At 49.1% G+C, this 57,671-nt stretch carries 38 protein-coding genes, 2 pseudogenes and 1 riboswitch (1 of these 41 running past the window's edge); of the genes and pseudogenes, 12 read left to right on the top strand and 28 right to left on the bottom strand.

Going from position 1 to position 57,671, the window contains the following annotated elements:
- Positions 1-364: 364 nt before the first annotated feature.
- The 6 genes from ABRS97_RS24955 to ABRS97_RS24980 form a co-directional block, all read right to left on the bottom strand.
- A complete protein-coding gene (locus ABRS97_RS24955; RefSeq protein ID WP_367818485.1) occupies positions 365-1,762 on the bottom strand; it encodes an NCS2 family permease in 1,398 nt (465 codons plus the stop codon).
- Positions 1,763-1,922: 160 nt separating this feature from the next.
- Positions 1,923-2,023: riboswitch (purine riboswitch) on the bottom strand.
- A gap of 105 nt (positions 2,024-2,128) precedes the next feature.
- Entirely contained in the window at positions 2,129-3,667 is a 1,539-nt protein-coding gene (gene guaA, locus ABRS97_RS24960) for a glutamine-hydrolyzing GMP synthase (protein WP_367818487.1), read from the bottom strand.
- 171 nt (positions 3,668-3,838) lie between these two features.
- A complete protein-coding gene (locus ABRS97_RS24965; RefSeq protein ID WP_367818489.1) occupies positions 3,839-6,349 on the bottom strand; it encodes a DUF4129 domain-containing transglutaminase family protein in 2,511 nt (836 codons plus the stop codon).
- Positions 6,336-7,550: a DUF58 domain-containing protein gene (locus ABRS97_RS24970; RefSeq protein WP_367818490.1), complete on the bottom strand. Its 1,215-nt coding sequence runs from the start codon at positions 7,548-7,550 to the stop codon at positions 6,336-6,338. The genes ABRS97_RS24965 and ABRS97_RS24970 overlap by 14 nt, the downstream gene beginning before the upstream one ends.
- 10 nt (positions 7,551-7,560) lie before the next feature.
- The gene (locus tag ABRS97_RS24975) at positions 7,561-8,538 is read right to left on the bottom strand and encodes an AAA family ATPase (protein WP_367818492.1); all 978 of its coding nucleotides are present in this window, start codon (positions 8,536-8,538) and stop codon (positions 7,561-7,563) included.
- 64 nt (positions 8,539-8,602) lie between these two features.
- Positions 8,603-10,039 (bottom strand): polysaccharide deacetylase family protein, encoded by a 1,437-nt coding sequence (locus tag ABRS97_RS24980; RefSeq protein WP_367818493.1) that lies wholly within the window; start codon positions 10,037-10,039, stop codon positions 8,603-8,605.
- A 112-nt stretch (positions 10,040-10,151) separates the two neighbouring features.
- Here ABRS97_RS24980 and ABRS97_RS24985 point away from each other — a divergent pair, with 112 nt between their 5' ends.
- The 3 genes and pseudogenes from ABRS97_RS24985 (at position 10,152) to ABRS97_RS24995 (ending at position 12,574) form a co-directional block, all read left to right on the top strand.
- A complete protein-coding gene (locus ABRS97_RS24985; protein WP_367818494.1) occupies positions 10,152-11,735 on the top strand; it encodes a methyl-accepting chemotaxis protein in 1,584 nt (527 codons plus the stop codon).
- A gap of 100 nt (positions 11,736-11,835) precedes the next feature.
- A pseudogene (locus ABRS97_RS24990) lies at positions 11,836-12,015 on the top strand (ArsR/SmtB family transcription factor); the annotation flags it as partial.
- Positions 12,016-12,052: 37 nt separating this feature from the next.
- A pseudogene (locus ABRS97_RS24995) lies at positions 12,053-12,574 on the top strand (SRPBCC domain-containing protein).
- Between the two features lie 165 nt (positions 12,575-12,739).
- Here ABRS97_RS24995 and bcp read toward each other — a convergent pair.
- Positions 12,740-13,207: a thioredoxin-dependent thiol peroxidase gene (gene bcp / locus ABRS97_RS25000; protein ID WP_367818495.1), complete on the bottom strand. Its 468-nt coding sequence runs from the start codon at positions 13,205-13,207 to the stop codon at positions 12,740-12,742.
- A 180-nt stretch (positions 13,208-13,387) separates the two neighbouring features.
- Here bcp and ABRS97_RS25005 point away from each other — a divergent pair, with 180 nt between their 5' ends.
- Complete coding sequence (locus tag ABRS97_RS25005) at positions 13,388-14,653, top strand: DUF6612 family protein (RefSeq protein WP_367818497.1); 1,266 nt, start codon at positions 13,388-13,390, stop codon at positions 14,651-14,653.
- A gap of 138 nt (positions 14,654-14,791) precedes the next feature.
- Here ABRS97_RS25005 and ABRS97_RS25010 read toward each other — a convergent pair whose 3' ends face one another.
- Genes ABRS97_RS25010 through ABRS97_RS25020 form a run of 3 tightly spaced genes read right to left on the bottom strand, consistent with a single transcriptional unit; the run spans position 14,792 to position 17,424 of the window.
- Entirely contained in the window at positions 14,792-15,577 is a 786-nt protein-coding gene (locus ABRS97_RS25010; protein ID WP_367818499.1) for an ABC transporter permease, read from the bottom strand.
- A 4-nt stretch (positions 15,578-15,581) separates the two neighbouring features.
- On the bottom strand, positions 15,582-16,376 hold the full coding sequence (locus ABRS97_RS25015) for an ABC transporter permease (RefSeq protein WP_367818500.1): 795 nt from the start codon (positions 16,374-16,376) through the stop codon (positions 15,582-15,584).
- A complete protein-coding gene (locus ABRS97_RS25020; protein WP_367818502.1) occupies positions 16,369-17,424 on the bottom strand; it encodes an ABC transporter ATP-binding protein in 1,056 nt (351 codons plus the stop codon). Before ABRS97_RS25020 ends, ABRS97_RS25015 begins: the two co-directional genes overlap by 8 nt.
- 267 nt (positions 17,425-17,691) lie before the next feature.
- Here ABRS97_RS25020 and ABRS97_RS25025 point away from each other — a divergent pair, with 267 nt between their 5' ends.
- The 4 genes from ABRS97_RS25025 to ABRS97_RS25040 all read left to right on the top strand — a co-directional run bounded on the left by ABRS97_RS25025 (position 17,692) and on the right by ABRS97_RS25040 (position 26,141).
- Positions 17,692-18,738 carry an LCP family protein gene (locus tag ABRS97_RS25025; RefSeq protein WP_367818504.1) on the top strand — a complete coding sequence of 349 codons (1,047 nt, stop codon included), beginning with the start codon at positions 17,692-17,694 and terminating at the stop codon, positions 18,736-18,738.
- A 584-nt stretch (positions 18,739-19,322) separates the two neighbouring features.
- Complete coding sequence (locus ABRS97_RS25030; RefSeq protein ID WP_367818506.1) at positions 19,323-20,666, top strand: glutamate-1-semialdehyde 2,1-aminomutase; 1,344 nt, start codon at positions 19,323-19,325, stop codon at positions 20,664-20,666.
- Between the two features lie 648 nt (positions 20,667-21,314).
- Entirely contained in the window at positions 21,315-25,862 is a 4,548-nt protein-coding gene (locus ABRS97_RS25035; RefSeq protein ID WP_367818508.1) for a glutamate synthase-related protein, read from the top strand.
- Between the two features lie 165 nt (positions 25,863-26,027).
- Positions 26,028-26,141, top strand: coding sequence for a DUF6254 family protein (locus ABRS97_RS25040; protein ID WP_367818509.1), 114 nt, complete (start codon positions 26,028-26,030; stop codon positions 26,139-26,141).
- A gap of 123 nt (positions 26,142-26,264) precedes the next feature.
- Here the strand turns inward: ABRS97_RS25040 and helD are convergent, their stop codons facing one another.
- The 11 genes from helD to ABRS97_RS25095 form a co-directional block, all read right to left on the bottom strand.
- Positions 26,265-28,679, bottom strand: coding sequence for an RNA polymerase recycling motor HelD (gene helD / locus ABRS97_RS25045; protein ID WP_367818511.1), 2,415 nt, complete (start codon positions 28,677-28,679; stop codon positions 26,265-26,267).
- Between the two features lie 223 nt (positions 28,680-28,902).
- On the bottom strand, positions 28,903-29,073 hold the full coding sequence (locus ABRS97_RS25050) for a hypothetical protein (RefSeq protein WP_367818513.1): 171 nt from the start codon (positions 29,071-29,073) through the stop codon (positions 28,903-28,905).
- Positions 29,074-29,622: 549 nt separating this feature from the next.
- Positions 29,623-35,133, bottom strand: coding sequence for an S-layer homology domain-containing protein (locus ABRS97_RS25055; RefSeq protein WP_367818514.1), 5,511 nt, complete (start codon positions 35,131-35,133; stop codon positions 29,623-29,625).
- A 722-nt stretch (positions 35,134-35,855) separates the two neighbouring features.
- The gene (locus ABRS97_RS25060) at positions 35,856-36,725 is read right to left on the bottom strand and encodes a VOC family protein (RefSeq protein ID WP_367818515.1); all 870 of its coding nucleotides are present in this window, start codon (positions 36,723-36,725) and stop codon (positions 35,856-35,858) included.
- 145 nt (positions 36,726-36,870) lie between these two features.
- Positions 36,871-37,533 carry a bifunctional 2-keto-4-hydroxyglutarate aldolase/2-keto-3-deoxy-6-phosphogluconate aldolase gene (locus tag ABRS97_RS25065; RefSeq protein ID WP_367818517.1) on the bottom strand — a complete coding sequence of 221 codons (663 nt, stop codon included), beginning with the start codon at positions 37,531-37,533 and terminating at the stop codon, positions 36,871-36,873.
- A gap of 35 nt (positions 37,534-37,568) precedes the next feature.
- Positions 37,569-38,543 carry a sugar kinase gene (locus ABRS97_RS25070; RefSeq protein WP_367818519.1) on the bottom strand — a complete coding sequence of 325 codons (975 nt, stop codon included), beginning with the start codon at positions 38,541-38,543 and terminating at the stop codon, positions 37,569-37,571.
- A gap of 223 nt (positions 38,544-38,766) precedes the next feature.
- Positions 38,767-39,555 carry an ABC transporter ATP-binding protein gene (locus tag ABRS97_RS25075; protein WP_367818521.1) on the bottom strand — a complete coding sequence of 263 codons (789 nt, stop codon included), beginning with the start codon at positions 39,553-39,555 and terminating at the stop codon, positions 38,767-38,769.
- 705 nt (positions 39,556-40,260) lie between these two features.
- The gene (locus ABRS97_RS25080; protein WP_367818523.1) at positions 40,261-41,121 is read right to left on the bottom strand and encodes an inositol monophosphatase family protein; all 861 of its coding nucleotides are present in this window, start codon (positions 41,119-41,121) and stop codon (positions 40,261-40,263) included.
- A 172-nt stretch (positions 41,122-41,293) separates the two neighbouring features.
- A complete protein-coding gene (gene fabI, locus ABRS97_RS25085) occupies positions 41,294-42,064 on the bottom strand; it encodes an enoyl-ACP reductase FabI (RefSeq protein WP_367818525.1) in 771 nt (256 codons plus the stop codon).
- A gap of 97 nt (positions 42,065-42,161) precedes the next feature.
- Complete coding sequence (gene uvsE, locus ABRS97_RS25090; RefSeq protein ID WP_367818526.1) at positions 42,162-43,151, bottom strand: UV DNA damage repair endonuclease UvsE; 990 nt, start codon at positions 43,149-43,151, stop codon at positions 42,162-42,164.
- Positions 43,152-43,237: 86 nt separating this feature from the next.
- On the bottom strand, positions 43,238-43,555 hold the full coding sequence (locus ABRS97_RS25095; protein WP_367818527.1) for a hypothetical protein: 318 nt from the start codon (positions 43,553-43,555) through the stop codon (positions 43,238-43,240).
- 212 nt (positions 43,556-43,767) lie between these two features.
- On the opposite strand from ABRS97_RS25095, the gene ABRS97_RS25100 reads away from it, so the two are divergent.
- On the top strand, positions 43,768-44,781 hold the full coding sequence (locus tag ABRS97_RS25100; protein WP_367818529.1) for an ABC transporter substrate-binding protein: 1,014 nt from the start codon (positions 43,768-43,770) through the stop codon (positions 44,779-44,781).
- A 91-nt stretch (positions 44,782-44,872) separates the two neighbouring features.
- On the opposite strand, the gene ABRS97_RS25105 is transcribed toward ABRS97_RS25100, so the two are convergent.
- The 3 genes from ABRS97_RS25105 to ABRS97_RS25115 are packed head-to-tail and all read right to left on the bottom strand — an operon-like array spanning position 44,873 to position 47,398.
- Positions 44,873-45,190 (bottom strand): hypothetical protein, encoded by a 318-nt coding sequence (locus ABRS97_RS25105; protein ID WP_367818531.1) that lies wholly within the window; start codon positions 45,188-45,190, stop codon positions 44,873-44,875.
- 6 nt (positions 45,191-45,196) lie between these two features.
- On the bottom strand, positions 45,197-46,345 hold the full coding sequence (locus ABRS97_RS25110; protein ID WP_367818533.1) for a D-alanine--D-alanine ligase: 1,149 nt from the start codon (positions 46,343-46,345) through the stop codon (positions 45,197-45,199).
- A 33-nt stretch (positions 46,346-46,378) separates the two neighbouring features.
- Positions 46,379-47,398, bottom strand: a complete 1,020-nt coding sequence (locus ABRS97_RS25115; RefSeq protein ID WP_367818535.1) for an amidase domain-containing protein — start codon at positions 47,396-47,398, stop codon at positions 46,379-46,381.
- A 381-nt stretch (positions 47,399-47,779) separates the two neighbouring features.
- Between ABRS97_RS25115 and acnA the strand changes: the two genes are divergently transcribed.
- Both acnA and sleB read left to right on the top strand, forming a co-directional pair.
- Positions 47,780-50,494, top strand: a complete 2,715-nt coding sequence (gene acnA / locus ABRS97_RS25120) for an aconitate hydratase AcnA (protein ID WP_367818537.1) — start codon at positions 47,780-47,782, stop codon at positions 50,492-50,494.
- Positions 50,495-50,647: 153 nt separating this feature from the next.
- Entirely contained in the window at positions 50,648-51,310 is a 663-nt protein-coding gene (gene sleB / locus ABRS97_RS25125; RefSeq protein ID WP_367818539.1) for a spore cortex-lytic enzyme, read from the top strand.
- A gap of 60 nt (positions 51,311-51,370) precedes the next feature.
- Here sleB and ABRS97_RS25130 read toward each other — a convergent pair whose 3' ends face one another.
- Complete coding sequence (locus ABRS97_RS25130; RefSeq protein WP_367818541.1) at positions 51,371-52,267, bottom strand: cation diffusion facilitator family transporter; 897 nt, start codon at positions 52,265-52,267, stop codon at positions 51,371-51,373.
- Positions 52,268-52,375: 108 nt separating this feature from the next.
- Positions 52,376-53,119 (bottom strand): IclR family transcriptional regulator, encoded by a 744-nt coding sequence (locus ABRS97_RS25135; protein ID WP_367818542.1) that lies wholly within the window; start codon positions 53,117-53,119, stop codon positions 52,376-52,378.
- Between the two features lie 469 nt (positions 53,120-53,588).
- Here ABRS97_RS25135 and ABRS97_RS25140 point away from each other — a divergent pair, with 469 nt between their 5' ends.
- On the top strand, positions 53,589-54,605 hold the full coding sequence (locus tag ABRS97_RS25140) for an alpha/beta hydrolase (RefSeq protein WP_367818544.1): 1,017 nt from the start codon (positions 53,589-53,591) through the stop codon (positions 54,603-54,605).
- Positions 54,606-55,763: 1,158 nt separating this feature from the next.
- On the opposite strand, the gene ABRS97_RS25145 is transcribed toward ABRS97_RS25140, so the two are convergent.
- A complete protein-coding gene (locus ABRS97_RS25145) occupies positions 55,764-57,083 on the bottom strand; it encodes a deoxyguanosinetriphosphate triphosphohydrolase family protein (RefSeq protein ID WP_367818545.1) in 1,320 nt (439 codons plus the stop codon).
- 266 nt (positions 57,084-57,349) lie between these two features.
- Positions 57,350-57,671, bottom strand: partial view of a GTP cyclohydrolase I FolE gene (gene folE / locus ABRS97_RS25150; protein WP_367818547.1) — the 3' portion only. The gene runs 266 nt beyond the window's last position; only the last 322 of its 588 coding nucleotides appear in the window; its start codon lies beyond the right edge, outside the window — the gene reads right to left on this strand; the stop codon is at positions 57,350-57,352.

The following is a 57,671-nucleotide window of genomic DNA, read 5'->3' on the forward strand; positions in this document are numbered from 1 at the left end:
CCGCCAGCGTTCGTCCTGAGCCAGGATCAAACTCTCCAAAAAGGTAAACCTTTATTGAAAGCTGAATAGCTCAATTGACTTGCTAGCGAGATTTGCATCTCATTTTTTGAACGATTGCTCGTTCGTGCTTCTTCACTCGTTGTTCAGTTTTCAAAGAACAATTTCTTTCGTTTTAACCCGCCGCCCCTCAAAGGCGACTTGATTAATATATCACATCTGCCTATTCGATTGCAAGAACTTTTTTTAATTTCTTTTGTTCTTTCGTTCGGCTCCCGAAGCGACAAAGAGTAATATACCAAATAGGCAAATGGATTGCAAGCACAAAAAAAAGCTGCGGGGCTTCCCACAGCTTGATCGATCTATTTTAACCTTGGCTTCCAATAAAGATGTAGCGAGCCAAAACAAGAATGGCCAGAACCCACATGAGCCAGTGAATTTGATATTTGTTTTTGCCGCCAAGATTAGCAGCTGTTGCAAGAACGACGTAAGTAACGATACCAAAGGAAATGCCGTTTGCGATATTGTAAGTGAAAGGCATCAATACAATTGTAAGGAAAGCCGGGATCGCCAGAACGAAATCCTGGAAATCGATCTCTTTGATGGATTGAACCATCAGAACGCCAACAACAATTAACGCCGCAGCTGTTGCGGATCCTGGAATCAACATTGCAATCGGAGCCAAAAACAAAGCTAGTAAGAAACATACGCCTGTAGTTACCGCCGTTAAGCCAGTACGTCCGCCTTCCGCTACGCCTGCTGCGCTTTCTACGAATGCAGTAACTGTGCTCGTACCTACCAGTGCGCCGCCGCTTACGCCGATAGCGTCTACGAACATAGCTTTACCAACGCGTTTGTTGCCTTCTTCTTTGTTCTTCATAATTCCAGCGCGATTCGCTGTTCCCACCATCGTACCGAATGTATCAAAAAGCTCTACGAACGTAAATGTTGCGATGACAGAGATAATCCCCGTGTTCATGATGCCCGCGAAATCAAAATCAGCGAACTTCAGCTTCGACATATCCGGAATCCAAGTTGTATCTGCACTTGTCAGAGAACCCAAGTTCACTAGACCCATGAAATAACCGACAACTGTAGTTGCCAAGATACCAATCAGAATGGCCCCGCGGATTCGAAGTACCATGAAGATGGAAATCAGCAGAATACCGATCAGCGTCAATATCACGCCTTTATCTTGGAAGGAACCTAAATGAAAAATGGTTTCAAAGGAAAGTACATCTGTATATTTATGTGCTGCAATATCTTTGGAGCTTTCGACTGCGACACTCAAAATGCCGCTGTTTTTGAAGCCGATCATCGCGATAAACAAGCCGATACCAACCGTAATTGCATGTTTCAAGCTGTCAGGCACTGCAACGAGCAGCATTTGACGAATTTTCGTGAAAGTCAGAATCAAGAAGATGAGCCCTGAAATAAATACAGCTGTCAAAGCCATGGAGAACGTAAACTTGCCTTGCGATGACAGAATGATGGTCGCGAAATACGCATTCAACCCCATCCCCGGCGCAAGCGCTACAGGAAAATTAACGAACAAGCCCATAGCAATCGTCATGACACCTGCCGCAATAGCCGTAGCCAAGAAAATGGAAGTCCAGTCACCGCCCGTTGCGCCCGATTTGAAAGCGCTGAGAACGTCCGGATTCACCGCAAGAATGTAAGCCATCGTCATAAACGTTGTAATACCCGCCATGATTTCCGTTCTTACTGATGTGCCGTTTTGCTTCAATTTGAAAAACCGATCCATCTACTTATTCCCCCTAAGAGTTTTCGCCAGAAGTCTGGCTTGTTAAGCATGCGGAACAGCAAAAAACCCAGAATCGATGTTGCTGATTCTGAGTACGAAAAAGGAGCCATCCGTATAAGAGCTGCTTTTGGTGTGCAAATGCAATATAGAAGCCCACACGGATTTAAATCCTTTTTTTCGTAGCCAGATCATTTGCGGTGATCTCGTAGAAACTCTCAGGCCAATTCCCGAGATTATACGAAAAACTGTTATCCATTTCACATTTTAGATCTGTAAATCGGAGATGTCAACAGAAAAACCGAACGTTTTTAGAGAGTTTTTCTCATACGTTCGGTTTTTACAGTTTCAGGATTGTTTTACTTTACATTATTCCCATTCAATGGTAGCCGGCGGCTTGGAAGTGATGTCATAGACAATCCGGTTTACGTTTTCAACTTCGTTAACGATACGTACGGAGATCTTTTCGAGCACATCCCAAGGGATACGCGCCCAGTCCGCTGTCATTCCGTCAATGGAAGTAACTGCGCGAATACCTACGGTGTACGAATAGGTTCTGGCATCACCCATAACACCTACGCTTTTCATTCCAGGAAGCGCAGTGAAGTACTGCCAGATCTCGCGATCCAAGCCTGCTTTAGCAATTTCTTCGCGCAGGATGGCGTCGGATTCACGAACAATGTGCAGTTTCTCCTCGGTTACTTCGCCTAACACGCGAATCGCCAGACCTGGACCCGGGAATGGTTGTCTCCATACGATTGCCGCTGGGAGGCCGCACTCTTCGCCGACTTTACGCACTTCGTCTTTAAACAGGGCTTTAAGAGGCTCGACAAGCTTGAATTTCATATCTTTCGGCAGTCCGCCTACGTTATGATGCGATTTGATCGTATGTGCGGTAGCTGTTCCGCTTTCTACGATATCTGTGTAAAGTGTGCCTTGCGCCAAGAAAGCGAAGTCGTCAAACTTGCCGGACTCCTCTTCAAACACGCGGATAAATTCCGTTCCGATGATTTTACGTTTTTGCTCTGGATCGTCGACGCCTGCCAATTTGCCAAGGAAGCGATCGCGTGCGTCGATTTTAACTACTTTCATATCGAATTTGCCGACAAAGGTTTCCATAACGCTCTCGCCTTCGTCCTTGCGCAGCAAACCATGATCGATAAACATACAAGTCAGTTGAGACCCAATCGCTTTGTGCAGCAGAATCGCAACAACGGAGGAATCCACGCCGCCGCTCAGCGCGCAGAGCACTTTCTGATCGCCGACTTGCTCGCGAATTTCTCTGATCGTATCTTCAATAAAGGATTCCATCGTCCAGTCGCCGCCGCAGCCGCAAACATCATACACGAAGTTATGAATCATTTCGTTCCCTTGAACGGAGTGACGCACTTCGGGGTGGAATTGGACAGCGTGAATGTTTTTCTCGCGGTGGCTCATAGCCGCAATTGGAAGCGATTCTGTGCTTGCCTCTAGTACAAAACCCTCTGGCAATGCGGAAACGTGATCGCCATGGCTCATCCAAACGACCTGCTTCGCATCCAGACCTTTCACGAGAGGGCTTTCGTTCGTGAACTCAAGCTCAGCTTTACCATACTCGCGTGTATGCGCACGCTCAACTTTACCGTTCAGTTGATGCGCGATCAACTGCATGCCGTAGCAAATCCCCAGGATCGGGATTCCCAAATCGAAAATCGCTGAATCCACTGCGGGAGCGCCCTCGCCGTATACGCTTGCCGGACCTCCGGAGAATACGATTCCCTTTGGGTTCAGCTCACGGATTTTATCTACAGTTGTATTGTATGGCATCAATTCGCTATATACGCCTAAATCACGAATACGCCTAGCAATCAACTGATTATATTGCCCCCCAAAATCTAAAACAACGATAATTTCACTCGGTTTACTCATTACCCGACCTCCTAGTTTCATAGTGATTGAAGTTTTTGGGGATCCCCTTGTCCGCTTATCACTATTTATAGCTACTAATTTTAAACATTACCTGCCTAGGATGTAAAGAGCTGAGTTGAAAGCTATTCAGATTCTCCAAAAAGTACCAAACGAATGCCGGTTTTCAAATTTCTACTTTTGGGAATTTCGTGTTGATTGTATAGCTTTCCACAACGCTGCGATTTCACGTTTCGAGTAGGCAGGCCGACCAGGAGTGTCGTACCGAATGGTTTCATAAATTTGCGCAAAATGAAGCAGGGCTTGCTGCTGGGCTGAGTTCCCCAGTCGTAAAGCGGTCACGTATTCACGAACCGTTTGGTGAGAAGATTTGGCCCCATATCGATGAAACAATTGCAGCCATAAGCGATCCATGTAGCGAGTGGCAGGATGAGGACTGTTCAAGCGACCCTTAACGCCTGGCACAAATTGCGAGATGCGGAGCAGCCAGCCTTTTCGCCATAACATCAATAAGAGCCCAAGGAGCAATAAGCAAATGGCCACAGCCATTAGCAAATGTTTCCTATTATATTGCACAAAAACGAGAATTTCATTCATCGTGGTTTGCAGCCATTCACGCGGAGCGCCCGAAAAGTTCGCTGCCGTTGGAATCATTTGAATGGAGGCTGTTAACGCAGGCCTGTCGGCTTGCGCTTTTGCCAATACGGATTTCGCATGATCAGTGCTAGCTCCTGTGAATCCCGGTGTAGGTTCGAAAGGAACCCATCCTGATGATGGAAAATACACTTCTACCCACGAATGCGCATCTTTATTGCTTACCGCAACTTCTTGCAGATGATTATCGTCAACCCCTTGCAGCGTGCCGGGCGCAAACCCTTTTACCCAACGAGCGGGAACGCCTACAGACCGAAGCATCACCACCATCGCAGTTGAAAAATGATCACAGTAGCCGAGTTGGTCTACGAACAGGAAGTGACTGACAAAATCCTCATTGCGCGTGGGACGTGTTGGCTTATCCAAACTGTATGTGTAATTGGTGCGCAGGTATTGCTCTATGGCTACCGCTTTTGCATAGGGCGCTACGCTGCCTGTGGTTATTTGCTCGGCAAGCCCCCGAATCGTACGGGGTAAATTCGCCGGCAGCTGCAAATACGCAGCGGTAACGGAGTCCGGATAACTCCCCGAATCAGCCGTCAGTGCTCCTGGGTCCTCGCGTACGGGCTGGCTGGTTATTTTGTAATAAGAAAGCGGATCGCTGATTTCGGGCAGCGTTATTTTATCTGAAGATTGATTGGCAATAACAATTTCGGGCGCCAGCGGCTTCCCCTGCTCCGTCAACAATGCATCGACCTGGAGAAGCGTACCTCCATAAAAGAGCTGTTTACCAAGGCCTTTCGTGCTCCAGAGCACTTCCTGTGTAACAGTCGGCGCAGAAGTCCTGGGGGTGCGGGAGACAAAGGGTTCCCCAGGCTCCTCTTTTTGAGTCCAGCCCTTGCTGGTGTAGAAGCTTTTGGACTCTCCGCGCCAGTAGGTCAATTCCGGCGTTTTCGCTGTAAAAACGATGCTGCTATCTGATTGCAGAGGTCCCCCTAGCGAGGAATCGTCGTGCCCATAACCCGATTTGGCTATTGTTGTATGCATGCCAGCATCATCATTGTAAAGCTCAAACATGCGGTCCGTTAAATAGGTCCAGCTGACAGGTTGCATGAGTGGCGTTGGAGCCGCTTTAGAAGCTGAATACCAGCCCACACCTGCCAGTACGGCTACTACAAGCAAGCTTGCACCAAACCACCCCCATGCACTGCTAGAACGCTGGGGAGTAACGTCATAGACTTGCTGAATCCTCGAAAGATTAAGCAGAGAAACCAGCAGCAAGCCATAGCTTAGCGTTCGCGAGATACCCTGTACGGTATCCGTGCCGAGCACGAGTTGCAGGCAAATCAGATAAGCGAGTGTAGCACCGACGAACCAGAGACTATGCTGTCTCTGCAGCATAAGCGCTTGTATGACAGAAATGAGAAGCGACCAGCCCAGGAGAAACAACAAAGTGCGGGTTTGACCGCTGATCAGGTCGAGTTGCCCTTGGAGCAGATAGGAAACATCATGCGAAATGACCTCCATGAGATCGATGATCCACGAACCGCCCAGAAAAGCTTCCCGATCAAACATAAAACCAACAAAAAGCAGGATAATAAGGCTTTTGGCGAACCAGCCCCATGTGTAAGGAACTCTAAAGCAATCTATGGCGATGCAAAGAGCGAATACGATAAGAAAAGGTTGAATTGTGTAGATTTCAGATACATCTGCCAATAATGGCAGCGGACGCAGCCATTCTGTTAGCAATAAGAAGAGCAGCAGCGAGATCATGAGATCACGGATGAGTGATCCGCCTGCATGGGATGGCGATGAACCCACTAGCGCCTGAGCAGGGGAGCCATTTTGTGAACTGGAGCGTGATGCGCCTCGTGCAGCGAACCGATTTTGTGTGCTGGAGCGTGACGTACCTCGTGCAGTGAACTGATTTTGTGAGCTGGGGTGCGATGCACCTCGTGCAGCGAACTGATTTTGTGAGCTGAGGTGCGATGCGCCTCGTGTAGCGAACTGATTTCGTGAGCTGGAGCGTGACGCGGAAGTGCCTGCCCGCCGCACGCTGCCCTGCGGGCCATTGGGTTCAAGCGGTTGCATCCGCGACACCCCCTTGCTTCGGCCACTGATGAGCCGGATGCGGCACTTCCGTGAAGGAGCAGCCTAGCACCTGCAGCTGCGACGCCCCCTCTCGGTCTGCGACCGAGAGGGACGGACGCGCGTGCACGTATATCACGTGCACGGCTCTTCGCCTGCTGCGCGCTTCCGCGATCGCGCGCAGCAAGGCCAAGTCCAGCGTCGATGTGATGCACAGCATCGACGCATCCGGCGGCAAGGCCGCAGCTTCATTCCTGACAAGGTCAGGAAAGGAGGGCCCGGGCTTGCCGCCCACGCTCGCGAGCACTTCGTACGCGAGCGTCAGGTCTGGGCGAATCGACGGCGCGATTCGCCTTCCGCCCGAGCTGCTGGCGAAGCCGCAGCTCTCGCGCCCGCGGGCGGCGGCTTCGAAGAAGCCGGCCGCGAGGGCGACGCCCTTCTCCAGCAGCGGCTGAGCCGCCACCGCGGGGCCTGCGGCAGGCGACGCGTCAAGCAGCAGCATCCGCTTCGCGGAAGACGCTTGCTCGGGGTCCTTCGACATCAGCCGGCCTAGCTTGGCGGTGGACTTCCAGTGAATGCGGTGATACGGATCCCCGCTGGCATACTCCCGAACGCCGCCGACCAGCGGCGTCGAAGCCCATGGAACGCCCGCAGCCGGCTTGTCGCCATCTTCCGAATGCAGCGACATAACGGACCGGTTCAGCGCATCCGGCTTCGGATAAACCAGAAAGCGCTGCGCATCGTCGCGATACAGCTTTTTGACAGCGAACCCGAACATGTCGCCAGTCACAAGCTCTATACCTGCACAGCTGTACACACCCCTTGCAAGTCCAATGAAACGATAGTGCCAGGCAAAAGAACCCTGGAACCATGGAAAAAGCAGCTTCCTATAGATCAGTCTGGTCCCGCTTCCTTCGTGGAACCATGTTTCTTTTACAACCAACCAGGGTAAAGGCAACAGGGATCGATGTGCAATATGCACGTCAACGATCATTTCCTCACCCGACACACAAACCCTATGCGAAAGCGTTCGTTCTACTGTTGCACCCTTTAAAGCGAAAGCATACACCATACCCGATTGAAGCAAAACTATCGAAAAACAAACCAATAAGAACCAAGAAGCAAAGCCCCCTTGCATATAAACCAAACCAGCGCCTACTAGACACCCCACTGCCAACAGCCCTGTTTTTCTCCAGCTTTTCATTCGTATCCCCCTACTTCAATGAGGCGTAGCGAAGAACTGGAGTCTGCAACGAAGCAAGCAGATCGGACAATATCGCTTCCGCCGATTTCCCCGTCATTTTTGCCTCTGAAGTTAGCATTAGCCGATGCGACCATACGGGAAGCACCATGCCTTTTATATCATCAGGTACAACGAAGCTCCGGCCACTCATGTAGGCAACGGATTGTGCTGCACGCATGAGCGAATAAGAGGCTCTTGGACTGACCCCCATGTACAAATCCTCATGCTGCCTCGTCGCGAGCGCAACGCGTACGATGAATTCCTTCAATGTTGCATCCACGTGAACCATTCCCGCTTCTCTTTGCATTTGAACAAACTCATCCTGTACAATGACAGGCTTCAGATGCTCCAAAGGCTGCCGGTCTTGCAGGCGATCCAGCATTAAAACCTCTTGCTCCGGCGTTGGGTAACCCAGCGTCAGCCGCATGAGAAAACGGTCCATCTGTGCCTCCGGCAGCGCATACGTTCCTTCGTAATCGGCCGGATTTTGCGTGGCCAGCAGCAAAAACGGCTTCGGCAGTTCATAACCGACTCCGTCTATCGTCACACGTTTCTCTTCCATCGCTTCCAGGAAAGCCGCTTGCGTCTTCGGTGATGTGCGATTGCATTCATCTGCAAGCACAATGGGAGTCATCAAGGGACCCGGGCGAAATTCAAACTCTCCAGACTTAGCATTGTACACAGAAATGCCTGTCACATCGGATGGCAGCAAATCCGGCGTACATTGAATTCTCTTAAACTCGCAGCCAATCGTTTTGGCTAGCGCACGAACCAGCATGGTTTTTCCTACGCCGGGAACGTCCTCCAGCAAAAGATGACCGCCACTCAGCATTGCAGCAAAGGCTTTTTCTATCGTTTCTCTCTTTCCAACAATCACTTTCTCTACGTTCATGATCATCCGTTCTACGAGAGGCTGCGGTTGATCGAAGTTTCGCGTTTTCGACTGCATAGGCAAGAAGCCTCCTTTATCAGGTTATGCCTCTAGCTTTTCCAGTTGTCTACTCTTTTAGACATCAGAGGTTCATAGCAAATAGAGAGTTTTTCTGAAATATGTTCGTTTCCTGTCTCAAATAGAAGAGCCGAAAGACAAGCGCGACTTCCCTTATGTCAGGTTCGATGACCGACTGGGTGATGCGTCCGCCAAATAAATCTACCGTTTTCTCTAAAGGAACGATAATCGCCCCCTCCTCCAGGCTCATATCCGCCAATGGATAGGTAGCGACGCGTTCCCCTAGCTTATATTGACGAAGGCTTCTTGCAGATAAATCATATTCCAGATCATACATCCCATAATGCGCATTAGCCGTCTTTGCGGGCTCATCCCAGTCCACATCCCCTCCCATTCTTTCAACCAGAACACGGAGAGGCAGTTCAATCCGATCGCCTTGCATATCATACTGTGAGGCATCCAGCGTAAATTCACCCCCTCCGCTTACATGAATTTGTAATGGCATATTAGGTTTCCGGGAAAGGATCTGTGCTGACTCCTCACTAGCCACTTTCGTTTGGGTTACCAATTGCTGGACAGCATCCTGTGGTTCGGCATTTTTGTGGGCCAGAGCGTATTGATGCGTCTCTTTTAACAGCTCTTGAAAATGGGCAAAGCTCATGGTACGCGACCATTTCAACTTGCCAACCGCGAACTGCTTCGGCTTGACCTCCGTCGTTAACGGAGCGAAGGAATAGCCCAGCTTTTTGTAATAGGTGATCACTTGAGGCAGTGCCTCAACAGAAGATTCATGCCCTGTTCCGTCATGGAACAGGACGGTGATTTCGTGCTCGAGCGGACTGCTTTTAACCGTTTGAATAATTTCATTGACAGGTACATGCGGCCTTTTAGAATCTCCGCTATCCACATTCCAATCTACAGTCGTATAGCCGCCTTGCTCTAATAGGTAATAATAGTACGCATCAAAATTAGTAGACGTGCCGCCTGGAGCACGCACCAACTGCGGTCTAATTCCCGCAATATCAGTGAAAATCTCCTCGCTGCGTTGGATTTGATCCCAAAAATTTTGAAAATCACTATACAATTCTTTATATACATGATTATAGGAATGATTGCCTAAGGCATGGCCTTCTTTCAAGATTCTCTTGACAAGCTCGGGATGAGCCTTCGCTTCTTCACCCAACGCAAAAAATGTAGCTTTCACGTCCTCTTTCGCCAATATATCCAACACTTGTGTTGTAAGCTTGCTAGGCCCATCATCGAAAGTCAGATAAACAGTCGGCTTATCCGGTACCGTGTAGCTTTTCTCTTGCATCGTGCGCTTTCCTGTTTTCAGCTTCTGATAGATTTCCTGACCGGCTTGCGCGGGAATTTCGTCATTGTCAGCCGCTTTGACAGGTACCGAAGAAACCCATAAATAGACTAGTAAAAGTACGACCATAGCAAATTGAATTCGTTTCTGCATGTTGCTTAGGTGTGATCCTTGTAGATTCGTGCGCATGCCATAATCCCTCCGGTTTGTTCTATCATTTTGACTTGCTGATAGAGTATATGGGAGAAAGGATAAGAGTATGTCTATTGCATGGCTTCAAATAAAGAGGAGTTTCTCTTATGTGCGTAGAATTGTAAAGCTGATTCAATATCATGACATATTTCGACAAAAAAGGAAGGCGATTCGCATGAGTTTGGCTACCGATCTATTAAAAAAAAGCTCGCCTGCAGCTGTTAATCCCGGTTTATCTCTGCAAGATCAAGATGTGATCCGCAGGAATTTCGTTGTTTTCCTGGCTATCACGGCAACTGTTGTTCTCATGTATTTGAGTATTTTTGCTCTGGATGGCAACACGAGCGGCAATATCATCTACACGTACGTAATTGAAACAACGCTATGGATTGTATATGGCATCCTGCACTTCACTAAAAAGCTTATTCATTACTTATGTTATTTTGCTATTGTTGCCAGCGGAATAAGCACAACGATACAGCTAGTTCAAACACCCGACCTTACGAATGTCTTCTCGATTTACTATTTGATGATTATGGCTCTTGTGTTCATGAAGCTGCTGCCATGGCTGATTAGCGCTGTATGGGGATTCCTACAGGTCATCTATATGATTACCGCGCAAAAAGAAGTCCTGCATTTGGATCCCAAAGTCGGGACTACCTCCGTGATTTATTTCATTTTGATTGCTGTTTTCATGTTTGCCGTTTTGAAGGTTTCAGGCCATATGACAAAGAGCCTTTCGGAAGCAAGGGCTCAATCCGAGCAATTTTTAAGGCAGCAGGAAGAGCTACGAGAGAAAGCAATAAGTCAAGTTACTCTCGTTACCCATCATCTGCAAACAATATCTACAACTGGTGAAGAGGATAATGCTTCATTCGATGAAATGAATCATGCTTTCCAAGATATTGCGACAGGCGCAGGAGATCAAGTGGACTCCACGCTATCGATTAACGGCTCTGTTCATGAGATGAATGAGCTGATTAAGCAAATGTCGAACTCCATCCATACGCTGCTGGGACAAACGAATGAAGCTGCATCCTTGTCCGACCAAGGCAAAGACCGTATGGACAAGCTTTCCGAAACATTCGACGTGTTCACCAAAGACATTGAAGCGGTCTCGCAGGATACAGCGTTATTGATCGATCGCTTGAACGAAACGAGCCAATTCAGCGACACGATTCAAGATATCGCCAATCAAACGAATCTGCTGTCCTTGAATGCAAGCATTGAAGCAGCGAGGGCCGGCGAGCATGGTAAAGGCTTTGCAGTTGTCGCCAACGAAATTCGCAAACTCGCAGATATGACGGCCAAATCAGCCATTCGCATATCGGAGCAGCTGCAAGAGTTCACAACGCTGTCCAATCAAACCCGTTCACGCATGGATCAAGTAGCTATACGGATGCAGCAAAGCAATGAAATTACAGGTCAAACGAAGCAAGCATTCGAATCCATTATCAGCGCTGTCAGCATGCTGAAGGAGCTTTCGACAAGCTATAGCGGCTTGATGAATCGGATTAGCGATTCCTCGGTAACCATCAGTGATTCGACGAACAATCTAGCCTCGATTAGCGAAGAAGCGTCAGCTACCTTGGAAGAGCTGTCTGCCACGCTGCAATCCTTGCTAATGAATAACCGCAAAAATCTCGATCGCATCAAAGAAGCGGAAAATAATTTGCGCATCGTTATTGAGTAAAGAGGCTGTCCCAAAAGTGTTCGCATGAATGAGAGAGCCCCAAATTTTAAGCAAAAGAACCTTCAAATCCACCTGAAAAGTGGAGATGAAGGTTCTTTTGCTGGTGGAGGTGCAACCGATCGCCAATCGGCGAATTTATAAGCTGCGGCCCGAATCGCTTAAAGAGCTCGATTCATGGTTAGAATCTTTTCGCCGCCTATGGGAGGAGAGATTCGACCGCTTGGATGATTATTTGCAGCAAATGCAGGGAAAAGAACCGAAACGACCTGACGAGCAATAGGTCTGTTATCCAAAACCAAACTTGGAGGGATTTTATCATGTCTACCGACAAGGCTACAAACAACATTTCAGTAACTCTGGAAAATCATGAGCTGGTGATTACCCGCAGTTTCGATGCGCCGCGCGAGCTTGTTTTCAAGGTATGGACGGATCCCGAGCATCTGGCGAAGTGGTGGGGACCAACAGGTTTCACGCTGAATGTCGCGAATCATGATATCCGACCAGGAGGTATCTTTCACTACAGCATGCGATCCCCTGAAGGCTTCGAAATGTGGGGCTAGTTTGTTTTTCGTGAAATCGTTGCGCCGGAGAAGATCGTCTTCACCAACTCTTTTTCTGACGAGGCAGGGAACATCACCCACGGCCCATTTAGCGAAACGTGGCCGCTGGAAGTGCTCAATAACCTTACATTAACCGAAAACGATGGCAAAACCAGACTTACCTTCCGCATGCAGTTTGAAACAGCCGCTGAATTCAACGAAATTAAAACATATGCTGTCGATGGAAACAAGGAGACTCTTGACCGTCTTGTGGCCTATTTGGCGAAATCGTCCGCATAAGGTTACGTGTATGCTCCCCTTCAGGTATGAAGGGGAGTTTTTTGTAACTATCAAACACAAAAGGTGTCACTTACGAATATACCCGTCTGCAGCAACAAAATACGGCATCCCTCTCAATGCCCTACCAGGGACAAAGAGACGGATGCCGCACCGTTGTCATCACTCCTACAAGCTCTGAATATACTCGAGAACATCCGCTATATGGTTGGCGACTTTGACTTTGCGCCATTCCTTCACCAGATGGCCTTCCTCATCGATCAAGAAACTTGATCGCTCAATGCCCATGAATTGCTTGCCGTACATACTCTTTAGTTTCCATACACCGTACATATCTGAAACTGCATGATCTTCGTCTGATAGAAGCACAAATGGCAAGCTATATTTCTCTATAAATTTAGCATGTCTCTTTACAGAATCAACGCTAATGCCAATGATCGTCACGTTTAAGCCAGCAAACTCTTCAGATCGATCCCGAAAATCGCATGCTTGGGTCGTACAAGCCGGCGTGAGATCTTTGGGGTAAAAATAAAGAACGACCTTCCGGCCTTGGTAATCCCGCAGAGAAATCAGGCTCCCATCCGCTGCAGGTAATGTAAACTGTGGTGCGATTTGTTTCTTCGTGTCTGAAATCATAAACAATTCTCTCCCTCTTGCGCTAAATCTCTAAATCTTTAATCTCTAAATCGGTATACCCCATTATGCGCCAACTCTTGCTTAAACAGCAACCAAATATACTAAAACTACCATTCACAAGAAGAATATGGTAATTTATAGTAGGCTATTTGATAACTTAGAAGGAGTGAATTAAACGTCATGATTCGAATCAAACGTACTTCATTATTAACTGCGCTGGGCTTAACCCTGATTGCGCCTGCTTTTGCAGCAACAACCGCTTTTGCGGATACAGCTCCAGTCACTCGCGGGCAATTCATTAAGCTTATTGCAGAAGAATTAAAACTCGCACCCGTTAACAAACAATCTAAGCTGCCCTCGGATGTTAAAGCTGATTCCCCTTACGCCGATGCCGTTCGAGTTATGCAAGAACGTAAAACGATGGAAGGCTATTCCGATGGTAAGTATCGTTTGGATCAACCCATTAGCAAGGAGGAAGCCGGGTATATTCTCGGTCGATTCCTTGGCATTCTTGACAGTCGATCGAGTTCCAAGCTGCAAGAGCTTTTCGGCGCTGATTTCGGTAAAGATGCAGGGATAAACGAAGAAACAGCCGCTGCCTTAATTAAGCAGTCTTTAGCGAATGACCCGTCGGTTTCAAAGTGGCTGGCGGAAGCCTCGAAGACCCAAGTTGAATTGGCCACGTTCCGCGCAAATATGGATATGACCATCCATATCGCCTTCAAACCAGGGCAAGGCGGTTATTCGGACAATTTGGAAACCACGGCAATTTCCAATATTGAATACAATAAAGATCAAGGTATTCATCAAGTGATTACAACAACGACACCAGGCTCCGATTCAAAAGAAAGAACAATCAAAATCGAGCAGTATACAGTAACCCAAGGCACTTACATGAACATGCCTAACGGTGACAACACTGGCTTCGAGTGGTACGATATGACCAAGCAAATGCCATTTACATTCGACCAATTGATGGCTTTACAGAAGCAAAGCACGCAAATTAACCAAACGTTAATTACGCCTTACTTCTTTTACAAAGATCTTGGTACAACAGAGATGGACGGCAAAAAGCTTCATAAAGTCCAAGTTCGCGGCAAAATCACCAATACTTCGGACATCATCAAAACGCTTGGCGGTCTTGGGAGCGGCGATAACATGTTCAAAGACCTGCTAGATTCTCCTGCCCTCGCCGATATGAGCGTTGCCCTCTCTGCTGAAATAACGCTTGATGAGCAGTCCAAGCTCCCGGTAAGCATGGATGGCGACTATACCGTCACTTATGGCAACGAGCCTTCCAACCCGATTGATTACATGGATATGTCGATGACGATGAGCTATAAGGATATCAATCAACCAATCAGCATTGCCTTACCGGATGCAGCGAAAAAAGCCAAACCATTCTCGATGCCTACAGCAGTGCCGACTGCTCCAGCTGCAAAATAAAACTTAAAAACCAGAGCCCCTAGCCTCGACTAGTGGGACTCTGGTTTTTTTGAAAATTCCGCCATCAATATTCCCCATATAACAAAAAAACCGTCGCTTGCCGCGCACGAAATGTGCACGAAAGCAACGGTTTTTCATTCAGGAACCGGCACCGCGGTAACGCTTGACGCCATAGTTCCAGATACTCAGGCCCACGAAGCTAAAAACAATCCCCATGACAGGCGTCAATAGGGCAAACCACTTCCAATTCGCTGGATCCAAGAAATAGGCCGCTGGATAGAAGCCAACAAAAGCGAATGGAAGAATCCAGCTCAAGATGCTGCGAAGCAGCTTGTTATAGATCGTCACCGGATAACGGCCGTAATTCTGGATGTTCCAGATAAGCGGTAAAATACCGGTAGGCGCATCGGAGAAAAAGGAAAGCGACGTCAGCGCGATGTAGACACCCGCATAAATAAGAACAGAGCCGACTACAAGGAGGATGAACATGAACGGATCATACCAATGGAACGGCAGATCCAACTTCACCCATGAATAGATCATCACGATCGCGCCTGCCAATGCGCTGAAAAGCGAGGCTGGGTCCAAATTTTCCAGCATCAACTGCCACAGGTTATGCGCAGGACGCGTGAGAATGCGGTCCATTTCACCCTTGACAATATAGCGTTCGCTGAACCCCCACAGATTAAAAAAGGTGATAAACAAGCCATACGGGATCATAAAATAACCATAGATGAACAAGATCTGCGCTTGATTCCAGCCACCGAGCGATTGCGTCTGCATGAAGATGACCAAGATGAAGAACAAGTTCAGTCCGTTAAAAAGCAAGTCCGAAACAACCTCAATCCAAAAGTCGGATCGGTAGGTGAGGCGTGTTTTCATGTAATTTTTCAAATAGTCGGCAATTAGGGATATGTAGAACATGGCTTCACCCTCCCTGCACAAACAAGCGCGTTCTCGACTTGTTCCATAAGAAATAGATCGGAATGATTAGAAGCAGGAACCATAACGCTTGAATCCCCATCTTTTGGAACACTTCGGAGCCTGATATTTTTCCGGTGAAAACAGCGCTTGGCAAGTAGGTAATCGCCTGAAAGGGCAGCCACCCCAAGATCGAACCGGACCAGCCCGGAAAGAAGGAAATCGGGATAATCAAACCCGAGAACAGATCCACCGCGACACGCTTCATGCGCATGAGTCCCTCATTGTTTTCCAGGAAAAACGCAAAGAGTCCAGTAATAATGTTCAGTTGGGTGTTAATCAGAAAACTGAAGAACAGCATGACCAGATAGATGACCCACAGTTTCGGGTCCGACGGTAACTGAACAGGCAAGAGCAACCAGACGAAAATCATGCCCGGCGTTGTGAAAAGAAGGATACGAAAGATGCCTTCTCCCAGCCCCTGCATCATTTTCACAAACACATAATTGTAAGGCCTGATAAACTGGATAGCTACGCTGCCGTCCCGAATTTCACCGGCAATCTCACGATCCAGGTTATTGAAATAAAATGCTCTGCCCATCCAGGACACCGCCAAATACGTGGTCATCTGGCCAAGCGTCATGCCCTGAATCATATCCTGCTCGCCATAAATGGCCTTGTACACGAAATAATAAGATCCAATATTAAGTGCATAAATGAGAATGCCGCTGTAATAATTAACGCGGTAAGCCAGCATCATCAAAAAGCGCATGCGGATGACTTCCAAGTAAGCGCTAAGCATGGGTAACTGCTCCTTCGTCTTGCTTGGCTTCCTCAGGACGTTTCACTTCAGCGGAGCCGGATTTGTAAATTTCCCGGACGATGTCATCCGTGTTCGTTTCGTTGATTTTAATATCCTGAATTTGCAGGACACCGACCACACGTGCAAGCACCTCAGAAACATTGGCACGTTCATGCGGAATGAATACTTTAGCGGATAGCTCATTTTCAATCTGCCAAGCCACGTCCAAGCCCTGCGTCAATTCCTGAAGCTTAGGCAGTGTGACCGGGTATTCGAATTGAAGCACAACTTCCTTGCCTTTGCCCCACTTGGCTTTCAGTTCTTCGAGTCCGCCATCATAGATGATGCGACCGTCATCCAGCATAATGACGCGGGAACATAACGCTTCAATATCTTGAAGATCGTGCGTAGTCAGCAAAATGGTCGTTTCGTAGCGCTGATTCAGCGATTTGAGGAACTCGCGAATTTCCGTTTTCACCACGATGTCCAGACCGATTGTCGGCTCATCCAGGAACAGAATTGCCGGGTTATGTATGAGTGAAGCGGCAAGCTCACAGCGCATCCGTTGCCCGAGGCTCAGCTTGCGCACAGGCCTGGACAAGAGATCAGAAAGCTGAAGGCGGTCTACGAGCTCATCGAGACGTTTTTTGTAATCGGCTTCCGATACCCTGTATACTTTCTTCAATAATTGAAACGATTCGACGACGCCGATATCCCACCAAAGCTGGCTCCGTTGCCCGAACACCACGCCAATGCCGGATACGAACTTCTCACGTTCTTTGAAGGGAACGAATCCGTTCACTTTGATTTCCCCTGCGGTCGGTACAAGAATTCCGGTCAGCATCTTAATGGTTGTTGATTTGCCAGCGCCATTTTCACCAATATATCCGCAAATTTCGCCCTTCGGAATTTGAAAGCTGATGTCTTTCACAGCGGTTACATGCTTGTATTCTCTCTTGAACAAATCTTGAAAAGCTCCCTTCAGTCCCCCGCGGCTTTGCTGCACCTGGAATTCCTTACGAAGCTGCTGAACATCGATCGCTAACATGGCTTACCCCCTGTCTTTGTAGACTCGGCTACAACAATTTCCAAAATCCGTCATAACTTGCTATCGAACTTTCTTAGCATCTATAATATGGTTCATATAGACGAATTGTACAACAGCAAATGCTTACAAAACACGTTTTTTGTAAAAACTCTATAGCAAATGCCTACGAATTGAGTTTTCCTCGAAAGCTCTAAGAACCATGATACATGAAATCTGTATAAATAAAAAGTACAGATTACCTTTCCGCATAGGAAGGAGCTCAGACGCATGAAAATACTGAAACGAACACTGCTCCTAATCGGCTTACTGCTAATGGTCATAGCTGGATACTACTCTTATTCGTTCTATAGCTTCGCTAAACATATTTCCGATAAAAGCGAGACCCCGCAGGGCGGTGGCGGTCCTATCATCAGCCAGGCACTCAAAGAAAAGGGAGAGAAGTACATCCCGCCCAAATGGGAAGGCAAGCAACGCGTCAATATCTTGATCCTTGGCGGCGATTCGCGCGGCATGAAGAAGAATGAACTGCCCCGTTCAGACAGCATTATGCTCGCTTCTATCGACCCCGTGACCAAGAAAGCTCACTTGTTCTCCATCCTTAGAGATACATATGTGAAAATTCCTGGCGAAGGCGAAGACCGCATTAACACCGCCATCACTACAGGCGGGCCGAACTTGGCCATGAAGACAGTCAGCGATCTGCTTGGCATACCGATTCAATATTATGTGTACACCGATTTCAAAGGATTTATTGCACTCATTGACGCAGTCGGCGGAATTGATATTGATGTTGAAAAAGATATGAAGTATTCCGACTCCGAGGATGATCACGTTTACGATATTAATTTAAAAAAAGGAAAGCAGCATCTGGATGGTAATACAGCTCTGCAATACGTACGGTTCCGCCACGACGCATTATCGGATTTCTCACGTACCGAGCGTCAACGCAAATTTTTGACCGCTGTCGCTCAAAAAATGCAGACGACTTCCTCCATGATTAAGCTTCCGAGAATCCTGAATGCGATAGATCCTTATATCGACACGAATCTCAGCGTGACGGACATGCTGAAGCTCGGTTCCCTCGGCTACGAAGCCAAAGCGGACGGAATTGTCAGCTCACAGCTGCCTCCGACCGATCTGTTAATTGAGAAAAATGTACGGGGCGCAGCCGTCATTACTGCAAGCAAAGACAAGCTTCAGCAGTATGTGAAAGATCTCTTTGCAGGTAAAACGGAAGCTGACACCGGACCAGCGAAACCTTCTCCATCGCCATCGCAGGCGCCCAAATCGTCGGTGAAGACGACGAAGAATTAGGGGTGGGCATGGCCGGTCCAGCGCGACTTGACGAGATGGCGACAGGCGACTAGACCTGGCCTTACAACAGAATTTATACGGGGGAACTGGAAAAATCGTCTTAAATCAGCCTTTTTTTATTCCCTACACGGAACTACGATTCGTTATTTTTCGAATTACTGCCTTTTACCCCAAGGCAGCGGAACTACAATTCGTTATTTATTCCATTTTGAGCCCGAATGCACCAATTTCGTACCGATTAGATACTGACGTTCCGCGAAAGTGTCTGATGCCACTCCATTCATGTAAATAAGGCATTCATGTTCCGCACAAGCAAGCAGATCGATAGGGAAATCTGATCCGATTAACAAAGTTATGGGTCACTCTAGGCACTCTCATACGGTGAGGAACATTTTGGGCAGCTAACTAGTTTCTAAAGCAGTAACAGACTGAGAATTGGTACGTTAACGTTAAAAAAACGTCTTAACTCAACCTCCTCCGAAGTTACTTATGCTTACAAACCTCTACTTGCAAGCGGGCTCCCCCTGTAGGTAGAGGCTTTTTGCGGGACAGGATTAACTACATATAAAGGAATGAATTTACTTATGGAACGTAAAAGATCCGAACAGTTGTATCAAGAAGCTCTCCAGCATATCGTGGGCGGCGTTAACAGCCCCTCCCGCTCATTCAAAGCTGTGGGCGGCGGCGCACCTGTCTTCATGAAGCGCGCGCAGGGCGCGCACTTCTGGGATGAAGACGGCAATCGCTTCATTGACTACCTCGCCGCCTACGGCCCTATCATTACCGGTCACGCGCATCCGCATGTGACCGAGGCCATCTGCCGTGCCGCGCAGAACGGCACGCTGTACGGGACCCCGACCGAACTCGAAATCGAGTTCGCCAAAATGCTGAAGTCGGCGATTCCGTCGCTCGACAAAGTGCGTTTCGTCAACTCCGGCACGGAGGCCGTGATGACGACGATTCGCGTAGCGCGCGCGTATACGAAGCGCACCAAGATCATTAAGTTCGCCGGGTGCTACCACGGCCACTCAGATCTCGTGCTCGTGGCGGCCGGCTCCGGGCCGTCCACGCTCGGCACGCCGGACAGCGCCGGCGTACCCGCAAGCATCGCGCAAGAGGTCATCACCGTGCCGTTCAACGACATCCCGGCACTCGAAGCTGCCCTTGCGCGCTGGGGCGAAGATGTGGCCGCCGTCATGGTCGAGCCCATCGTCGGCAACTTCGGCATGGTCATGCCCCATGCCGGCTACCTCGAGCAGCTCTGCGCGGCTGCTCGCAAGAACGGCTCCCTCGTCATCTACGACGAGGTCATCACGGCGTTCCGTTTCCATTACGGAACGGTACAGACCTATGCGGGCCTCCCACTCGTGGAGGCCCCCGCCGCGATGGCGAACCGCTTCGCCGCCATCGAACCGGACCTGACGGCCCTCGGCAAAGTGATCGGCGGCGGGCTGCCGATCGGCGCCTACGGGGGCCGCAAGGAAGTGATGGAGCAGGTCGCGCCGCTCGGACCTGCGTACCAGGCCGGCACGATGGCGGGGAACCCCGCCTCCATCTCGGCCGGGATTGCCTGCCTGCAGGTGCTCCAGCAGGCAGATGTTTACACCAAGCTCGAGCAGCTTGGTGCGACGCTTGCGGATGGCATCGCAGAATCCGCAGCACGCCGCGGGATCGCGTTGACGGTCAACCGCATCGGCGGCGCCTTCTCAACCCACTTCTGTGAACATCCGGTCACGAATTACGATCAGGCGCAGGATACGGATGGCGAACGCTTTGCCGAGTTTTTCCGACTGATGCTGGAGCAAGGCATCAACCTCGCTCCTTCCAAATATGAGGCCTGGTTCCTGACCATCGCCCACACCGATGAGGATGTGGCCCGAACACTGGAAGCAACGGACCATGCATTTAAAGTAATGTCGGCCCGATAAGCAAAATTTTTCCTGACATCCATCAAACCAGGTGCTTTCGCATGGCACTCGGATGCACCTGGTTTGCAACATTTAACCCCATTAACCATGTTAGATTTAGCCATTATGCCTATCTAGCCTATCGGGATTACATGTCCCAAAAACGAACTATGAACCTAGTAACGCAATAGTTTGTTCGTTTTTTTTGACCGTCTGATTTGTACGGAAATTGGTTTTATTCACCAGTATGCAAAAAAGGTAACGCTTACATTTTTGATTTAGCGGCGCGACTATTGTCGGATCTTCTTTTTCATGCTATTCTAAGAATACTTTTACCCTTTTCGCGAAACGTCTTGTTTACACAGTATTTTCTTAGAAACTTAGGGCGTAATTTACAAATTATTTGTATATTATTGTGTGTCATGCCTTACTTTTACACGGGTCGTTAAGAGCTTCATTTCAAGGGGCGTATTTCCTTGGAATTGGCATGCTATTCAGCAGATTTGTATTTTTATGCAACTGCATGCATACTTCGGATTTAACCGTTGTTTCGATATTTCCGGGTGATGCGGGGATTTGCGGACTTAAGCAGTGCATGAATGCAAGTAGCGTAATGCAAGAGGAGTTCAAATATATTGGAGGTGACGGTCAGGAGACTGACCTAGAGCAATGAATGAATTGATGCGTAATGAAGGCCGTTTTCAAGATCTGCTAGGAACCGAACATGATAGCTGCGGTATTATTTGTATTATTGAGAAGAACGGTCATCCTTCCCGTGATAATATCCAAAAAACGATTGATGCCCTTGTAAAAATGGAACATCGTTCTGGATTTATTAACGGCGAAGGCGACGGCTGCGGAATTCTTACGGACATTCCGCGCGCCCTTTGGGAAAAGAAATTAACAGATGCCGGGTTGGATGGCAAATTAGCCTACGACAACCGTTTTTCTGTTGCCCATATTTTTGTCCCGCGCAAACTCGACCTGACTGTCACTCAAATTCAAGACGGAATCCGTGCGTTGTTTAAGCAACATGACGTTTCCATCATTCTTGAACAAGAGAATCAAGTAGACAGCAGCGTTCTTGGCGCAAACGGATTGAACGACGAGCCTACGTTCTGGCAAATCGCTGCGATTTCCGGCAAAACCGAAAGAGTTGCTGATCATCTCTTTGAACTTCATATTGCAATTGAAAATAACTACGATGTTCATGTTGCGACGTTAAGCAATGTTACATCTGCCTACAAAGTGTTGGGCGCAGCAAGCATTTTGCCGCTGTATTTTAATGATACGCGCGATCCTTTGTTCGCTTCCCAAGTCACGATCGGCCACAACCGTTATTCTACGAATACACTGTCCAGCTTCTTCCGCGTTCAGCCTTTCTCATTGTTAGGCCACAACGGAGAAATTAATACCGTTAAGAAACTTCGTATCGAAGCCGACATGGTTGGCGTACCGCTCGTTAGCGGCGGATCTGACTCCCAAGACATGAACCGTACGATCGAAACGTTCATTCACCGTTTTGGACTCAGCTTATTCGAAGCCATGGAAATGGTATTCCCTCCTATTATTAATGAAATGAAACAATTCCGTCCGGAACTGCAAGATCTCTATGTGTACTACCGTCAAGTGTGGGGACATTTCGCACAAGGTCCTGCGGGTATCGTTTCCCGTTACGGCAATGAATGTATCTTCAGCGTAGATGCTCTTGGTCTTCGCCCGGTTTGGATGGTAGAAAGCGACACGTCCCTCTACTTCTCCTCCGAGCAAGGTGTTATTACTGTTGGCGAAATGGTTGCTGATCCGAAGCCGATCGCTCCTGGCGAGAAAATCGGTGTCGTGCTTACACCTGGCGAACACATTCAAGTCATCCCTTATCATGAAGTACAAAGCTTGGTTTATGAGCGTGCAAGCAAACGCCTGAACATTGGCGGACTTCGTAAATATCTGAATCCGGCAAAAACGGATGCACAAGCTGAATTGAATGAAAATATCGTTGCCACTGACCAATTGTACAGTGCTTTTGGTTGGGATCGCGATGGTATCTCGCATATTGAAACAATGTCCGAAACAGGCGCTGAACCTATTCGTTCCCTCGGTCACGATTCCCCTCATGCTGCAATTGCATGGGAGCGTCAAAACGTGCCTGACTTCATTAAAGAAAGCGTAGCGGTTGTAACCAACCCGGCGATCGACCGTGACCGTGAGATGGAGCATTTCTCCACACGCGTAGTGGCTGGTGCCCGCCCTGCTGTTTATTCACAGGTTGACGGCAACTTGCGACTCGAGCTTTTGGCTCCGCTAGTACTTGAAGGCACTAATGGAATCGACAGTGAAGAGCACTTGTCCCAGCCGTCCTACGAGCAACTATTGACTCTGTTCCGCGCACAAGGCGACAACAAAGTAGTTAAGCTTTCCGCAACATTTGCAAGAGGCACTTCCCTGAGTGCTGGCTTGGATAAAATCGCTGCCGACGCTATTGCTGCTGCAAAAGCCGGCGCGGCATTAATCGTGCTGGATGACGCTGACGCTCATCAAAATGATCGCTTGTGGCTTGAACCGCATTTGGTCATTTCCAAGCTGGATATCGCATTGCGCGCAGAGAAACTCGAATTCGGCGACAACCTGCGCCGTCACGTTACGATCGTGTTGCGTTCCGCAGCGATCCGTAACCTGCATGATATCGCAGTTGCGTGCGGTCTGGGCGCGGACGTAATCTCCCCTTACCTGTTGTTCTCGACAGCATCGGATAAAGAAGGCAACGCGGCAGCAGCTCGTAAAGTATATGCAGCTCTAAGCAAAGGTCTGGAGAAAGTCATTTCCACAATCGGTACGCATGAGCTTCGCGGTTACACACGTTTCTTCTCCTCCATCGGCTTCCATCCGGAAGTGGCTGAGGTGCTTGATATCGTGAACTACCTCGGTAGTGAAAAAGGCGGAACTGGTTTCGCGCAGCTTGAGGCTGAAGCGGAAGCGCGTTATGTGGATTTCACGAACCCGAAAGCGAAAGCAGCGAAGAACTTCCGTTTCTTCCAACGTATGTGGAAAGCATTAGGCGATGCCGCTTCCGGAGCAGCTCCTTACAGCGACTACCGCGACAAACTGCGTGAAGAAGAATTGAAAAACCCAATCTCGATCCGACACATTGCTGGATTCAACTTCGAGAAAGCACTGAGCGAAGGCCGTAAAGCCCTCGAACCGTCCCAAGTGGACATTTCGATTGGCGGTCACTCCTTGCCGATGTTGATTTCCTCTATGTCCTTCGGTTCACAGAATGAGACAGCTTTCCGTGCCTACGCCGAAGCAGGCGAACGCCTTAACATGGTTACCATGAACGGTGAGGGCGGAGAGATTAAAGATATGCTGGGCCGTTACAAAAAAACGCGCGGCGCGCAAGTGGCATCCGGACGTTTCGGTGTTAACGTAGAGCTTGCTAACGCAGTTGCTTTCCTTGAAATCAAAATCGGTCAAGGCGCAAAACCGGGCGAAGGCGGTCACTTGCCAGGTTCCAAAGTTACAGCGAAGATCGCGGCTGCTCGTAATGCAACGATCGGTTCCGACCTGATCTCGCCTTCAAACAACCATGATATTTATTCGATCGAGGATTTGGCGCAAATTATTTCCGAGTTGAAAGAAGGAAGCGGACGTAAAGCCAAAATCATCGTAAAAATCCCGGTTGTTCCAGGTATCGGCACAATCGCGGTTGGTGTCGCTAAAGCGGGCGCTGACGTGATTACGTTGTCCGGTTTTGACGGCGGTACAGGTGCGGCGCGTATTCACTCCTTGACTCACGTAGGTCTCCCTACGGAAATCGGAACGAAACTTGCTCACGTTGCTTTGATTGAAGCAGGTCTGCGCCACCGCGTAGAACTGTGGTCAGACGGCGGCCTGAAATCCGGCGCTGACGTTGTAAAAATGGTTATGCTCGGTGCAAACCGCGCCGGATTCGGCAGTATCGCTATGCAATCGATCGGTTGTACAACTTGTCGCGGCTGTCACTTGGACACTTGCCACGTAGGTATCGCAACGCAAATCGATTCCATGGAAGAAGCTGAAGAGAAAGGTCTTCGCCGCTTCGTGCCGCGTCAATACGATTTGGCTGTTGACAGCTTGGTTCGTTTGTTCGGCTCAATGGGTGAAGAAGTACGTGAAATCGTTGCTTCCCTTGGTTTCAAAAGCTTGCAAGATCTCGTTGGCCGTTCCGATTTGCTTCAGCAAATCAACCACCAAGAGCGTATCGACTTGTCCGACATTTTACGCCCGGCTCCATTGCAATTCATCTCTGCTGAAGAGAGAGCGCAAGAAGATGCAGCGGTATCGTCCGATATCCGTATCGCAGTTGGCGCCGAAGGTCAAGAGTTCTTCCCGGATACCTTGGCTCTCGACGCTCCAATCGTACGCAACTGGTCCAAAGTGGATGCGGAATCCCGTATTCTCGGAACACGTTATTCCAGCCATCGCGTAAGAGACCGTTTCGACGGCAGCTACGACGAGTTACCTAACTTCTCGCTTAACCTTGTTGACGGTTCCGTACCAGGTAACGGTCTGGCTGCTTTCAATGCTCGCGGCGTAGACATTACCGTTCACGGCGGTGCTGAAGACGGTCTTGGTAAAATGGCATTCGGCGGTAAAGTCGCTATCTTGAAATCACTGAGCAAAAATAAATCGTTCATTAACGGTAGCGTAGGTAAATCCTTCGGTTACGGTGCTCAAAAAGGCCTATTCTTGATCCAAGGCGGCGCTGATACTCGCGCATGTATCCGTTTCTCGGGTGCTGACGTTGTATTCGGTGGAGAAATCACGACTCCGCTTCAAGATGAGCTTGGCGGACTCGCAGCTCGCGCGAACCTCAAAGGCTTCGCATTCGAGTACATGACGAATGGCCGCGCTGTAGTTATGGGCGATCCAGGTCCATGGATCTGCGCAGGTATGACTGGCGGCGTGATCTACCAACGCCTCGTTCCAGAAATGGGTCTCGATGAGAAAGCGATCGAGCGTCGTATCGCCAAAGGCGCAAAAGTAAAACTTGAGCCTATCGGCGTACAAAGTAAAAAAGATCTCACGGAGCTGCTTACTGCATACCGCGATGAACTCGCTGGTTCCGGTCAATCCGAAGCCGCAGAGAAAATCGAAGTTCTGCTCAGCAACCTTGAAGGAAACTTCGTCCGTATCTCCCCGGTCAACATGCAAGCTGACCAATCCGTTGCTACGGAGTAGTAAGAAATATAAATCAGACCTCTACATAACGCCTAGGCGCCGTGTAGAGGTTTTCTTTTTTGGAGGATAGACGACCGTCTTACCAAAAGATATCTCGTATAAAGTCGGCGGCATTACGGGATTTTAATAGAGCAATCCAATATTCTTACCGGAGGTATCCTACCTATGAGCCATCAAAAACGCCGCGAAGAAGCAGCATGGAAAAGCCGTAAGCAAGCGCAGCATCCGCATGGCAAAGTGAAATCGCTGGAGGAGCTGGCTAGCGAAGCGAATAGATAACTGGAAAGTTCACTCGAAGTTCAGCTAAACAACCTCCTATCCCACTGCTAGATTTGGATATGGAGGTTGTTTTTACAGATGAAGTAGTACATAGCGGAACTAGGCAAACAATGTTGCTCTGCGCTAACTCAACTCATACGTGGTAGGCGGCTGTGAGGTAATGAATTCGCTCGGTTCGCCCAGCGTGAAAATTTGGAGTTTATGCATAGCTCTCGTGCAAGCCGTATAAAACAGCTTGCGTTCGCTCTCCCGTCCGTACAGATGGCTGGAGCCATCGTAGATAAGGACGGCATCGAACTCGACTCCCTTCGCGAGATACGAAGGGATGACCAGCACGCCCTGCTCGAACGCAGGGCTGAACTTCGTGATCAGCCGCAGCGGCGCTTGCAGCTGCGGGATTAAGGCGTTGTACGCGAGCGCGCTTTCGCTCGCGGTCTTGGCGATGATCGCGATTGACGCATAGCCCTCGCCGAGCAGCCGATCGATCTCGGCTGACAGCAGGCTATGCAGCTCTTCGCGATCGCTGGTTCTGATCACTTGCGGCTTCGCGCCGCCGCGGGTGAAGGGCTCGATGGCATCGCCGCCTGGCACGATGCCGCGGGTGAACTCCACGATCTCGCGCGTGGAGCGATAACTGCGGATCAGACGGATCACTTCCGTCTGATCCTGCCCGTATAAAGCGGCGATCGGATCGATTTCGCTGTACGCGGAAGCGTGCGAATAGATCGCCTGATTCAGATCGCCCAGCGCCGTCATCCGGCAGCGAGGGAACAGCCGTTTGAGATATTCCAGCTGAACCGGGGAATAGTCCTGCGCCTCATCAACGATGACGTGGCGCACAGCATTATTCGTATGGAAGCCCTGCACCTCTTCCATCAAGTACAGGAAAGGCGTCGCATCCTCATACGGCAGCTTAGCCTCTGCCAGCTCCTGGATCGTCTGCTCGCAGATCTCAGGCCATTCCTGCGGCATCTCCTTCTCATCGCCGCTCATCAAGCTCAGGGCTAATTCCCGCTTGCTGAACAGCTGCGTGTATAGCCCTGTCATATCCACAAAGCTTAGCCGTTTAATCGCTTCGCGCACCGGCTTTAAGTGCTGCTGAACGACGAACCGCGCCAGCAGCTTCTTTTCTTTTTCAAAATCGTCGAACGTCGCGCCCCTCCCGCCTTTCACCCGGCGCTGCTTTGCGTAGGCCCGATGGTAATCGTCGCTGCTGAGCAGCTCCATCTCATCTTCCACCCAGCCTGCTTCCAGCTCCCGCTCGGCGATTTCATCCAGACGTTCAAGCAGCCAGCCGTGCATGGCTTCAATCCGATTCGGCAGCCGGTAGGCCCCATCGAAGCTATAAAACCGCTTCAGCATTTGGGCAGCAGTGACGATTTCTTTGTCCCGGAACACGATCGGTTGGAACCTCATATCTTCGCGCAGCAAATGCAGTTTATAGGCACCGATAACCTGCAGGAACGGAATGGACGATTTATACTGAATACCCGCCAAACGAGCCTCGTAGGCAGCCTCTGCGGCTTGAATACTGCCTGTGAGACTCCCATCGGATAAAGACTCATCCCCCTGCTTAACACCTGTCAACATATACTCCAGCTGCGTAAAACAATCCTCAACCTCATACTCATCGCCGAGCCGATGCTCCAAGTACGCTTGAAACGTCGTCTGCTGCATATTCTCTTCACCCAATTCGGGCAAAACCGTCGAAACATAACTGTTGAAGAGCGGATTCGGTGAAAAGAGCACCATCTGATCGGCCTGGAGCGTCTCTCTGTGCTTGTAGAGCAAGTAGGCGACTCGCTGCAATGCAGCCGATGTTTTGCCACTGCCTGCGGCCCCTTGCACAATAAGCATCCGACTGTGGTCGTTGCGGATAATTCGGTTCTGTTCTTTTTGTATCGTTGCCACAATCGTCTTCATTTGAGCGTCAGAGCTGCGGCTCAGCACCTGCTTCAAAAGTTCATCCCCGATGGTTACTCCGGTATCAAACATGAACGCGATATGACCGCCATGGATGACATATTGCCGCTTAAGCAGCATTTCACCCTTCACAGTTCCGTTTGGCGTCTCATATAAAGCCTCGCCGGGGGCGTAATCGTAATACAAGCTGGAGATAGGCGCTCGCCAGTCATATACGAGATAAGTATCATCCTTCTCATCCAAAAAGCTGGCAATGCCTAAATAAATCGGCTCCGCCGTCCGCTCTCCCTGCTCCTCAAAATCTACCCGCCCGAAATAGGGCGAACGTACAAGACGCTTCAGTTTCCCAATTGCAGCCGCGGCATGCCGGTGACTGCGTTCGCGTTCAGATAGCAGCTCCGCTTGCTGTTTCATGCTTGCAAAGGACTCAATCACATCGTCGCTCGAGCTAAAATCAACCGTAACTTCATCCCAATAATGCTTCCGGATTTCCACGACATCGGATTTCACCAGACCGACTTCGACCTCGAAGCTCTCGATTTGCTCGTGTATCTTAGTTGTAACTTCCCGGACTCTCTGCTCTTCTTTTGCCCATTCCTGCTCGCTCAAACTCATACAAACGCCTCATTCCATAAGATTTTTATGTCACTTGACATAGGGGGAGATTTGATGATATAATTAAATTAGGATAAAAATGTTATTTATTCCTAATATAAACATTCACTCTTTATTGTAACAAGTTTATATGACAAATACAATGATCAACCAAGAGCGCCTCGCTCTTGGTTTTTTTGATATCCTCCCTACTTCCCCATACCTTTAAGCCTTGTCCTGGTTTTTACCAGTTAAACGCATAAGAATTGGATATGGGGTTCCAACCGCTGTCGCTTTTCCACCCCATATTCATTCCCTCATCTGTTCCGTTTGTGCTAGCTTCCACTTTCCTTCCCCTGATTCGTTTTTCAATCCGATACTCATCCATGAAAACCCATATAGATTCCGGGTACATTTCGCCTCCTCATGCTTCGCAAGAAAACAAAGGAGATGCTGCCAGACCGTCAATTGCCCATATACAGCGCCATGCACAGCGATATCGACGGAACTACGATGCCTTATTCCATAATAACGTCCCTTTTCTCCCCTTGAAGCGGAACTAGGGTGCGTTAACTGAGCGAAATTGCGCCTAAAACCCAGAATTTCCTGCTCATAACGCACGGTAGTTCCGCGAAACGTCCCTACAACCGAAAATACCGCCGCATAATGCACCTACGTTCCGCTCACCCGTGTAAAAAGACAATCTATCGCAGATTGAGGCGATATTGGGTGATCCAAACCGCTGTCTCACTTCCCGATCTTCTACGCCCATCATGTCAAATGCTCGTGCCACACGATGCGTGCAGAATCTCCCCGCTCTGCGAGCTCGTCACGCACATACCTGTCGACATATACTTACTGGAAGAAAAAGGGCATCCCTACTGCTTTAGTTCTGTAAAGGGTTTAATCATTCTGGCACAAAAAAAGCGCCCGCTTCTTTCGAAGCAGGCGCCTTCTTTGTCGTTTAAGGAAGCAATTGCAAGTGCTGCAGCATACGTTTCAACATCACTGCGGACTGTGCGCGTGTAGCAAAATCATTTGGTGCAAAGTTGCCTCCATTTGTGCCTTCAATAATGCCAGTTTCAACCATGTGCGATATCGCGGCTTCTGCCCAATCCGGAATCGACTCACGATCGCCAAAGCTGGCTACTTGCTGAGCGGCATCAAGTTTCTTTGGATCGCTGCCCTTGAGCTTTAACGCTCTAGAGAGCACAACCGCCATCTCGGAACGCGTAATCGGTGCATCCGGCTTGAAGCTGCCGTCGCTAAATCCGTTCACAAGATCAGCCTCAACAGCAGCACGGACGCTTCCTGAGAACCAATCAGATCCTTTTACATCCGTAAACTCGACTTCAGATGTGGATGGACTCTCTAGACCTAAGGTGCGAACAAGCAGTGTAATAAATTGACTGCGCGTCATTTGGGCATCAGGATCGAATGAACCCGCGGATACACCTTCAATCAATAATTTGGAAGCAAGCAGTTCAACATCTTTTTGCGCCCAGTGTCCATTCAAATCTGTGAAGCTCTTATTGACAATTAGAACTGCAATCGTACCTGACGTTTCAGATGGAATCTTCACAAACGTAGCGCCATTCGCCACTGAGAACTTCGAAGGTATCATCCGGAAGCCCCCTGTTGCAGCATTATAGCTTACTACAAATGCTTTTGCAGGATCTACAGCATTCTTCAGTTTCCATTCCAGATCCAGTGTTGGCAGTTGATTGGTTATTGCTTGAAGAGGAATTTTCTTCCCTTTGATATCTAAATCTATGGCTGTTTCGAAAGGAATCTCCACGGAAGAAGCGCCTGATTGAAGCGCTTTGTTCTTCAACTGTTCCGCTGTCTGCTCATTTGCCGGCTTGAACTTCAAGCGAACAAATACCTTATCCGTATCCGTTGTGTCGCCAAGCTTAGTGACTTTTGATAACCATGCTGAAATATCCAATTGACTCACATAGCCATCTGCGGACTGCGAGATAAAGTTAGCATCCTTGACGGATTGCGTCCCTTTCGAAAGCGGCGCGAAAGGCAATACAACGACGAACGCACCTTTTTCATCGGTTTGCAGAGATATCGTACGTGCACCTGCCGGCTTATTGGCAAGCTTCTCAAAAGCTTGTTTCAAGGCGCTATCCGACACCGTAAATTGGTTGAAAATCTGACCATTTTCGGTAATTGTACTGAAGGTATAGGCGCCTTTTAACAATTTGATTCCCGTTTTTGTCTCTTCAATTTCTGAAATCCAGCCACCTCCACCGCCGCCTCCACCGCCTGGGCTTGGACTTGCGTAAGTTTGAACGGTTACCGTCGGCCCATCTGTGGACAAGTTATTATGAGCATCTCCTGCTTCGACCTTGAATGAATAGGCTGTATTCGCAGAAAGGTTAGTAAATTCATAGCTGTAAACACTTCCTGACACAGTCGTCGCTTCAGCATTATTTTTGAAAATTTTATAGCTCGTTACAGCTGTATTATCGCTTGCTGGTGTCCATGTAAGGGTTGCTGCCGTTTGAGTCACACCAGAGACAGTCAGCGACTTATTCTGTGGCCATGTCGGAGCTTGCGTATCTCCTTGCGGAGGTGTTTGATCAGTAAGCGTTGTTATTGATGCCGATGGACCGTCAGTTGTGGTGTTGTTCGACGCATCAAAGGCTTCTACTTTAAACGAGTATGGTGTTCCAGCTGTCAACCCTGCAACCTGGTATACATTACCCGTTACAGTAGCTATCTGAGCTCCATCTCGCATAATCTTGTAGCCTGTTACACCCACATCGTCACTTGCCGCTGTCCATGTCAGTGTAACTCCCTCTTGGGTGATGTCAGACGCGGTCAAGCTAGCTTTTTCCGGCAAATGATCCTTCATAGCGTTCCAAAATTGATCGGCAATGGCTTGATACCCTCCCTGGCTCAAGTGAACATTGAGAGGGTTTGGCAAGAAGGTCAACTCATCTGCTGCAATCACATCTTTAACCGGAACAAATGAAACTCCTTTCGTCACAGCAACTGCCTGCAAAGTTTCATTAAGCGCATTTATAAGTGCGATGGCCTTTTCTTTATCCGCTCCCTGCAGACGAGGAAACGGATTATAGTAGCCCATTAAGTAGATTTGTGCATGAGGATTAATAGCTTTGATTTCATCAATGGTTGCTGAATTATTAGTTCGGATATTCTGTAAAGTTGAAGCTACAAGGACCTGGTCATTCGTTCCGTTAATCTTCAGCAAATCATTGCCTCCGGCATCCAAAGTGACAATGTCTGCCTGAGACAGTACGGTTTTAATAGGCGGATTCGTAGGAAGTCTTACGTTACCTCCCGTTACGTTATCCCTTACATCCTGCAGTACATCGGCAGTCGTATAGCCGGGGACCGGAAAATTTTTGTTAAAGTTAATCAGAACACCCGCTTCTGCTAATTTGTCTGCAAGAAAATTCGCGTACCCTTTGCTGATGCCGCTCTGTGGCGTAACGCCCGCGGCCAAAGAATCACCTAGCGCTACATAACGAACAGGTGACCATACAGGTTTATGCTGAGCGTTAATAGAAGTTGTCTTTGCAGGGAATAATGCACCGCCAAGTGATTTGTTGCCAGAAGTATCAATAGCTTTAACTGAAATCAAGTAAGTCGTCCCTGGTTTCAAATTCTGCAACGGATACGATCTGACTGCCGCCGGTACCGTTGCAGCTTCTGCAATGCCTTCGTCGCTGTTATACGCAGCTACTTCGTAGCCTGCAACCGCTACATTATCTGTGGCTCCGTCCCATTCGACGGAAACGGAGTTCTCCGTTACACCTGCAATCCTAAAAGAAACAGTTGTAGGAGGCGCAGTGTCTAATACCGGGCTTGCCAAACTATCGAATCCGGAAAGATATTGTTTCACGAAGTAGGTACCCGCTGGAGGAAGATTAAAGTATACCTCTCCATTGGCCCCTGCAATTAAAGAATCAATTCGTTTATTGGTATCATTATTATATAAGGAGATTGATGCGCCTGGTTCCCCTGTTGCTTTGATACTTGCATTCGACACACTAACACCCGGTGAAGCCAAAACTCGGAAATCAACAGGGCTTGTAATCGCATTATCAAATACGTTTCTAATCGCTCCCGAGTCCACACGGATATACAAAGGGCCTGGAATCGGCTGAGCAAAAGAAATACTTAATTTGCCGTCGCGTACTTCAACCGAATCTGACGCGCCCAGATCCCGTTTATTGGTCAAAGCAGCATTGTCGTACAGAGATATTTTCCCTCTAATTAATTTAACTCCATTGAATTCTGCCCAGTTGTCGAGCACATCTTCATTAAAAGCGGCTGTCACTGTTTTATTGTCGCGGCTAATCGACGAATTTTTGAAAATTGGAGCCGTGTTATCTGCCCCTTGCGCAACGATCACTTTCCATACCTGGGAGCTTCCATTTTCAGCTGTAACCGTATAAGTCACTGGTTTTGAAAAGTCTCGAGCAGTTCCAGATAGCGGAGAAATAGATGCCTTTGCCGATATTTCGATGATCGGTGACACATGAGTAACGTCTTGTCCAAGTGGCACATGGTAGATAACCGTATGATTTAATGCATCAAGTTGTGTGGAATACTCATATTCCGGCGGATTAATTAACGATGGAATCGTAAAAGAGACAATATCGTTGCCTGCACGAAGACTATTGTATGGAAGACCAACTTCACTCCATGCTTGGATAACCGCATCCCTTACACCGTTAATTACTTGGGGATCTAGCCCAGTCGGAGCTGGTCCTGAATTAGCCAATCCCCATTCAGAAACAGCTGCGACAAAAGCGTCCCGTGCGTCTTCAAATTCAGAAACGGGGGTCAAATGATGCAAAGCTTGATATGCAAGATGACCCAGCAACCTCTTACCACTCCAATTCGGAATATGTGCCTCATCGATTTTCTTAGCTATTAAATAAGCAGCGTGATTCGGAATACCGCTATTCTTGTGGACTCCGCCGTAATCCCCATCTCTATTGTCCGCAAATGTGAAATATTCTGACATTTGAGCAGGTTGATCATAGAGATGAGGATCAGCCATGCTTCGCGCACTATCCCGATTGCTGATACCAACATCTTCACCCATTTCCCAATCGTCAGCATCAATCACGGCACCCATCATATCTGAGAATGATTCATTTAAGGCGCCAGGTTGATTCTCATATACCAAACCAGCCGTTTTGGATGTGACGCCGTGCGTCATTTCATGAGCAACCACATCCAGAGCGCAGGCATAGCATCGATTCGGTCCGCCGTCTCCATAAAACATCGCTTGGTAGCCATCGGACCAAAATGCATTTTCCTGAACAGTCCCGTCCAAATTAGGCACATGCACAAAAGATAAAATATCCATGCCAGCGCCGTCGATACTGTTGCGGCCCAGCTCTTTTATATAGTAATCATAAACAATTCCTGCGTTGTAATGAGCATCTACCGCATGAGAAGCTGTCGCGCCTGCAATAGAATTAAAAACTGGAATAGAGCTGTTAATAACTCTAGCATTAAAAGAATTTGGACCACCGTTATATTGTAAAAAATCGGATGTTAGGATTACTCCTTTAGTCCCGTTATACATAGGCTTTGTATAATCAATTAAATAGTACTTATTATTAGTTGCCTCTTGAAATATGTTCAAGGTCTTATGATCACCACGGAAACCAACATTGTCCGATGTTGTCGGCCCAGCATGTTGAATGCCGCTATACGTATGCACAACCTCTCCTGTGTGAGCATCCACATAGCCAATCCTGTCGCCAATGGACGGGTTCAAATAGGCCAGTTTAATCTCATAAGCAAGGTAAGTTATCCCCTTGTAGGGGTAGATGATTAATTGTGCGGTTGGTTGAGGCACTTCTTTATCGCCAAGCTTGCCCCCAAGCTGGATAGGACTCCCGATCTCCTTCTCAATGGACTTGACCAAGGCATCGATCGCTTGTTTTCCGCTTATGTCAGCATGAGTATTTATTGATAGTTTCGTTTCTAGTGTCGCTTCAAGCTGATTGGTGATAGAAGAGATCTGCCGCCCCTTATCCATATTAACTTTGATGTACTTCCCATATATCGGAAGGCCTTCGAATTGCTGCTGGTACAAGTAATGGCTTCCTCCTATTTGATCTTCATCCTTTTTTAATAAGCTTAGCTGCTTGGAAGGACTTTGAAAGCCAAATACCTGTTTATTCAGGGATAGATAGTCTACAACCGCTTGATCTGTTTTTAATTCTCCGGACAGCTTGCCCATCAAAAAGCGAGGCCCTTGCGCATCCTTCTGTTCAGTAACTAGAAAACCTTTATTTTTTAGCAAATCTACGGTGTTTGTAGAGATCGCGTTCTTCTGGTATGACGCATCTAGTAGTAGGTTGGGGTTAGTGGACGCTGTCTTGTCTTCCGCTGCTAATACTGAGTAGCTATTAGCGAGTAAGATACAAACGACAGCCATACTGCAAATAATTCTCCGGTAGTACGCTTTCAAGCGATCATCCGCTCCTTTAGTATATTTGATACATTTTGTATCACAATTGGTATGTTAGCACAGTTTATTCCAGCTGTGAACGAGCAATGATCAAACTTAATCAAAACCCTCTTATATTAGTTCCTTTCGACACAAATCGACATAACGAATTTAACTTTAAAAAAGAAAAACCTGCGGCTGTGCTCTGGCCCTTCGTCTAAACCCATACGTTTAGGCATAGGTGGGAATTGGGTATGGGATTCCAACCGCTATCGCTTTTCCACCTCACACCCTTTTCTGTCCTACTTTGTGCTGCCTTCTTCTCTTTTCCCTAATCGAGCCTCGACTCGGTATTCGTATCCATGAACACCCATGTAAGAGTAAGATTCCTGGTACATTTCGCCTCCGCAAGCTTCGCAAGAAAACGTGAGACAGCCGCCATGTAGTGGCGACGCAACGCGCACCCGAGGAGGTACTGCCGGACTGCCAATTCCCCTTGTCCAGCGATATCGGCGGAACTATGAGGCCTTATTCCACGGTAACGTCTCTTTTCTCCCCCTGAAGCGGAACTAGGGTGCGTTAAATGAGCGGAAATATGCCTGAAACCCAGCATTTCTTGCTCATAAGATACGGTAGTTCCGCGAAACGTCCCTACAACCGAAAATACCGCCGCATAACGCACCTACGTTCCGCTCACCCGTGCAAAAAGGCGATCTATCGCAGATGCAAGTGAAAAACAACTCTTATTTACCGATAATCCCTCTTATCCTATTGATCACACGAATGTGATGGGTTGCATGACCTGACATTATTTTCAGCAGTTTTGCGACTGATTCTTCGCAATTGGAGGTTATCACGGTGCGCTGCAAAGCACCCGGTAAATGCTTGCACAAGCCGATGATATGCTGCCGTACAGCACGAAACATAGCTAGTTCAGATTCTATCGGTCTATTCGCGTAATCCAGCCCTGCGCACCATGTATCCTGCGAGAACCCATTGCCGACAAACTCACGTCCAGACTCGGCAAGCGCGAATTTCACTTTATGCACGGTTACAAGTTCCAAGTCGATCATATGGAGCACTTGCTGGCGTATTGACCACTTGCCAGGCGCTTCCGCTTGGTCTAGCTCCACATCTGACAATCCCTGTATAGCTGCTTCGAGCTCAGCCGCCCCTCTCTCATACATGTTCATGACCTCCGCATCTGTTGGAAACAGTTCCTCCCAATAGATCACCCTATATCCATCAGGGGTGGGAACATAAAGTTTACGTACGGAGCCAGGGTCCACCTCATAAGCGAAGTTCTCTAGGCCTCGTCCTCTCAATTGCTGCTCGACTTGCGAAACGGAAGTTGCTTTTATATAAAAGCTGTCGCCATGTGAAGGACGATGCGCGTTGTCTGCAAGCCACTTAGACAGACTTATTTCATGATAAGTCTCCGAATGCGCTGCTTCAGTGAGTACTACCAGATAGTCAGGCAAAATGCTCAGCATCACATGCCCTTCACCGACATCTGTATCCAATAACTCCCAACCTAACTGATCCCTATAAAAATCCAAGGACGACCGCATGCTGGCCACCTTAAGCAGCAACCTCGCTTTACCAACCTCCATGTTCGACTCCTTCCTTTTCCATGAGATAAACCTCTATCGAAGTCTTTCGAAGATGAGCGACCGCGTTCAGAGGAAAGTTTATTCGCCAATCTTAAGATGGAAAAAAAATACGCTCCATCTCATTTCGACGGAGCGCACCCATATCCTACTTCTTGGCCGCTTGATAGGCCTCGATATATTGAGACGCCTTCTTAGCGACAAGGCTGTAATTTCCCGATTTGACCGCTTCGCTGGTCAAATCGGAACCGATGCCGACGGCTACTGCGCCCGCTTGGATCCACTCGCCGAGGTTGCTCAGCGAGACGCCTCCGGTCGGCATGATATTAGCCTGCGGCAGCGGGCCTTTAATGGCCTTAATCATCGCGGGCGAGTAGAGATTGCCCGGGAAGAGCTTCACGATGTCGACGCCCAGCTCCAGCGCCGACTGTATGTCCGCAATCGTCATGCAGCCTGGCATGACGGGCACGCGGTAACGGTTGCAGAGCGCAACCGTGTTCGGGTTGAGCGAGGGGCCGACGACGAATTCGGCCCCGCTGAGAATCGCGGCTCGCGCCGTCTCGGGGTCAAGGGCTGTGCCCACCCCGATGATCGCGTACTTCGCCGCGTCCTGCGCTGTGCTCGAGTAGCGCTTCGCGAGCTCCTCGATGGCGCGCAGCGCGAAAGGCACGGTCATCGTCACTTCGATGACCTTAATGCCGCCGGCAATGGCCTGATCGGCCATTTCCACGACTTCTTCCGGCGTTTCGCCGCGCAGTACGGCGACGACGCCTTCTTGTGTGATTTGCTGGATTAATTGGATTTTTTTCATCTGAAATTACCCCTCTATGGTTTCTACCCTCATGGTTAACGTTCGATATGTTTAACGTCATTTAGAATCGCTTCGACTTGCTCCCAAGTCGGTGCGCCTTCCCAATCGCCTTCGGTTTGAACGATCAGCGAGCCTACCAGATTCCCGATACGCACCGCTTCCGGGTACTCATATCCTTTGATAACGCCCGTCAAAAAGCCCGCACAAAAGCCATCGCCCGCTCCAACTGTATCCACCACCTGCTCCGCCTTGAAATAAGGCACTGCCGTTACCGTCTGCTGATCGACAACATAGGTCTCGTCCTCTCCGCCTTTTACAATGGAGACCGCCGACAATTCACGCAGCTTGCTCACAATCTCATTCCAGTCTTCCGTTTGGTAAAGCAGCTTCAGCTCATCCAAGCCCGGCAGGAAGATATCCGCTAGCTTCGCCAGCTCCAGCAATACTCCGCGAGCCTCTTCAATGCTCCACAGCTTCAAACGAAGGTTAGGATCGAAACTCACCTTAACGCCATGCTTGCGAGCTATACGCACCGCTTCGAACACGGTCTCTTTGCAAGACTCGCTCAAAGCAGGCGTGATGCCTGTGATATGCAGAATTTTCGCTCCAGCGATATAACTTTCATCCAAATGCCCCGCAGTCATGCGGCTTGCAGCGGAATTTTTTCGATAGTAATACACCGATGTTTTGCCCATAAGCACTTCCCGCATCATAAGACCGGTGGGCGCATCCGCCGTCAGTTCTGCGCGAGTAACGTCGACGCCTTCGCCGCGAATTTTTTTGAAAATCATCCGTCCCAACGGATCTTTGCCTAATCGTCCGAACCAGCCGACCTTTGCGCCAAGCCGGGATGCGCCAATGGCTACATTGCTTTCAGCGCCGCCGAACAAGCTGTGCAGTTCGGACGCATATTCCAAACCTTTGCCGTTCGTAGGCATGAGCAACGCCATCGTTTCGCCGAAGGTCACGATTTCTGGAGCGTTTACAAGTTGAGACTGTGCTGTCGTCATAGGATCTCTCCATTCATTTCCCGTCCGCGTTGTGAACGCGTCTGATTAATTGAAACGTTTAAATAATACATATACCTTATATTATAGTGCATGCCGAACATTTGCACCAGATGTCTGACGACGGCCGCACCTTGATACATTTCCCAATTTATCTCATCGCCAAAAAAGGCTCACAGCCAAAGCGCTGCGAGCCTCCTCTTACTACGGTTATGCCGCCAGCTAACTAACTGCTGACCAGTTCATATGGCAAACACAGAGGCACCCCAGTAACCGGATCCTGAATTATGTTAGCCTCGATACCGAACACTTGACGAAGCACCTCGTGTGTCACGACCGTTTCCGGCGCCCCCTCACTCACCACTTTCCCACGCTGAATCGCAACCATATGCTGTGCATATCGGGTCGCATGGTTCAAGTCGTGAACGACCATGATGATGGTCCTTCCTTCCTCTTCGTTCAGCTTCTGTAGCAGCTTCAACACCTCTAATTGGTGAGCCATATCCAGAAAGGTGGTCGGCTCATCCAGGAACAAAATTTCCGTCTGCTGCGCCAAAGCCATGGCGATCCACGCCCGTTGGCGCTGTCCTCCCGAGAGATGATCGACAGGGCGATCAACGAATTCGGTCATACCTGTGACCTCGATTGCCCAGTGAATCACTTTCTTATCTTCAAGGCTTATCGTGCCAAATCCCTTCTGATGTGGAAACCGCCCGTACGAGACCAATTCGCTCACCGTGACTCCATCTGGAGCCGTAGGATTTTGCGGCAAAATGGCAAGCTGCTTCGCCACTTCCTTGGTCGTCTGCTGGTGGATCGACTTGCCGTCCAGGAACACCTGTCCTCCAGCTGGCTTCAAAATCCGCGCCATAGACTTCAAAATCGTCGATTTGCCCGAACCGTTAGAACCGACTAAAGCGGTTATTTTTCCAGTAGGAATGGCTATATTCAAATTTTCTACAATAAGACGTTGCTCATAGGCAACGTTCAGGTCTTTGGTAACTAACCGAACCATCCGCACATGCTCCCTTCCAAACGAATTCCCAGGGCAACCCTGTCCTGGAAATGCTTACGGCTATTTACAGAGGCAATTCCCTATTCCCTTCCTATAGCCCCTCATTCCGCTAACTTCAGTTCTTATCAACCAGCAAACTTCAGTCTAGTTCAGTTACCGCACCAGCCATGTAACGATACTGATTCTCATTATCATAATAATTGTAAATGATAACCCCTGCCCTTTGCAATGATTCTTTGTGAGAAATCTAACAAGGGGCTTGAATGATTTGATTTGGCTTGGCTCAGCTATGATCAGCTCAACCGTCAGAAACTCGTGGAACTACGATGCGTTATTCTGCCGAACAGGCCTATTCTCACCTATGAGAAGGAACTACAATGCGCTAAACCCGTAAATTAGAGTCAAAATCCCGCTTTTTCTTGCGAATAGCGCCGCCAGGTTCCGCGAATGTGCCAAAAGCAACTATTTACTCTCAATAAGAAACCTATGTTCCGCTCGTTTAGCATACAACCATCTTTTTTCGATGATGAACACGTTATTTCGCATATAAGTTTATCCTCCCAACTCTGCCAAGGCGCTTACAATAGCAAAAAGGGCGCTACCGCAGCAGCTCCCTTTCCCAACGTGCGCGAATCCCGGGTGCGCGTTGTGTCACGTTAATCATCCTAATAGATGCTGATTCATATGCCTATTCATCACATAAGCTTACAAGCCAGTCGCTTGAGCCTTTGCCAGCTCTTCCTGCAGCTCAACATGAATGTGCCCGTTTGTAGCCAACACATTGCGAACTGCCAGGTGATAAGGCTCACCTGCCGTGTCGGTCACATGACCGCCCGACTCTTGAATCAATAACGCGCCAGCTGCGATGTCCCACGAATTCAGCCCAATTTCCCAGAACCCGCTTAGCCGTCCTGCTGCCACGTAAGCCATGTGGAGTGCTGCCGAACCTCCCGAGCGAAGATTTCTGACTTTCGGCGCCAGCTCCATGGTGCCCTTCAAATTGATCGGCAGCGCTCCATGCCGGTCGGCCGGAAAGCCGGTTGCGATCAGGCTGTCAGACAGCTTGCCTTCAAGCGATACCACCGTCTTTTTGCCATGCATATAGGCGCCCTTGCCCTTCTCGGCAACGAACAGTTCGTCACGCGTTGGGTCATACACGACACCGACAATCACTTCACCTTTGTGAGCCAAAGCGATAGAAACGGAGAAGAAAGGAAACCCGTGGACGAAATTCGTCGTTCCATCAATCGGATCAACGATCCATAGATACTCTTCATCACTCACCTTCTGCAGCGCTTTGCTGGAAGCCTCCGGTCCGGGCTCAACCCCTTCCTCCCCCAAGAACGAGTGCCCGGGGAAATGTGTCATGATCAGATTGCGAATCAGTTTCTCCGAGCCTTTATCCACTTCCGTGACAAGATCGTGCGACGAATATTTCGTATCGATCCGATTAATGTCTCCCAGCTTGCTCTTGATCCACTCTCCAGCTTTAGCCGCTGTATTAATCGCCACAGCCGTAAAGCTCTTGCTCCCTACTACGAAAGGCTCCTGTGTCCCATTTGCCATTTATATCAACTCTTTCTTTTTTTCAATTTGTTATGTAGCTCCAGTATAGTAAATAATACGTTTATAATACTAGTGCGTTTCATCCCAAATTATTCGTACAATTTTACATGAAGCATAATAAAAGGGCGCCCATCAGGTCTAAAAGACCTGTGGAACACCCTTTTTGAATGCGTTAAACCCCAACGATATGGTATCCGCCATCCACATAAATGACTTCGCCCGTGATGCCGCGCGACAAGTGGCTCATGAGGAACATGGCCGTATCGCCAACTTCTGCCGTCTCTGTCGTTTTGCGAAGCGGCGCTTTCTCCTCTACCTGGCGAAGGATTGAGTTGAAATCCTTGATGCCCTTGGCAGCCAAGGTACGAATAGGGCCTGCCGAGATGCCGTTCACGCGAATGCCGAACTGACCCAGATCAGCTGCCAAATAGCGCACGCTTGCTTCCAAAGCTGCTTTGGCAACACCCATGACGTTGTAGTTCTTCATCGCACGCTCAGCGCCAAGATACGTCATCGTCATGATGCTACCGCCCTCTGTCATCAGCGGGTAGATGCGTTTCGCTACAGCGACAAGCGAATACGCGCTGACATCCTGCGCCAAAGCGAATCCATCGCGCGAAGTGTCGACGAACAAGCCCTCCAGCTCTTCCGTTCTTGCGAATGCGATACTATGTACGAGGCCGTGAACCACGCCTAACTGCTCCTTCAATGTCTGTGCCAGCGTTTCGATTTCCGAATCAACGGTTACGTTGCAAGGCATGAGCGTCGAACCGGGAATCGTATCGGCCAGCTTGCGAACACGCTCCTCTACGCGTTCATTTTCATAAGTGAAAACTAGCTTTGCGCCTTGCGCTGCTAGCGATTGAGCGATAGCCCATGCGATGCTGCGGTCATTGGCAACACCCATAACTAATATATTTTTTCCGGTTAACAGTTGATTCATCGCAGTAAGAAACCCCTCTCAACAATGGATTGTACTATTCTTCCCACCCTCCAAAGTACCCCATTTCACAGAACATTTCAAGGAAAAAATGTCCAAGCTATAACTCGATTGACGCTTGTGTAAGCGCAGAAACACCTTCCCGCCGCTTCAGATCTTCCATTAGCCGGAATAAGGCATCGTCTTTCATTTTCGCTTCAATCATCATATCCAGCCTTGGCGTCACCGGAGCGATCGCTTGCAGAAAAGCAAGAAGCGGTTCTGTCTCGACATAATCCGCATGGCTTCTTGGATCCTTCTCACTCTTAGGGCTGGATACATGGATTTTTGGAGGCAGTGATGCTGACTCGTGATCCAGTAGTTCGCCCTCTTCGCGCACCCAAGTCCGCATGATTCTCGGCCACAATTCGGCTGCATGCTCCCCGCTGTTATTCACCTCATGATGATGAATGTCCAGCACCATCGGAGCGCCTACCTGCTCGGCAAGCTCCAGCGTTTCTAATGCGGTAAACGTTTTATCGTCATTCTCCAGTGTAATGCGCTTCTGTACATCGATCCGCAGTTCCCGAAAGTGCTGCACGAAGCGCTTACCCGCCTTCTCTTTATCGCCATAGCTGCCGCCAACATGAATATTATTCATAGCTTCAAAGCCCAGACCCATCGCGTTAAGCATGGCACAGTGCCTCTCCAGATCTTCGACAGATTTCTTCAGCACATCCTTTTTGGGTGTGCTGAGCACAGTGAAATGATCGGGGTGAAAGCTGACACGCATCCCATTTTGCTTTACATAACGGCCAATCTCTTGAAACTCGGCCGCTAGTGTCGGCAGGGGATCCCAGTCCTCCAGCAGCTCATGTCCAATGAGCGGTATGAGCTTGGAAGAGAAGCGATACACCATGATGTCGTGCGCACGGTTGTGGCGAAGCAGCCTCAGCGTATTATGTAAATTTTCCGCACCAATACGTTCGAGCTTGCGAATAGCCGCTTCCCGGTCATTCAGCTTGCTGAAGTTGGTGACTGTCATCGTTTTGGACGGGGATGCGTTCTTCACCGATGTGGACATAGCCACGTAGCCGAGACGAACAATCATGGAAGTTGACCTCCAAAAAAATATGCAAGCTTGATCTTTCTAGCGTACCCTCCCTGGAAGCGGTGCATACACGTCAAGACTCCCCCTCACATCGTGAACAAAGCTATAATTTGATAACTAATAAAAGCTGAAGCAATGACAAGCATCGGACTTAATACAAGCATGCCGATCCTCGTGCTCCCGCTTTCTTGACGCAGACTGGCGTAATTACCGCTAAGCCAAATCAATAAATAAACAAAAAGCACCCCAAGTCCCTCATACTGCTCGTACCGCAGGGCTGGAGACAACAAGCCATAATACTTAATAATGATAAAGATAAAAACATAGGAAGTAGGCACTCCTAAAAGAATATTAAATAACCAATAGGCCGTTAATTTCCGCACCTTCACCCGATCTTGCAGCATAACTTTCACTTCCTTCACCTAACTTGAGTAGAATCATTGTAGCCCTCCATCTAAGTTAGAGTAAGTACTAATTTGCTGTAGTACCTAAGCGAAATCTCTTTTCTTTCCCGCCTAAAGGCATTGACAAGTTATGGAAACCGAGCTATTATTATTTTGATAATGATTCTCATTATCAAAAATTTGACTATTTTAAGATACTGGAGGATACTACGTTGTTTAAGAACCGCTTCTCACTTTCATTTTTACTGATCATCCCTGCTCTTCTGCTCGTACTCGCAGGGTGTGGCTCAATTGCCAAGCAGACTGCTTCCTCAACACTTTCACCTAGCCCATCTGCAGCTACGGCAACTCCTGCTGCGTCTGCATCTGCCAAGACCGACGAAGTTCGCACCATTAAGCACGCTATGGGTGAAACCCAAATAAAAGGAACGCCTCAGCGTGTCATCATACTGACCAATGAAGGGACTGAAGCCCTTCTCACGGTAGGTGTGAAACCAGTAGGCGCCGTGAAATCCTGGGTAGGGGATCCTTGGTATGACCACATTAAAGCGGACATGCAGGGTGTTAAAGAATTAGGAGATGAAACCCAACCTAACATAGAAGTAATTGCAAGTTTGAAGCCTGATTTGATTATCGGGAATAAAGTTCGTCACGAGAAAATCTATGAGCAATTGAAGAGCATTGCACCCACTGTTTTCGCTGCCGATTTGGCCGGGGATTGGAAGAAAAATTTTGCTCTCTACACCGATGCTTTGAACAAAAAAGCGGAAGGCGAGAAAGCACTGGCCGACTTTGACAAAAAAGTAGCCGATGCAAAAGCGAAGCTGGGAGCTAAAACTGCTACGAAAGTATCCATTGTCCGCTTCACTGTTAATGATGTCCGTATCTATCAAAAGCAAACATTTAGCGGCGTGCTGTTAAACCAGCTTGGCATTGCAAGGCCGGCTTCCCAGGATAAAGATCAATTTATCGAGAAATTGACGAAAGAACGCATTCCAGATATGGATGGCGACATTCTCTTCTATTTCGTCTCCGAAAACTCCGGTTCAACGGATGGCGCTAAAGTAGCGAAAGAATGGATCGATGATCCGCTCTTCAAAAACCTGAACGTAGCGAAGGCAAACAAGGTTAAGAGAGTCAATGAAGTCGTTTGGAACCTGGCAGGCGGCTATAAAGCTGCAAACCTGCTGTTGGACGAGCTTGTGGCAAATCTAGATGTGAAGTAATAACAGCTCCCCAGAATGAATAGGCAAAATAAAGAGACACCGTCGCTAAGATTGCTAAGACGGTGTCTCTTTATTTTATAAAAACTTCTTTCTATGCCTGCTCTCCGAAAAACATCTCATCCGCGAGCGCCGTTTGCACACGAGCCTCGTCCTCGGTGAGCCTGCGAACCAGTTCCATCTCGACTTGTGTGACTTCTTCGCCCTGAAAATTGATTTCAGCTATCGAGGCTACGATCTTAACGATCGCAATCGCTTGATTGTGCGGGGAATACGCGATGACCTTTTGCCCGGTGGGAAACACACGGAAGCCGCTTTTCACCATTTTGCCGCGTCCATATTCCAGCAGCTCGTAAAGCTCCTGCTCGGATTTAAACTTGCAGACGGAATTGAATTCAGTTTGAAATCCCATAGTCATCTACTCCACATCAAAAGTATATTGGATACCTTGTTTCACTGTATGTCGATCGATGGCCAGACGGATCAAGTCGTCCAGCAGCTCCGCATAAGGTTTGCCTGTTTCTTGCCACAGGAGCGGATACATGCTGAATGGGGTAAAGCCCGGCATCGTGTTGATTTCATTAATGTATACCTTCTGATCGGATTTACCCAAGAAGAAGTCCACGCGGGATAGCCCGCTGCCGTCCACCGCTTGGAAGGCTTGGATAGCCAGCTTTCTAATGTACTCGGCTGTATCCGCAGGAATATCTGCGGGAATAACCATAGCCGATTTGCCGTCCATATATTTTGCTTTATAGTCGTAGAACTCATTCGAAGACACGATTTCGCCCGCTACAGATGCTTGAGGCTCATCATTGCCCAGCACAGCTACTTCGATCTCTCTGGCATCGATATTTTCTTCAATAATCACTTTGCGATCGTATTGGAAAGCAAAAGTTACCGCTTGAATCAATTCCTCTTGATTCCTCGCCTTCGAAATCCCTACGCTTGAGCCAAGGTTAGCCGGCTTCACGAAGCACGGATATCCGATCGCTGTTTCGAGCTCCATCAAATGGTAGGCACGATTTTTCTCCCATTCGGTGCGCGTGAAGTGACGAAACACACACTGAGGAAGCCCTTCCTGCGCGAACACTTTCTTCATCATCACTTTATCCATACCGACAGCGGAAGCGAGTACGCCTGCGCCTACGTAAGGGATATTTGCCATTTCCAGCAAGCCTTGAATGGTTCCGTCTTCACCGAACGTTCCGTGTAACAGTGGGAAAATGACATCAAGCCCTGGCTCGGCAGCGCCCACGGAGGGAGATGACGTAGAAATCGCTACTTCGCCCTTCGCTTGAATCGCCCCGAAAATCGGCGCGAGCGCGTTGGAAGCCGAAGGCTCTGAAGCTGAAGCGCTTCCGAAGGTTAACGCTTCCTTGGACGCTACAGGCCCAAGCAGCGCTGAGCCGCTCTTCCATTCCCCTTTTTTGGTTATGTAAAAAGGTGTTATTTCATATTTATTGAAGTCTACTGCTTTCATAACAGCGAGCGCTGTTTGCAAGGACACGTCATGCTCTCCGGATTTCCCTCCGTAGATTAGTCCTACTCGTATTTTGCGGCTCATTGCGTACCTCCGTCTGTTTCTTTACGAATCTGCTTACATTTCATCGGCAATCCGGAAAAACTTGTATTTCGTTCGCTCCGTCCAGGCAGGTGAATCCTTATAGGCCCAGTATCGGTTTCGGCTATTATACGTGTGCGCATTCACCAGCGGCATTCCGCCAGCATCTTTCCCAATAACAATCGTATTGTGCTGATAACGCCCATCCCCGTCCCAATCATAACAGATGACGTCACCCGGCCCGAGTTCCCTCGGATCGTCCATGGCAAAGGCGTGCAGCCCCTTGCGACTGGATGACAAAAACATCTGCAAGCTTTGGGCAACCGCCCAACTAAAGCTCCAAAGCTCCTGAGAACCCTGTTTGCCTACGTACCACCAGCCCGAAGCTCTTTTTCCAGTATAGTTCATTGGAGCCCCGCCTGCAAAGAGGCACTGCGATACATAACTGGTGCAATCCACTTCGAATTCAACATATTTGGGATTGGCTCCGTTCCACCATGTTTCTGCATACTCCACGGCTTTCGCCCTATTATAAATGATTTTGCGAGGGACGGATTCTGAAGCTCCGTTGTTGAGTATACTATAGTTGATATAAGGAAGAGAGGGCGCTGTATGCAGGTCCTGAGAGTGCTCCTCATAATCGGGCGGAAAAACGCTCCGCTGTTTAGGGGAAGGCTGCTTTTCTGATTGTAAAGCCTCTGACCGACTGACAAGCCATCTGCCCGAAATGGATTCGATGAAAACCCGTTCTAGCTCTAAACGCTCTTCCAAGTGATCGAATGAGCCAAGCCGATATTGCGTCGAGCGCCGTAATCCGATATCCGCGACAACACCATAGGGTGTTTCTTTGACACCAGCGAGGCGCAATTTCGTCTCATTGCGCAGCAGCTTCGCATCGCGGTCACGGTAACTGTCCATCCATTTCTGAAGCCTTTTATCCTGCTTCTGTAAAAAAGCGCTGTCTGAGACGTGTATTTCCATAGGTACAGATGAGCCCTCAAGCTCCGATTGATTTTTGGCGTGAACGTAATTATAAAGCGCTGTTTTCCAGGACATGGGGATTACCTCCTAAGAGTTTTCCGAAGGAAAACTTGCATCGTAAGCATAGGCTTGAGCTTTCCTTTAGGAAAGCTTTCATCGTAACGCAGATTTACATTTCACTAGGCATTTATAACTAGGTTGATGCGCGACTTTCTGGCAGTTTTTAAGGCTTTGCAGCCGGCAACCCGAGGGAATTAGAATTATCTTCCGTTTCATCTGTAGGACTAGCCTATTTAGGCTTGAATTGGTTCAATATATGTCAATTATGCGGTAAAAATGATTGAAATAATTCTTTACGAAAAGCATGTGGAGACGGTATACTTGAAGTAGAGGGATAATGAAATTGAGTTTCATTAGTTGAAACCAATGATGAAGATATTGAAGGAGGAATAACCCATGTCCAATAAGGACTCTTTTTCCGTGCGTAAGCAGTTAAGCGTCGGAAGCAAATCTTTCCAGTACTACTCTCTTCCGGACTTTGAAAGCCAAGGTAACGGAACGATCTCTAACTTGCCTTTCTCCATTAAAGTGTTGCTTGAAGCCGCTGTTCGTCAATTCGACGGCAGAGCGATTACAAGCGAACACGTAAAACAAATTGCAGGCTGGGCGAACGGCCGCGATGAAAACAAAGAAATTCCTTTCATCCCTGCTCGTATCGTTCTTCAAGACTTCACAGGGGTTCCTGTCGTCGTTGACCTTGCGGCAATGCGTGCGACAATGGCTCGTGAAGGTGGAGATCCAAAACGGATCAACCCGCTTGTTCCTGTAGATCTTGTAATTGACCACTCTGTTATGGTCGATGCTTTCGGATCCCCGGACGCACTCGAAACTAACATTAACCTAGAGTTCGAAAGAAACGAAGAGCGCTACCGCTTCTTGCGTTGGGCGCAAACTGCTTTTGATAACTTCCGTGCTGTACCTCCATCAACAGGTATCGTTCACCAAGTTAACCTGGAGTACCTGGCTTCCGTAGCCGCTACGAAAACAATCGACGGCGAAACTGTCGTGTATCCGGATTCCCTCGTAGGTACGGACTCCCATACAACCATGATCAACGGCCTTGGCGTTGTAGGTTGGGGCGTAGGCGGTATCGAAGCAGAAGCTGGTATGCTTGGACAACCGCTTTACTTCGTAGCACCTGAAGTTATCGGTTTCAAATTGACTGGCTCCCTGGCAGAAGGCGCAACTGCGACTGACTTGGCTCTGACCGTCACGCAAACCCTTCGTAAAAAAGGTGTAGTAGGTAAATTCGTTGAGTTCTACGGCCCTGGCCTGAGCAACATTTCCTTGGCTGACCGTGCGACTGTAGCCAATATGGCTCCTGAGTATGGCGCAACCATCGGTTTCTTCCCTGTTGACTCCGAAACGTTGAACTACCTGAGAAGCACTGGCCGCGAAGAAGACCAAATCGCTCTTGTAGAAGCTTACTACAAAGCACAAGGCATGTTCCGCACGGATGCAACTCCAGATCCAGTGTTCACTGACGTGATCGAGCTTGATCTGAGCACAGTTGTACCAAGCTTGGCAGGTCCTAAACGTCCGCAAGACCGCATTGAGCTTACAAACATGAAGGAGTCCTTCAACTCCATCATCCGTACGCCAATCGACAAAGGCGGATATGGCCTGACAGAAGAGAAAATCGCAGAAGTCGTGGATGTTGCTTATCCGAGCGAAACTGTCAAAATGGGTACAGGCGCAGTCGTTATTGCGGCTATCACTTCCTGTACGAATACATCCAACCCAAGCGTAATGCTAGGCGCAGGACTTGTGGCGAAGAAAGCTGTTGCCCTCGGCCTGAAAAAACCAGCTTACGTAAAAAGCTCCCTGACACCAGGTTCCTTGGTTGTTACTGAGTACCTTGTAAAAGCTGGCTTGCTTGAATCCCTTGAAGCGCTTGGTTTCCACGTTGCAGGTTATGGCTGTGCAACTTGTATTGGTAACTCCGGTCCGCTTCCAGATGAAGTGAGCAAAGCGATCGCAGACAACGATATGACGGTAGCTGCTGTTCTTTCCGGTAACCGTAACTTCGAAGGCCGCGTTCACGCTCAAGTTAAAGCGAACTATCTGGCTTCTCCTCCACTTGTAGTGGCATATGCGCTTGCAGGTACAGTGAACATTGATTTGGCTAAAGACCCTATCGGTTATGACCAAAACGATAAGCCTGTATATCTGAAAGACATCTGGCCTACAAACCAAGAGATCCAAGATGCTCTGAATACGGCTTTGAACGCAGATATGTTCCGTGAGAAATACAACAACGTGTTCCGTGCGAACGAGCGCTTCAACCAAATCGCAGTTCCGGAAGGCGATCTGTATGAGTTTGATTCCAACTCTACTTACATCCAAGAGCCTCCTTTCTTCACAGATTTGGGTACTGTTCTTGATGATATCGCGGATATCCGCGGCGCGAAAACATTGGCGCTCATGGGCGATTCCGTTACAACGGATCACATCTCCCCTGCGGGCAACATCAAAGTCGACAGCCCTGGAGGTCAATACCTGATCAATCATGGCGTGAAAAAAGAAGACTTCAACTCCTACGGTTCCCGTCGTGGTAACCACGAAGTGATGATGCGCGGAACGTTCGCGAACATCCGTATTCGTAACCAAGTGGCGCCAGGAACAGAAGGCGGCGTAACGACTTACCTGCCAACTGGCGAAGTTGAGTCCATCTATGATGCTTCCATGAAGTATCAAGATGCTGGCACGAACCTGGTTGTTATCGCAGGTAAAGAGTACGGTACTGGAAGTTCCCGTGACTGGGCAGCCAAAGGTACATTCTTGCTTGGCGTCAAAGCCGTTATCGCAGAAAGCTTCGAGCGTATCCACCGCAGTAACTTGGTCGGTATGGGCGTGCTTCCGCTTCAGTTCGTGAATGGCGACAGCTGGAAAACACTTGGTATCACGGGTCGTGAAACATTCGATATCACGGGTCTGAGCAACGATGTTCAACCAGGTTCTTCCGTGAAAGTAACAGCAACTCGTGAAGATGGTTCAACTTTCGACTTCAGCACACTTGTGCGTCTGGACAGCATGGTTGACGTAGACTACTACCGTAATGGCGGTATTCTGCAAACCGTTCTTCGTCAAATTATCGCTGAGAAAAACTAAGCGAGACACCCCTAATTTTCAACAATCAAAAGTCTGAGGCTGCCTGCGAGGCTGCCTTGGGCTTTTTTATTTGATGCGAAGTGCCAATAACTGTGGGTTGAGCGAGCTCCCTCCCGCCACTATAATGTTTAGTAAGCGAAAGGGGAGATAACGATGAAATCATTCAAAAGGTTCGTCCTTGTCATGCTGTTCGCGGCAATCGGCCTTACACCCGCACTGGGGAGCTATAGTCAGCCAACCTACGCGGCAACAGCAGCTACATTAAAGCAAGGAAGTCAAAGCGGAGATGTCTGGGATGTTCAATTCCGCTTGAAAATGCTAGGTTACTATCAGCCGCAAATCGATGGCAAATACGGTTCTGCCACTACAGCAGCTGTTCGAAACTTCCAGTACAATTACGGCCTGACTGCAGACGGCGTTACTGGAACAAACACATGGAATGCTTTACGAAAATATTCCGTCAATCAAGCCGATCTGGATATTATAGCCAGAGTTATTTATAGCGAGGCCCGCGGTGAATCCTATGAAGGCCAAGTCGCGGTAGGAGCGGTTCTCATGAATCGTTTGCAATCGAGCCAGTTTCCGAATAACTTACACGATATCGTCTTCCAGGAAGGCGCATTTACATCCGTCAGCGACGGTCAGTACTGGTTGACACCAAATTCGACAGCCTACCTGGCTGCTCAAGATGCTGTACGAGGTTGGGATCCCACCAAAGGTGCCATTTATTATTTCAATCCTGACACAGCAACAAGTTCATGGATTTGGTCGCGTCCGCAAACTGTAAAAATTGACAGCCATATTTTTGCCAAATAAAAAAGAAAGAGGTTGCCCTAGTCTTCACAAAGACCTAAGGCAACCTCTTTTTGATGTCTATCAGCGCGGCTGCTCATCCTCATACCACGGATTCAAGTGAACGAGAACCTCATCCACATCACTGTGCGCTTCTTTGATTTTTTGCTTGATCAGGCGGCTTATATCATGCCCTTCCTGAATAGTCAGTGTTCCTGAAACACCGAGCCGGGCATCGACCAATATGTAGTGACCATGCTCTCTGGCACGCAAACGATCAATGCGCTTAACCTCCGGTACGGAACGGATCAACGCGGCATATTCCGCGATTTGACCAGTGCCTACACTTCGCTCCATCAGAATATCAAAAGATTCCCTGCCCATTTCCCAAGCTAGCTTCAGCACCAGAAAGGAGACGATAATCCCCGCTACAGGGTCTCCATAGGCTAAGAAACGAATGGCAAAGTGCTCGCCTATCAAGGCCAAGCCAATCCCGACTGAGGCTGCAATAGACGCATACACATCGGCAAGATGATCATACGCGGTAGCCATCAAGCCCTTGCTGTTCATTTTGCGTCCGATGCGCATCGTGTACACATACAGAATCTGCTTCCAAATCAGGGAGATGGCCGCTGCGGCAAAGGCAATGATATGGGCGGGAGCTGATGGCTCGAACAGCGCGTGAATAGAGTGGTAGCCCATATAAATTGCGGCTCCGCCAAGGATGATGGCGACAATAAATGCTCCCAGCACCTCAGCTTTTCCATGACCGTAAGGGTGATCGACATCGGCAGGCTTGGAGGAAACGCGCATGGCGCTGTAAGCCGTTGCCGATGCAATAACGTCGCCTGCATTATGGATGCCGTCGGCGATAAGCACTTGGCTTTGGAACACGAGGCCGACCACGATTTTGATGGCGGTCAGTACGATGTTGCTGGCAAGGCTGATCCAGATGGCCAGCATAGAGGCCGGTTTGCTCATCTCACGTTGCCACTCCCTTCCCCTCTTCTAGTATGACCTGCTAGAAGCAAAACATCCCCCATCGGCGTGCTAGCCGTCGATGAAGGATAGGGCATGGGGACACTGCGCTTAGCGCAGCATCGTCCCCATGTGCCGCGCCGCCTCCATGATGAGCGGCGCTTGCTCTTGCATCAGCTCCAGCGTAAGCCTGTTCGCTGGGCCTGAAACCGCCAGGGCGGCGACGAGCCGGCCGCTGCGGTCAAGAACCGGTGCGGCCACTGCCGCCGCACCGGGCTCTCGTTCTTCGACGCTCGTGGCGAAGCCCGCGCGTCCTGTGTCTCTCAGCTGCTGTAGGAACGCAGCCTGATCCAGCCCCGCCGGCCAATCGGCGGAGGCAAGCAGCTGCTCCTGCACAGCAGGCTCAGCAAAGGCGACGAGCACCTTGCTCGAGGCGCCGACGTATAAGGGCATTCGCGCCCCGACAGGGGCTACGCGGCGAATGGCATGGTTGCTCTGCACGGCTTGGATGCGCACCCGCTCCAGGCCGTCCTGCACGTACAGCGAGATCGTCTCGCCGAGCTGGTCGCGCAGCCGTTCCATCTCCGGCAGCAGAATGATGCCGGGGTCGCCTTCCTTCGACAGGTTGGCGGACAGCTCCCACACCCGATAGCCCAGCCTGTATTTATCAGTAGCGCTGTCGCGCATGATAAAGCCCTTGCCCTCCAAGGAGGCTAGCAGCCGGTGGACAGTGCTTTTATGCAGCTCTACCCGGCTGGATATTTCCGTCAAGGTCAATTCCGACGTACTCGTAAAACAAAGCAAAATATCTAAAGCGCGCTCTACCGCGCGAACGGTCAGCTTGGCATCCTCCATAGCTTCACACCACTCTCATTTTGGCGGTCGACAACGCTGTCCTACCGCACCTTATTTTTCTACGCCAGAAAGAATATGTTCTCGAGTCGCAAAAACGGCTTTCTTATGGCATTTAAACCCGCATCATGTCACAGTAATTTATCACTGATAAGCTTCACTGGGGCTCCTTAAAAGGTTTTCCCATCGGCTTCTGATAATCCCAGGAAGTTTCACCTCATGAAACTGAATTATTTCTAGTATAACCAAACTCCTAGGTTCAGTAAAGGTAAACATCAGTTTTTACCATTATTACAGAACGGTTACAGTAGGCTTACATTTGCCGCATCCTCATTGACTTGAAAGCGCATACAGATTAACATTAAATTAAGAGAATACTTGTCTGAATATTTCGTCAATTTGCCAACTTTTGCCTGACTCCTACACGAAAACCACAACTTGACCTAATCCAACAACTAAGGGGGGAATCGCCATGTCAACTACATCCATAACACCTGGCTCCGGATCACTGCAAGCTCCATTAGAAGAAATCGTTACGAAACCGCTGCTGCGCAAAAAAAGGCTGGTTCTCACCATCCTCATTTCTTTCCTAACCCTATGTACTTCCTTACTGTTGTCTTTTCATGCTTATATTGCCTGGACGCTTGCACGGCCGCATATTGATCCGCTCCATTCCAATCCTATGCAAGCAGCAGGACTGCCTTATAGCAATATTTCTTTCCCAAGCCGTAACGGCACATCCAATCTCGATGGCTGGTTCATCCCAGGAAACTCCAGTAAAACCGTCATTTTCTCTCATGGCTACGGCGGCAACCGCGAAGAACTTTGGGTTCCGATCTATAACTTAGCCCGTGAGCTTCATATGCAAAATTACAATGTGCTGATGTTTGATTACGGATATGTGCAACCCGGCAATGAGCACCTAATGACAGGCGGCATCCAAGAATCCCAAGAGCTGCTTGGAGCGGTTGATTACATCAAACACAATACGGATGGACCTATCTACATTTGGGGCTTCTCTATGGGAGCTGGAACCGCTCTGCAAGCCGCCCTCCAAAGTGGCAGCGATATCGCGGGCATGATTTTGGACAGCACTTTTTTACTAAATCCAGACACCCTTTACCATAATATGAAACAGTATGTAAACGTTCCTAAGTTCCCTTCCTTATCGCTCGTCCGTGTGTTCTTTCCGCTACTGAACGGAATTAGCTTACATGACGTGCCTTCCAATAAGGTGACCAGCAACCAATACCCGATGCCCATCTTTTTCATTCACGGGACGAATGACAGCAAAGCGCCTTATGGCTTGATTGAGGATATGTTCGAGGGACAAAGGGAATCATCCGACAAGCTGTGGATTATTCCTGACGCCCAGCATGAGCTTCTCTATCGTGCCGAACCGCAAGCCTATATCAGCCGAACCCTTAATTTCCTAATGGAGATAGCTTCTCAAGCAAGACCCGACCTTGGTATTCCCTCCTCTCTATAAAATCGGCCCCGGAAGGGGTCGATATTTTTTTGCTCACAGACAACAGCCGCTATTCCTGCTCGCTCCACCTCCCGCTGTAAGCGCCAAAAAGCGCTACAGCCCGGGATTCTCCTGCCTCCCTCACCTGTAACGCCCTAATCCACCCTTACAGCCAACAGTCGCTACTCCCGCTCGCTCCCCTGCCGCTGTAAGCGCCAAAAAGGGCGCTACAGCCGGACTTTTCCAGCTTCCCTCACCTGTAACGCCCTAATCCGCCCTTACAGACAACAGCCGCTACTCCTGCTCGCTCCATCACCCGCTGTAAGCGCCAAAAAGGGCGCTACAGCCCGGGTTTCTCCTGCTTCCCTCACCTGTAACGCCCTAATCCGCCCTTACAGACAACGGTCGCCACTCCTGCTCGCTCCACCACCCGCTGTAAGCGCCAAAAAGGGCGCTACAGCCCGGGCCACTTCTCCCTCCCGCCCTGTAGCGCCCTAATTCGCCCTTACAGACAACAGCCGCTACTCCTGCTCGCTCCACCTCCCGCTGTAAGCGCCAAAAAGGGCGCTACAGCCCGGGATTCTCCTGCCTCCCTCACCTGTAACGCCCTAATCCACCCTTACAGCCAACGGCCGCTACTCCTGCTCGCTCCACCACCCGCTGTAAGCGCCAAAAAGGGTGCTACAGCCCGGGCTCCTCCAACCTCCCGCCCTGTAACGCCCTAATCCGCCCTTACCGCCAACGGCCGCTACTTCCGCTCGCTCCCCTACCGCTGTAAGCGCCAAAAAAGGCGCTACAGCCCAGGCTTCTCCTGCTTCCTGTCCTGTAGCGCCCTAATCCGCCCTTACAGACAACTGTCGCTACTCCCGCTCGCTCCCCACCCGCTGTAAGCGCCAAAAAGGGCGCTACAGCTCGGGCTTCTCCTGCCTCCCTACCTGTAACGCCCTAATCCGCCCTTACAGACAACAGCCGCTGCTCCTGCTCGCTCCACCACCCGCTGTAAGCGCCAAAAAGGGCGCTACAGCCCGGGTTTCTCCTGCCTCCCTACCTGTAACGCCCTAATCCGCCCTTACCGCCAACTGCCGCTACTCCTGCTCGCTCCACCACCCGCTGTAAGCGCCAAAAAAGGCGCTACAGCCCGGGCTCCTCCAACCTCCCACCCTGTAACGCCCTTCTCCTCTAATCCATCTCATAAATCGAGCCGGACTTGCTCGCGAACAGCTCCGCGTACACCTTCTCCGCGTAAGCGTCAGTCATTCCCGATATGTAATCGGCAATAAAACGCGGCCAGCTCCAATTGTCCTTATGTCGTTCATAGCTATTCATCCAATCCGGCGGGATGATCCACTGACCTTTGTCCGGGTCGATGAAGGAGTCCCACAGGCGCTCCACGATGATTTCGCTTCTTTTCTGGAGACGCTGTACGCGGAAATCCTTGATCAGCGTGACCCAGGCCAGCTTTTTCAATATTTCCATCGTCCGCAGCAAGTTCATGTCTTCAGCTTCATCCTTGACAAGCGTTAGCTTCTTCCAGCCTTTAGCAGGATCGTCAATGATGTCCACACGATTCGCGAAGGAGCTGACCCAACGCGCTTTCATTTCCCTGCGCGTCCGCGACTCCTCACGGTTGCACTCACTGAAGATTTCCTGCCACTGCTCCAGATAGCTCGCCAATACTTGACGTACCATTTGCTCAAGGTCGACTTCTTCCCAACCGAACTTTTTGTTGTTCGGGTCGTTCAGAATCTCCATCACCAGATGGCGAAGCAGCCTTTGATCCTCGAAGAAGGTGGCGTTCATTTGAATTTTGCCTGCACGTATACCGTCTTCAATATCATGTGTCGAATAGGCAATATCATCGCATAAATCCATCAGCTGCGCTTCCAAGGTAGAGCACCCTTCCGGCATGTTCCACTGCGAGCGAAGCTCATTAATGACGTCCCATTCGGCGCCATAAACGCCTTTCAACCTGCCTTCTTCTTCGATCAGGAAGGGATATTTATTAATCCCGAGCAGTACCGCTGCGGTAAGATCCAAACCGCTATCACTACCCGCGCGCTTTTCCAAATACATGAGGATCCGGAAGTTTTGCGCATTTCCTTCATATTTCAGCCCGTATTCCTTCATCAACAGATGATTGAGCACTTCTTCCCCTTTATGGCCAAAGGGCGGGTGCCCAAAGTCATGCGCCAGCGAAGCGCATTCGACTACCGTCGGGTCAATGATTAAACCCGGATGCTCCCTCTTTTTCAGGAAAGGGTTGGTACGTTCAAGACGCTTCGCCACTTCACGGGCGATCTGCGCCACTTCAAGCGAGTGGGTAAGCCTTGTCCGGTAATAGTCGCCGGAACCAGCGCCGAATACTTGCGATTTGCCCTGCAGTCTGCGAAATGCCGGCGATTGTATTAATCTAGCGTAATCTCTCTCAAATTCATCCCGTTCTTCGCTCGCTTTGGAAGAAGCGGCCTCCCCGGGCCGGTATTTCCGTATGTCGTTCATAAGCTTGCCTCCCTCAAGGGGCTGTTGCCATGGGAAGTCATGTGTCCATTCTTCTTGTCAACAAGCCGATCCGTGTATTCTCTCTCCTCCTATCCGATTCATGCCGCTAGCACGCCCGGTAGTCATTTGAGGTTTTATTGTTATGATAAAGAATACTATATTCGCCCTCTGTACAACAAGCTGTACCTACCGCCGCCGATCAAAAAAGGGATGCAGCACAAGACTATTGTCATCATGCACATCCCTTTGTATAGCTTTTTTTTGCTTTATTTTAATAAGGATAAAAATTCTGACCGCAGTGTAGGATCGCTACGGAAGGAACCGCGAACCGCTGATGTTACAGTCTGGCTGCCGTATTTTTTCACGCCTCTGGAGCACATGCACATATGCTCGCCTTCAACGACGACCATAACGCCATGGGGCTTCAGCACATCATCCAAAATGTCGGCGATTTCGGAGGTAATCCGCTCCTGTACCTGCAGCTTACGGGTCACGACATCCACAAGGCGCGCGAATTTGCTCAATCCGGCAACTTTACCGCTTGGGAGGTACCCGACATGCACCTTACCAAAAAAGGGCGCCATATGA

Source organism: Paenibacillus tabacirhizosphaerae, from assembly GCF_040812395.1.
In the GTDB taxonomy this organism is placed as follows: domain Bacteria; phylum Bacillota; class Bacilli; order Paenibacillales; family NBRC-103111; genus Paenibacillus_E.

Coding starts and splice junctions, on each gene's coding strand:
- ABRS97_RS24955 (WP_367818485.1), bottom strand. CDS start 1,762: ATGGATCGGTTTTTCAAATTGAAGCAAAACGGCACATCAGTAAGAACG.
- guaA (WP_367818487.1), bottom strand. CDS start 3,667: ATGAGTAAACCGAGTGAAATTATCGTTGTTTTAGATTTTGGGGGGCAA.
- ABRS97_RS24965 (WP_367818489.1), bottom strand. CDS start 6,349: ATGCAACCGCTTGAACCCAATGGCCCGCAGGGCAGCGTGCGGCGGGCA.
- ABRS97_RS24970 (WP_367818490.1), bottom strand. CDS start 7,550: ATGAAAAGCTGGAGAAAAACAGGGCTGTTGGCAGTGGGGTGTCTAGTA.
- ABRS97_RS24975 (WP_367818492.1), bottom strand. CDS start 8,538: ATGCAGTCGAAAACGCGAAACTTCGATCAACCGCAGCCTCTCGTAGAA.
- ABRS97_RS24980 (WP_367818493.1), bottom strand. CDS start 10,039: ATGCGCACGAATCTACAAGGATCACACCTAAGCAACATGCAGAAACGA.
- bcp (WP_367818495.1), bottom strand. CDS start 13,207: ATGATTTCAGACACGAAGAAACAAATCGCACCACAGTTTACATTACCT.
- ABRS97_RS25005 (WP_367818497.1), top strand. CDS start 13,388: ATGATTCGAATCAAACGTACTTCATTATTAACTGCGCTGGGCTTAACC.
- ABRS97_RS25010 (WP_367818499.1), bottom strand. CDS start 15,577: ATGTTCTACATATCCCTAATTGCCGACTATTTGAAAAATTACATGAAA.
- ABRS97_RS25015 (WP_367818500.1), bottom strand. CDS start 16,376: ATGCTTAGCGCTTACTTGGAAGTCATCCGCATGCGCTTTTTGATGATG.
- ABRS97_RS25020 (WP_367818502.1), bottom strand. CDS start 17,424: ATGTTAGCGATCGATGTTCAGCAGCTTCGTAAGGAATTCCAGGTGCAG.
- ABRS97_RS25025 (WP_367818504.1), top strand. CDS start 17,692: ATGAAAATACTGAAACGAACACTGCTCCTAATCGGCTTACTGCTAATG.
- ABRS97_RS25030 (WP_367818506.1), top strand. CDS start 19,323: ATGGAACGTAAAAGATCCGAACAGTTGTATCAAGAAGCTCTCCAGCAT.
- ABRS97_RS25035 (WP_367818508.1), top strand. CDS start 21,315: ATGAATGAATTGATGCGTAATGAAGGCCGTTTTCAAGATCTGCTAGGA.
- ABRS97_RS25040 (WP_367818509.1), top strand. CDS start 26,028: ATGAGCCATCAAAAACGCCGCGAAGAAGCAGCATGGAAAAGCCGTAAG.
- helD (WP_367818511.1), bottom strand. CDS start 28,679: ATGAGTTTGAGCGAGCAGGAATGGGCAAAAGAAGAGCAGAGAGTCCGG.
- ABRS97_RS25050 (WP_367818513.1), bottom strand. CDS start 29,073: ATGTACCCGGAATCTATATGGGTTTTCATGGATGAGTATCGGATTGAA.
- ABRS97_RS25060 (WP_367818515.1), bottom strand. CDS start 36,725: ATGGAGGTTGGTAAAGCGAGGTTGCTGCTTAAGGTGGCCAGCATGCGG.
- ABRS97_RS25065 (WP_367818517.1), bottom strand. CDS start 37,533: ATGAAAAAAATCCAATTAATCCAGCAAATCACACAAGAAGGCGTCGTC.
- ABRS97_RS25070 (WP_367818519.1), bottom strand. CDS start 38,543: ATGACGACAGCACAGTCTCAACTTGTAAACGCTCCAGAAATCGTGACC.
- ABRS97_RS25075 (WP_367818521.1), bottom strand. CDS start 39,555: ATGGTTCGGTTAGTTACCAAAGACCTGAACGTTGCCTATGAGCAACGT.
- ABRS97_RS25080 (WP_367818523.1), bottom strand. CDS start 41,121: ATGGCAAATGGGACACAGGAGCCTTTCGTAGTAGGGAGCAAGAGCTTT.
- fabI (WP_367818525.1), bottom strand. CDS start 42,064: ATGAATCAACTGTTAACCGGAAAAAATATATTAGTTATGGGTGTTGCC.
- uvsE (WP_367818526.1), bottom strand. CDS start 43,151: ATGATTGTTCGTCTCGGCTACGTGGCTATGTCCACATCGGTGAAGAAC.
- ABRS97_RS25095 (WP_367818527.1), bottom strand. CDS start 43,555: ATGCTGCAAGATCGGGTGAAGGTGCGGAAATTAACGGCCTATTGGTTA.
- ABRS97_RS25105 (WP_367818531.1), bottom strand. CDS start 45,190: ATGGGATTTCAAACTGAATTCAATTCCGTCTGCAAGTTTAAATCCGAG.
- ABRS97_RS25110 (WP_367818533.1), bottom strand. CDS start 46,345: ATGAGCCGCAAAATACGAGTAGGACTAATCTACGGAGGGAAATCCGGA.
- ABRS97_RS25115 (WP_367818535.1), bottom strand. CDS start 47,398: ATGTCCTGGAAAACAGCGCTTTATAATTACGTTCACGCCAAAAATCAA.
- acnA (WP_367818537.1), top strand. CDS start 47,780: ATGTCCAATAAGGACTCTTTTTCCGTGCGTAAGCAGTTAAGCGTCGGA.
- sleB (WP_367818539.1), top strand. CDS start 50,648: ATGAAATCATTCAAAAGGTTCGTCCTTGTCATGCTGTTCGCGGCAATC.
- ABRS97_RS25130 (WP_367818541.1), bottom strand. CDS start 52,267: ATGAGCAAACCGGCCTCTATGCTGGCCATCTGGATCAGCCTTGCCAGC.
- ABRS97_RS25135 (WP_367818542.1), bottom strand. CDS start 53,119: ATGGAGGATGCCAAGCTGACCGTTCGCGCGGTAGAGCGCGCTTTAGAT.
- ABRS97_RS25140 (WP_367818544.1), top strand. CDS start 53,589: ATGTCAACTACATCCATAACACCTGGCTCCGGATCACTGCAAGCTCCA.
- ABRS97_RS25145 (WP_367818545.1), bottom strand. CDS start 57,083: ATGAACGACATACGGAAATACCGGCCCGGGGAGGCCGCTTCTTCCAAA.